Annotated in this window: 46 protein-coding genes, 1 rRNA gene and 1 riboswitch; of the genes, 27 read left to right on the forward strand and 20 right to left on the reverse strand. The window is 62.3% G+C overall.

The annotated features are described in order from the left end of the window. The 7 genes from MHX66_RS08585 to eccCa all read right to left on the reverse strand — a co-directional run. On the reverse strand, positions 1-2,581 hold a 2,581-nt coding region (locus MHX66_RS08585), incomplete at its 3' end, for a DUF6531 domain-containing protein (RefSeq protein ID WP_239202257.1). A gap of 104 nt (positions 2,582-2,685) precedes the next feature. Beyond that, complete coding sequence (locus MHX66_RS08590; protein WP_034966005.1) at positions 2,686-2,979, reverse strand: WXG100 family type VII secretion target; 294 nt, start codon at positions 2,977-2,979, stop codon at positions 2,686-2,688. A gap of 48 nt (positions 2,980-3,027) precedes the next feature. Continuing rightward, positions 3,028-3,363 (reverse strand): WXG100 family type VII secretion target, encoded by a 336-nt coding sequence (locus tag MHX66_RS08595; protein ID WP_239202259.1) that lies wholly within the window; start codon positions 3,361-3,363, stop codon positions 3,028-3,030. A gap of 161 nt (positions 3,364-3,524) precedes the next feature. Continuing rightward, positions 3,525-3,830, reverse strand: a complete 306-nt coding sequence (locus MHX66_RS08600; RefSeq protein ID WP_239202261.1) for a WXG100 family type VII secretion target — start codon at positions 3,828-3,830, stop codon at positions 3,525-3,527. 3 nt (positions 3,831-3,833) lie between these two features. Then, positions 3,834-4,151, reverse strand: a complete 318-nt coding sequence (locus MHX66_RS08605) for a hypothetical protein (RefSeq protein WP_239202263.1) — start codon at positions 4,149-4,151, stop codon at positions 3,834-3,836. A 3-nt stretch (positions 4,152-4,154) separates the two neighbouring features. Then, positions 4,155-4,856 (reverse strand): hypothetical protein, encoded by a 702-nt coding sequence (locus MHX66_RS08610; protein WP_239202265.1) that lies wholly within the window; start codon positions 4,854-4,856, stop codon positions 4,155-4,157. Positions 4,857-5,133: 277 nt separating this feature from the next. After that, positions 5,134-9,189, reverse strand: a complete 4,056-nt coding sequence (eccCa, locus tag MHX66_RS08615; protein WP_239202267.1) for a type VII secretion protein EccCa — start codon at positions 9,187-9,189, stop codon at positions 5,134-5,136. A 117-nt stretch (positions 9,190-9,306) separates the two neighbouring features. Here eccCa and MHX66_RS08620 point away from each other — a divergent pair, with 117 nt between their 5' ends. Beyond that, positions 9,307-10,812: an EsaB/YukD family protein gene (locus MHX66_RS08620; protein WP_239202269.1), complete on the forward strand. Its 1,506-nt coding sequence runs from the start codon at positions 9,307-9,309 to the stop codon at positions 10,810-10,812. Between the two features lie 129 nt (positions 10,813-10,941). Here the strand turns inward: MHX66_RS08620 and MHX66_RS08625 are convergent, their stop codons facing one another. Then, positions 10,942-11,871, reverse strand: a complete 930-nt coding sequence (locus MHX66_RS08625; protein WP_239202271.1) for a MaoC family dehydratase — start codon at positions 11,869-11,871, stop codon at positions 10,942-10,944. 44 nt (positions 11,872-11,915) lie between these two features. Beyond that, positions 11,916-13,262, reverse strand: a complete 1,347-nt coding sequence (locus MHX66_RS08630; protein ID WP_005295764.1) for a 3-oxoacyl-ACP reductase — start codon at positions 13,260-13,262, stop codon at positions 11,916-11,918. Positions 13,263-13,462: 200 nt separating this feature from the next. Between MHX66_RS08630 and MHX66_RS08635 the strand changes: the two genes are divergently transcribed. Continuing rightward, positions 13,463-14,779, forward strand: a complete 1,317-nt coding sequence (locus MHX66_RS08635) for an acetyl-CoA C-acetyltransferase (protein ID WP_239202273.1) — start codon at positions 13,463-13,465, stop codon at positions 14,777-14,779. A gap of 63 nt (positions 14,780-14,842) precedes the next feature. Here the strand turns inward: MHX66_RS08635 and MHX66_RS08640 are convergent, their stop codons facing one another. Then, complete coding sequence (locus MHX66_RS08640) at positions 14,843-16,099, reverse strand: DUF4185 domain-containing protein (RefSeq protein ID WP_239202275.1); 1,257 nt, start codon at positions 16,097-16,099, stop codon at positions 14,843-14,845. 61 nt (positions 16,100-16,160) lie between these two features. Here MHX66_RS08640 and MHX66_RS08645 point away from each other — a divergent pair, with 61 nt between their 5' ends. The 4 genes from MHX66_RS08645 to MHX66_RS08660 all read left to right on the forward strand — a co-directional run bounded on the left by MHX66_RS08645 (position 16,161) and on the right by MHX66_RS08660 (position 20,143). Next, complete coding sequence (locus MHX66_RS08645) at positions 16,161-16,517, forward strand: hypothetical protein (protein WP_239202277.1); 357 nt, start codon at positions 16,161-16,163, stop codon at positions 16,515-16,517. 16 nt (positions 16,518-16,533) lie between these two features. Beyond that, complete coding sequence (gene coaE / locus MHX66_RS08650) at positions 16,534-17,118, forward strand: dephospho-CoA kinase (protein WP_239202290.1); 585 nt, start codon at positions 16,534-16,536, stop codon at positions 17,116-17,118. A 432-nt stretch (positions 17,119-17,550) separates the two neighbouring features. After that, positions 17,551-19,698: an excinuclease ABC subunit UvrB gene (gene uvrB, locus MHX66_RS08655; RefSeq protein WP_239202292.1), complete on the forward strand. Its 2,148-nt coding sequence runs from the start codon at positions 17,551-17,553 to the stop codon at positions 19,696-19,698. 10 nt (positions 19,699-19,708) lie between these two features. Further along, complete coding sequence (locus MHX66_RS08660) at positions 19,709-20,143, forward strand: universal stress protein (RefSeq protein WP_034985051.1); 435 nt, start codon at positions 19,709-19,711, stop codon at positions 20,141-20,143. 26 nt (positions 20,144-20,169) lie between these two features. Here MHX66_RS08660 and MHX66_RS08665 read toward each other — a convergent pair whose 3' ends face one another. The 3 genes from MHX66_RS08665 to MHX66_RS08675 form a co-directional block, all read right to left on the reverse strand. Continuing rightward, positions 20,170-22,488: an ATP-binding domain-containing protein gene (locus MHX66_RS08665; RefSeq protein ID WP_239202294.1), complete on the reverse strand. Its 2,319-nt coding sequence runs from the start codon at positions 22,486-22,488 to the stop codon at positions 20,170-20,172. Positions 22,489-22,621: 133 nt separating this feature from the next. Then, entirely contained in the window at positions 22,622-23,461 is an 840-nt protein-coding gene (locus tag MHX66_RS08670) for a DoxX family protein (protein ID WP_239202296.1), read from the reverse strand. Positions 23,462-23,578: 117 nt separating this feature from the next. Next, on the reverse strand, positions 23,579-24,265 hold the full coding sequence (locus tag MHX66_RS08675) for an MBL fold metallo-hydrolase (protein ID WP_239202298.1): 687 nt from the start codon (positions 24,263-24,265) through the stop codon (positions 23,579-23,581). 74 nt (positions 24,266-24,339) lie between these two features. Between MHX66_RS08675 and uvrA the strand changes: the two genes are divergently transcribed. Then, entirely contained in the window at positions 24,340-27,186 is a 2,847-nt protein-coding gene (gene uvrA, locus MHX66_RS08680; RefSeq protein ID WP_239202300.1) for an excinuclease ABC subunit UvrA, read from the forward strand. Here uvrA and MHX66_RS08685 read toward each other — a convergent pair. Next, positions 27,165-28,838 carry a hypothetical protein gene (locus tag MHX66_RS08685; RefSeq protein WP_239202302.1) on the reverse strand — a complete coding sequence of 558 codons (1,674 nt, stop codon included), beginning with the start codon at positions 28,836-28,838 and terminating at the stop codon, positions 27,165-27,167. The genes uvrA and MHX66_RS08685 overlap by 22 nt on opposite strands. Before the next feature lie 89 nt (positions 28,839-28,927). Between MHX66_RS08685 and MHX66_RS08690 the strand changes: the two genes are divergently transcribed. The 15 genes from MHX66_RS08690 (at position 28,928) to argH (ending at position 44,617) form a co-directional block, all read left to right on the forward strand. Continuing rightward, a complete protein-coding gene (locus MHX66_RS08690) occupies positions 28,928-29,140 on the forward strand; it encodes a hypothetical protein (protein WP_239202303.1) in 213 nt (70 codons plus the stop codon). 757 nt (positions 29,141-29,897) lie between these two features. Further along, positions 29,898-30,419, forward strand: a complete 522-nt coding sequence (gene infC, locus MHX66_RS08695) for a translation initiation factor IF-3 (RefSeq protein WP_080721354.1) — start codon at positions 29,898-29,900, stop codon at positions 30,417-30,419. Between the two features lie 32 nt (positions 30,420-30,451). Further along, positions 30,452-30,646, forward strand: coding sequence for a 50S ribosomal protein L35 (rpmI, locus tag MHX66_RS08700; RefSeq protein WP_005295736.1), 195 nt, complete (start codon positions 30,452-30,454; stop codon positions 30,644-30,646). 113 nt (positions 30,647-30,759) lie between these two features. After that, entirely contained in the window at positions 30,760-31,143 is a 384-nt protein-coding gene (gene rplT / locus MHX66_RS08705) for a 50S ribosomal protein L20 (RefSeq protein ID WP_011273437.1), read from the forward strand. 125 nt (positions 31,144-31,268) lie between these two features. Next, the gene (locus MHX66_RS08710) at positions 31,269-32,126 is read left to right on the forward strand and encodes an RNA methyltransferase (protein WP_239202304.1); all 858 of its coding nucleotides are present in this window, start codon (positions 31,269-31,271) and stop codon (positions 32,124-32,126) included. 85 nt (positions 32,127-32,211) lie between these two features. Further along, positions 32,212-33,267 (forward strand): phenylalanine--tRNA ligase subunit alpha, encoded by a 1,056-nt coding sequence (pheS, locus tag MHX66_RS08715; protein WP_239202305.1) that lies wholly within the window; start codon positions 32,212-32,214, stop codon positions 33,265-33,267. 78 nt (positions 33,268-33,345) lie between these two features. Continuing rightward, positions 33,346-35,904, forward strand: a complete 2,559-nt coding sequence (pheT, locus tag MHX66_RS08720) for a phenylalanine--tRNA ligase subunit beta (protein WP_239202306.1) — start codon at positions 33,346-33,348, stop codon at positions 35,902-35,904. 63 nt (positions 35,905-35,967) lie between these two features. Next, on the forward strand, positions 35,968-36,993 hold the full coding sequence (gene argC / locus MHX66_RS08725) for an N-acetyl-gamma-glutamyl-phosphate reductase (RefSeq protein WP_239202307.1): 1,026 nt from the start codon (positions 35,968-35,970) through the stop codon (positions 36,991-36,993). Between the two features lie 9 nt (positions 36,994-37,002). Then, positions 37,003-38,220, forward strand: a complete 1,218-nt coding sequence (gene argJ / locus MHX66_RS08730; protein ID WP_239202308.1) for a bifunctional glutamate N-acetyltransferase/amino-acid acetyltransferase ArgJ — start codon at positions 37,003-37,005, stop codon at positions 38,218-38,220. Positions 38,221-38,285: 65 nt separating this feature from the next. Next, a complete protein-coding gene (gene argB, locus MHX66_RS08735; protein WP_035005705.1) occupies positions 38,286-39,239 on the forward strand; it encodes an acetylglutamate kinase in 954 nt (317 codons plus the stop codon). Beyond that, positions 39,236-40,450, forward strand: a complete 1,215-nt coding sequence (locus MHX66_RS08740; protein ID WP_239202309.1) for an acetylornithine transaminase — start codon at positions 39,236-39,238, stop codon at positions 40,448-40,450. The genes argB and MHX66_RS08740 overlap by 4 nt, the downstream gene beginning before the upstream one ends. 40 nt (positions 40,451-40,490) lie before the next feature. Further along, positions 40,491-41,417 carry an ornithine carbamoyltransferase gene (gene argF, locus MHX66_RS08745; RefSeq protein WP_370646297.1) on the forward strand — a complete coding sequence of 309 codons (927 nt, stop codon included), beginning with the start codon at positions 40,491-40,493 and terminating at the stop codon, positions 41,415-41,417. Beyond that, complete coding sequence (gene argR / locus MHX66_RS08750) at positions 41,402-41,866, forward strand: arginine repressor (protein ID WP_011273446.1); 465 nt, start codon at positions 41,402-41,404, stop codon at positions 41,864-41,866. The genes argF and argR overlap by 16 nt, the downstream gene beginning before the upstream one ends. Positions 41,867-41,927: 61 nt before the next feature. Then, positions 41,928-43,124 (forward strand): argininosuccinate synthase, encoded by a 1,197-nt coding sequence (locus MHX66_RS08755; protein WP_239202311.1) that lies wholly within the window; start codon positions 41,928-41,930, stop codon positions 43,122-43,124. A 53-nt stretch (positions 43,125-43,177) separates the two neighbouring features. After that, positions 43,178-44,617 (forward strand): argininosuccinate lyase, encoded by a 1,440-nt coding sequence (argH, locus tag MHX66_RS08760; protein WP_239202312.1) that lies wholly within the window; start codon positions 43,178-43,180, stop codon positions 44,615-44,617. A 13-nt stretch (positions 44,618-44,630) separates the two neighbouring features. On the opposite strand, the gene MHX66_RS08765 is transcribed toward argH, so the two are convergent. The 6 genes from MHX66_RS08765 to thiC all read right to left on the reverse strand — a co-directional run bounded on the left by MHX66_RS08765 (position 44,631) and on the right by thiC (position 50,698). After that, the gene (locus MHX66_RS08765) at positions 44,631-45,845 is read right to left on the reverse strand and encodes a ThiF family adenylyltransferase (RefSeq protein WP_239202313.1); all 1,215 of its coding nucleotides are present in this window, start codon (positions 45,843-45,845) and stop codon (positions 44,631-44,633) included. Further along, entirely contained in the window at positions 45,845-46,648 is an 804-nt protein-coding gene (locus MHX66_RS08770) for a thiazole synthase (RefSeq protein ID WP_239202315.1), read from the reverse strand. Before MHX66_RS08770 ends, MHX66_RS08765 begins: the two co-directional genes overlap by 1 nt. A 21-nt stretch (positions 46,649-46,669) precedes the next feature. Next, positions 46,670-46,888: a sulfur carrier protein ThiS gene (thiS, locus tag MHX66_RS08775; protein ID WP_035005721.1), complete on the reverse strand. Its 219-nt coding sequence runs from the start codon at positions 46,886-46,888 to the stop codon at positions 46,670-46,672. 39 nt (positions 46,889-46,927) lie between these two features. Next, positions 46,928-48,100, reverse strand: a complete 1,173-nt coding sequence (gene thiO / locus MHX66_RS08780; protein ID WP_239202317.1) for a glycine oxidase ThiO — start codon at positions 48,098-48,100, stop codon at positions 46,928-46,930. Positions 48,101-48,141: 41 nt separating this feature from the next. Continuing rightward, on the reverse strand, positions 48,142-48,786 hold the full coding sequence (locus MHX66_RS08785; protein WP_239202319.1) for a thiamine phosphate synthase: 645 nt from the start codon (positions 48,784-48,786) through the stop codon (positions 48,142-48,144). Further along, positions 48,776-50,698 (reverse strand): phosphomethylpyrimidine synthase ThiC, encoded by a 1,923-nt coding sequence (gene thiC, locus MHX66_RS08790; protein ID WP_239202321.1) that lies wholly within the window; start codon positions 50,696-50,698, stop codon positions 48,776-48,778. Before thiC ends, MHX66_RS08785 begins: the two co-directional genes overlap by 11 nt. Beyond that, positions 50,698-50,811: riboswitch (TPP riboswitch) on the reverse strand. It overlaps the preceding gene by 1 nt. A 137-nt stretch (positions 50,812-50,948) precedes the next feature. On the opposite strand from thiC, the gene MHX66_RS08795 reads away from it, so the two are divergent. From MHX66_RS08795 to MHX66_RS08815, 5 genes are all read left to right on the forward strand, one after another. Further along, positions 50,949-52,592 carry a VWA domain-containing protein gene (locus MHX66_RS08795; protein WP_239202323.1) on the forward strand — a complete coding sequence of 548 codons (1,644 nt, stop codon included), beginning with the start codon at positions 50,949-50,951 and terminating at the stop codon, positions 52,590-52,592. 32 nt (positions 52,593-52,624) lie between these two features. Next, positions 52,625-53,296: a hypothetical protein gene (locus MHX66_RS08800; protein WP_239202325.1), complete on the forward strand. Its 672-nt coding sequence runs from the start codon at positions 52,625-52,627 to the stop codon at positions 53,294-53,296. A 67-nt stretch (positions 53,297-53,363) separates the two neighbouring features. Then, entirely contained in the window at positions 53,364-53,531 is a 168-nt protein-coding gene (locus tag MHX66_RS08805; protein WP_005295682.1) for a Trm112 family protein, read from the forward strand. A gap of 42 nt (positions 53,532-53,573) precedes the next feature. Further along, positions 53,574-54,860, forward strand: coding sequence for a tyrosine--tRNA ligase (tyrS, locus tag MHX66_RS08810; protein ID WP_239202327.1), 1,287 nt, complete (start codon positions 53,574-53,576; stop codon positions 54,858-54,860). Between the two features lie 574 nt (positions 54,861-55,434). After that, positions 55,435-55,632, forward strand: a 16S ribosomal RNA gene (locus tag MHX66_RS08815); the annotation flags it as partial.

Consider the following 55,632-nt stretch of genomic DNA (forward strand, 5'->3'; position numbering starts at 1 on the left):
CGAAGGTGTCGACTTGGTAGTCGGTGGTGTGTCCGTCGCGGCCGGTGATGCGTACGGGCATGCCCCAGGTGCCGGGTTCGATGGTTGTGGTGGTCCCGTCGGGGTAGGTGGTGTGGGTGATCAGGTCGTTGTCGTCGTAGGTGTAGCAGGTGGTGGCACCGGCTGCGTTGGTGACGGTGGCTGGCAGGTGGTGGTCGGTGTAGGTGGTGTCTTGGATTGCGCCTTCGGGGGTGATGATGCGCCAGACGTCGCCTGCGGCGGTGGCGCGGTAGACGGTGGGGCGGATGTCGCCGAGGAGGTCGTCGGTCAGCCAGTCGGTGGGGACGGTCCAGTCGGTGTTGTCTCGGTTGGTGGTGCGGCCGCGGCCGGTGAGTCCTGCTTCGTGGAGTCCGCCGTTGAGGAGGGCTTGGTAGAGGGGGAGGTTGTGGAGGCGGTCGAGGTAGGTGTCAACGACGCTGTCGCCGGTGTCTAGGGGGTTGCCGGTGAAGTCGCCGGCGGTTTCGATGAGTACGCAGACGGTGCCGCCAATGGGTGCGTCGTCGCCGGTGTCGTCGCCCCAGTAGAGGATGTTGGGGAACATACCACCGGTGCCGACTTGGGCGGTAACGCGTCCGTGGTCATCGTAGCGGTAGTGATACGCAGCACCATTCCGGTCACGCCAACCAGCAGTACGGCCTTGCTCATCGTAGAAGTAGCTCAACACACCAGCATGGGAGTTCACCACGCGAATGAGCTGACCTGCAGCGTCGTACTCATAAGAGATCAGCCGCTGAGGCGCTTCGTCAGGGTGAGTCTGCTGGTTATCAACCCAGATGGAAGCCACACGATTCGTAGCGTGATCCCAGACCAAAGACAAGTGAGTTCCATCGCTGCGCGTGATGTGTCGCATCTGGCCAGTAGCCTGATCCCAGGAGTACGTGATGGCCGCGCCCGTGTGATGAACCAACGCCGTCACACCAACGGTGAAGCCTAGACCAAGGTCGGCGGCGAAGGAGCCCGTGCGCAGGCCTGCGCCAGCCGAGCTTCCGCCAGCGGCAGGGGAGCGATCCTCCACGCCCGATGTAGTGACGTAGCTTCCGTCACCAGAAACAGAAAATACGTAGGTGATTCCCTCCGCGACGTTGCGCACACGGTAGGCACCATCTGCAAACGAAAGCAGCCACGCGCGGCCGTCCGCGCGGACCTCGGATCCGTCCGTTGGGGCTGGCGGGAACGTCAGCAGCGCACCATCGGGGGAGACCATGAGGACTTCGTCATCGAGGATCTCAATATGCACGTCCATGCGCGAGACCCACCTGGAGCCCAAAGCTCGTCCCAACTCGTGCGCAGAATTAGCATTTCGGTCGATGATCAGCGGCAAAATGCCAGGGATGTTGATGTCTTGAGTGAAATCGACCATGTTGCCTGTCGCCATATCGACTGGCTCAGCAGCGCAGCGAATCTGGTCGCCGCGGGTAATCTTTGAATAGTTAGACTTGGCGAGTTTTTCGCTAGCCTCGCCTGCGACATGGCTGGCTCCATTTGCCATCTTCAGTGCAGCTGAGTTGGCACCGGATTTCGCCGCTGCCTTAACAGCGGACGCTGCCTTGCCCATGCCGTGAGTTGCCTTGGCAACGGTATTGCCAAGCTTCCCGGCCTTTGCAAGTTTGGCTATACCGGCAAAAGGCAAGGAAGTCGCCACGTCGAAAAGTACCTCGCCCCACGACGCATTACCCGTTGCTGCAAGCAAAGCCTTCAGCCCAATGCCAGCAATCAACAGTCCCGCGCCGATTGCCTGAAGGCCAGGAACAAGAAGCAAAACGGAACCGACAATCTGCATGATGTCAGAAATAGCGGCGAGAACGTCAGCATGATCAGACACCCAATCCTTTGTCTTCTGCCATGCACGCTCCAGCAAGTTCGGATTGTCATCAAAGTCTGCTTTAGCCTGAGCTGCGATAATGCCTACGGCGGAATCAACCTCTTCGCCCAAGGTGGTCTTAATCGCATCAGAGGTCGAAATATGCCCTAGCCAAACAGTCTTAACTTCCTCAAAGTGGAGGCGTGCTGCTTCCATGGCAGTCTGAGCCGTCTGCGCATCAGCTTCTGCAGAAACGGCAGCGGAGGCAGTCGCGGCACCCACACCTGGAATCATCGATGTGCTTACGGCGGTGGCGGTCGCTGCCGTCGCTGTTACTCGCGCGCGAGCCGCGTTGACCTCAGCCGAGTTCAAGGCGGTAACAGCGGCCTGATAGTCAGCATGGGTAGCCCGAGCTGGCACTTCAAGAGCTCCCATCTCCGTTTGAGCAGTTTGCAGCGCCAACTCATAAAGGTGGACGGCGCGGCCAACACCTGAGTGAGACTCGCCAGTGATATCTAGATGGTTAGGGAAGTCAGCGTTCAGGAGTTCCTTGTATCGGTCGCCCTCGGAGCCCTCGAACCCGCCGTCGTTGATAGATCGCATTGCGGACGCCGCGGTCGTTGCTTGATTGCCGAAAGTAGAATAGCGACGCGCCGTTTCCCCAACGGCTCCAACGTTTCCACCAATGTGGAAGTTCTTACCTTTGTAGACGAAGAACGGGGCAAGCAATAGTTCTGGCATGGCGGGCTAAGATCCTCTGGTCTTTGGTCAGATGAAGAAACGAAGGGGAAATCGAAGAAGAGGGGAAGGAGAAGGAAAGGAGAGGGCTAGAAAGCCTAGCCCTCTTAGGACCCAGCGATAGCTTGGGAAGCGCGGCCACGAGTCTCAGCGACGGACTGGGTGTTTTCATCCAGCGCGCCACGAATCTGGCCCAGAATTTCCTTCAGGTTATGCGCAGCGGAAGACCACTTACCGTGAACCTGGGAGTATTCCTCCTGTTCGGAGCCTTCCCAGCTAGAAGCTAGCTTGCGGATATCAGAATCCATCTCCGACAGGGTGGACTCGATCTGGTTCATTACGCCATTGAGATCGCCAGAGGTGGACTCAGCATCGGAATTGTTGTACGCGTACACAGCCATGGTGGACGTTAACCTTTCTACGAATGAAGATGTGGTGACGGTGGTTGGTTAGAGAATGTTGCCCTGCTGGAAATTCATGCCGGCGAACTTTTGCTGCAGCGCGCTGGTCTGCTCTTCCTCACCCGACTGGTAGGACTTGCCAGCTTCATCAACGCGACCAGTCAGCTCCTCCAGAGCCTGCTTAACCTGATCCATGTTGTCCGACCATGCCTGAGTCATGTTGTCCCAAGCTCCAACAGAGGAGCCCTTCCAGGATCCCTTCAACGGCTCCAAAGCATCCAGGAACTTAGAGGACTGGTCCATCAGGTTCTGGTGGTTGGTCTGCAGAGAAGATACGTGACCAGAAACGGCACTGTGTTCAACGGAAAGGTGTTCGCTACCCATGATTACTCCTTGTGCGAGTCCGACAACACGGGCTCGTCGATAGTGGTGAAAAACTTGTACAGGTTGGCGCGCAGTTAATTCGGTGCTGGAAAGAACAAACGCGAGAGAAGATTTCCGACCTTCACCCGCATGCACCCCGCGCGTGACATTAGCTAGCCGAGCTAACTGGTTTCATCGAGCACTTTGGCAATTCCTTCACGAAGCTGTGAATTGCCATCTTTCATGTTTTGTAAGGCCTCTTGGACATCCGCGAGGACGTCCTTCAGATTTGTGGCGCCTTCTTTCCACTTGGTGATGATCTCGTAGTACGCATCTGCCTCAGTGGCCTCCCAGCCTCCACGAAGATCTTCAATTGAGTTGTCAATATCCTCCAAAGTATTCGCGATATCGCCCATCACCGTGTTGATATCGCCCTTTGTGGAATCTGCCGCCGAATCGCGGAACGCATAGTACGTAGCGCCGGACATGTGCTATTCCTTTCCCCTGAGCTTGGCGGCAAACTGGTTGAAACCTTTTGCGGATTCGTCATCGTATTGCTGAGTGACGTCAGCGATCTTGCCCGACACATCTCCCAGCTTCCCGACGTTTTCCAGAAGACGGTTGCGTGGACCATCCCACTCGCCGAAGTATTCGGCCACCGCCTGCTGGATCTTGTGGCCGTGGATGGAATCCACACCGGACAGAAAGTCGGCGCCTGTCTTATCGCCTTCCAGATCGGCCTTCATGCCGGCGAGATTGTTTGCAATATCACGCAGAGATTGCAGCGGTACTTGAATGTAATCTGACATGCCTTACTCCTGTTTCTGCAAAGCTTCCTGGCTACCAGCGATGAAGTTCGAATCGAGTAGATCCAAACCTTCAAATGTCTCACCCAACGTCTCTGGATGTGCCTGAACACTGTTGGCCACACGCTTCACGATGTTGCCCAGCAACTCACCAGTCTCCTCATCTGGAGCTGATCCAGAAATGACCAACGTCCATGTGGTGGAGGGAATGGGGAGAAACGCCTGGTGGTGGAATGTCGTGCGCCGCTGAGATATTGGACCGGACTGAGTGGTGTTGGATGAGTACAGATAGGCCGTTCCCTTGGGGGATGTGCACTGCTGTGTGGTCGCGTCCTTCGTAGAAAATGCCTGCTCCACGGTGCGCAGGCTAGCAAACTCAGGGGAGCTGTCGTACCAGCGCAACAACAGTGTGGCCGACGTTGCCTGTCCATCTTCCGAGAGGCCGGGGAGGATCAGGGTTAGAAGGATGTTTCCATCGCGGGCGGCTTTAACCAGCTGCTCGAGCTGCTGAAGCACTAGCTTTTGCTCGGCTCGCTTCAAGCGGTGGCCAGGAATGTAATTCTCCGCGATCTGGGACAAACGGTGTGGTGACGCTTCAGGGTGAGTATCGATACGGACCCAGTTGGTGGGCAGGGAGGCTTGCCATAGGAACCGTGGACGTGGGGCATCCGGGTGGAACCGCACAGGCGAGGTGACCGAACTGGCCATAAAGCCTTTCTCCTTATGAATTCACTCAATCGCACCATCAACTTTGAATACCTCTTCGAGGATGCCAGTTGAGCATCGAGATTGCATTACAAATTTCAATTAAAGGGAAAGAGGGGATCTTAAATTAGAAAATCCTGAGCGATAGGAAATCTGCAGGTATGGAAGCATAGTTTGGGTATGTATAGATAAGATTCTGGGTTAACTGGGGAGTGGACTCTTATGCAAAAATGAGGCGTGTGTAAGGTGCAGTTCACCTTAGGTTTACCCATAGTGCCCTCTAATTGGGGGAGCGGAAACCAAGCTGAACCAACTCCACACGGCCCGGGCCACGCACCCACTGAGCACGGCCAGTTGGTAGCTGCTGCAGGTACACCTTCGGCCACACAGCACCTTCTTGCCTTTCTCCGCTGAGCAGCAAACCATTTGCACCGTTGTCCCGGATGCCTTGCGCGAACGTGTCATACGTGGCTCTCGACACACCAGCCGCGCGGCGCGCAATCCACACGTGTAGACCAATATCTGCGCCATGGGACAGGAAGGGAACCAGTGGTCGGAGCGGGTTATTGGTTCCCTCGAACTGCTCGAAATCATCCACGACAATGTAGATTTCGGGGCCTTGCCACCACGATCGATCGCGCAATTGCTCCTGCGTTACATCCGCAGGGGGCAACCGCCTCTCCAGCTCTTTGGCGATACCTTTCGCCAACAGCTCCGCCGCGGACTTTGTGCCAGCGTACTCACCCAGGAACTCCTCAGGACACTCGCCAAGCAAGGTACGACGGGCGTCGAAAATACCAAACATCACCTGGCCCGGCTGCTTGCCACGAATTGCCTCCGACATCAATGCACGAAGCGCCGTCGTCTTTCCTGACGCATGCTCACCCACAATGAACAAATGACGCTGAGCACCATCCAAATCGAAGCGCACAGGTTGCAACGTTGATTCCGCCAATGCCACCACAGCAGGCTGACCGCCGCTGGCCTCAATCAACTCCTGCAGCATGACCTTCTCCGGCAACATGCGTACCGCAGGCGCATTCTTAAATGGGCTTGCTTGAGCAATCGCGGAAATCAGTGCCTGCGTGGACTGCTCCCGAACCACATCTGGCTGGTCCAGCACAGGGCTTGCCACATGGGAAAACAGCTTGTCTGCCGACAGAATGCGACCCGTCGGCTGGCCCGCCAACTGCTCTTGCGGCTTCTTCCCGATCGAGGAATCCAGAGGGTCATTCAGGCGATGTTCCAGCTTTGTGCCAATTACAGCCTGCAGCTGCAGCCGGAAATCTGCCCAGCGTCCCGTTGCAAACACCACATGTACGCCATAACCCAGGCCGCGGGCAGCCAAGTTCTGAGCCTGCTCTGCCAGATCCTCAAAGTCATGCCGAAGAGTGGCCCAGCCATCGATAATGAGGAAGACATCAGCGCTGGGTAGCTCCGGAAGACGGCCCGCCGCATGAGCGCGGCGCATGTCTTCCACGCTGGACAAGCGATGCTCTGCGAAGATGCGCTCACGATCCGCGAGGAACTGCAGCATCTCAGAAAACATGCGGCGCAGCTTATCCTCATCAAAACGAGTAGCCACATCACCAACATGGGGAAGCTCCGCAAACCCGGTGAACGCCGAACCGTTCAAGTCCGCGATGTACATGGACACTTCCGCAGGCGTGTGCGTCAGAGCCGTGGCCAGAACCAGGGACTTCACCGTTGTCGTCTTGCCCGATTGCGGAGCACCCATGATTGCGACATTGCCTTGCGAACCCGCCAAATCGACAACAAGTGGGCCCTGCCACTGCTCCAAAGGCTTATCCTTTAGCCCCAGTAGAATCTGCAATTGACCGGTGCGCTGAGCACGCATACCGCGGTCAGATGTGAGCTCTACCTGGCCCAACGCCGAGCCAAGATCGATTCTGTCAGGAACCGGAGGAAGCCAAATCTGACGGGTAGGTTCCGCAGCGGGGATCAAGCGGGACACAACCAGCTCCAACGTCGTAGTTGGCTCTACCGCCGGTTGGATATTCGCCGACTTCTTGGCATTCGTAGCCAGCGAAAGCTGGTGTGCCTCAACACGCTGCTGCAGCCAGCTTTCCGTCGTGTTCTCTAGCTCCAGAGGCATCGGAACAGGTGGAAGCTCGCGTTCCTCCTGGGATGCGGAGGACGTGTACGGTCCCGACACATAAGCGGCCTTAAAGCGGTCAAAGATATCCGGATCCACCTTCAAATAGCCCGAACCGGGAATTGGGGGAAGCTCGTGGGCTGCCGTGGAACCAATGGCCGTGCGGGATTCGGATGCGGAAAACGTACGCAGGCCAATGCGGTAGGACAGGTAGGATTCTAGGCCGCGCAGGCGGCCTTCCTCCAAGCGCTGAGAAGCCAAGAGAAGGTGCACGCCAATGGAACGGCCGATGCGCCCGATCTGCACAAACAATTCGATAAACTCCGGCTTGGCTGCTAGAAGCTCACCAAACTCATCAATCACCACAAACAGGACAGGCAGAGGATCCATGGAGGTCGAGCCATCCTGGCCGATCTGCTTTTGTCGAATGGCGTTGTACTCTGCAACATTGGCCAAGTTGCCAGCCTTTTGCAGAACATGCTGGCGGCGCTGAATCTCGCCCAAAATCGAATCATGCAGGCGATCCACCAAGCCCGCTTCGTCCGCCAAGTTATCCACCACCGCAGCCGTGTGGGGAAGTGGCTCTAAGCCGGCAAACGTCGCGCCACCCTTAAAGTCCACCAAAACCAGCGACAGCTGATCGGGATGATGATTGATCACCTGAGCCAAGACGATGGTGCGCAGCACCTCAGACTTACCCGAACCGGTTGCGCCCACACATAGGCCGTGTGGACCCATTCCGGATTTCGCGGATTCCTTGATATCTAGGTAGATCGGCTGCGCCTCGGCGTCAATTCCAAAAGGCACCTTCAGGAACTCATCCGCGCCACCCGGACTCCATTGGTGGGCAATGTCGTAGGTAGCGAAGTCATCAATGCCCAGCATCGCATCCAGGCCAATGGTCTGTTCAAGCGGAGCGTCCGGCGTGGCATCCTCCACCAAGCGCAGAGGTGAAAGCGAACGCGCCACGGACTCCGCTAAAGCAGGGGAGACCTCATCCAATCGGCCACGGAAACCTCCATACAGCATGCGCTCTACAAAGCCATCCTCGCCAGGTTTGGGTTCGCGCACCTCACCACGGTCAATCAGCTGAACCTGGAAATCGCGGGAATCCTCAATGGATACACGGACGTCTACGTGGCTCGGCTCGTCCTGTTGACGCAGAGACGTGGCCAGCACTGCAATACGGGCCTTCTCCAGGCTCAACACCTGAGACAATTGGCCCTCCAGCCAGCGCCCATGCTCGGAATCCATGTCCAGCACCACCACAATGAAAGGCTCTTCCAGAGACTTCATTTGGTACCGGGCGCGCTCCTTCAACTCGTCATTGCGGCGCTCCACCTCCTGAAGCAACGTTTGGGCGGAAGTTTCATCGTGGCTCACCTGGCGCTTGCCCAGAGGCCCATCAAACTCGTCCTCACTCAAGACGTGAGGAAGCCACAGCGCCCAATCTGCCGTATCCGCATGATCAGCCAATGGCAATGCAAAGTGGAAACGTACGTCATCAGGAGCATGGAACACCGCCGCTTGGGTGACAATCGTGCGCAGAGCCTCCGTTGTCAGCTGGGGAGAACCCACCAAACTGACCACACCACGGGCTGGAATGGCGATGGGAGTATTCTCCACGGTTTGAGTGCGCTTCAGCATGCGCTCTGCGTGCGCTTGGGAGATCGGCTCCGGAATGGCCAACGGGTCCGTGGCCTCCTTCACCTTGATGCCGCACGCCAGCTGGCACGTCCCTGATCCGATGCGGGTGACCAACACATCTTCGTCGCTTCGGCGCCGCTCCCACAGACGGAAGGGATTTCGAATGGCATCCTGCAGCGCGCCTGGCTCGGGGCTGCGCATTGCTGCGACCTTTTGTTGCTCAGTTGCCTTGTCTTTTGCCTTCGCCTCCATTTCCTTCAGGTGCTCCAAGAAACGAATGCGGGCTGTTTCGGCCTCCTTGCGCTTGCCCGTGCGCGAACGCGCGAACATCACCAGCGCGCTGACGATCACCATCACGAACATCACCGAGCCGATGGCCATGCGGATAGGGTTGCCGGACGACATCATCATGAGCACCATGCCCATGCCACCAATAACTGGAAGCAGGAACGTCACCGCATTCGCCGCCGCCCCATTGGAACGGATCGTTGGAATCTGGGCCAACTCCAACGGCCCTTGTGGCACTATCGCTCGATTCGCGCGAGCCGGACGGTGAATAATCTTGGTGGACATTACTTCAGCAAAAACTCTCTACGCACGTATCGGGGATCAACAGGACAATCGGCCGCTAGGCGCATACAAGGGCACCCAGTCACGTGCCACACGACAATCCATGTAATCATTACTACTATGTCTGCGATGTTTGTGAGATTAAGTGTGTTTTGGCAAGACCATCAATTGGATGTCAGCCTCCCAGCACACAGGCCCGTCATCGACTACCTCGATGACGTGGTGGAACTGTTCCGTGGACGAGTAGCAGATTCCGAATTTACCGCAGACGTGGAAGCTACCGCGCACCTGTGGGTGCTGTCCTCCCCAGAAACGGGGATTATCAACGCTGAGCGCACTCTCGAAGACTATGAGGTGCTGGACGGACACAAGCTCTACCTGTCGCAGCGAGCTGAAGCCGCCCACGCACCATTTGTCGATGACATCATGGCCGAAATGCGCAGCACCATTGGTGCCTCCCAGTTTGCGTGGTCTGGAACCACTCGCACAGATGGTTTGCTGGCAACTATGTTGGCCACTATTACGTTGGTTGGCCTCGTCGCACTCAAGGGTGTGTGGGGTAGCAGTCTCGCAGGGCTTGGTTTTGGGCATGGCTCGTCCGCCGGTGGACACGTTGTGGAGGCGTGGAATTCAGGTCGAATCACAAGCGTCGTGACCGCTACGATCCTGACCCTCGTGGCAATCGGGATTGCTCTGTGGAAGCCCCGTCCGTGGGCTCAGAAGTTGGCGTGGTCCCTGCCTATCTTTGGATTCATCGTCTCTGCAGCCGTGTTGCGGCCTGTGGATAGTGCGCCAGGGCTAGCCTGGACAATTAGCATCACTGCGCTCTGTGCGGCCATCGCAGCGTGGATCGCGCTGAGGAAGCAGGCGACAGCTACAGCGGTTTCAGCCGGGATCGTCGCCGTTGCTGCGGCGGTCTTCGGCCTAGCAACCTTCCTTGGAGCAAGTCCGTTTGCGCTGGCCGCGTGGACAGCATGGCTGCCCATCGCGATGCTACTGACCACGTCGACGCTTGCCATCAGTAGCACCGGGCTTGCCGCGATGCTTCGTCGCAGTGACGCAGGTGAATCCATTAGCCGCGAATCCATCCGCGCCGCCGCCCTGCGCACTGAAGCAATTAGTCGCGGTATGAGCTGGGCCGCAACAATCATGGGCGCCCTTATTGTGCTTGTTCTCAACACAAGCAGCTACTGGCAACAGGGGCTCATTGCAGCCCTGCTGGCGATCATCTTGATCCTGCGCACGACTGGCTTTTCGGATGCTCGCATCATTAGCCCTCTGCTCATCGCCGGAATCACTGGCCTCGCCACGAGCACCGGCAGCTTCGTGCATTGGTTCTTAGGCGACGGATCGCAGACTGGCAAGGACTCGACCGATCAGTTTGGTGTGAATGCGTGGATCTTCAACGGCGCTACTGATAGTTGGCAGCCATGGGCTGCAGCCGCCCTGGTCATCGTCATCTCGCTGATTGTTCTAGCCTTTATCGCAAGCCGTCAGCCGGACGAACTGGCCGAGGCTCGCATGGCCAAAGTCATCACATTCATTGACGTGGCGGCGTCCCTTGCATTCATCCCCATTGTCCTCATCGGGCAAGGTGTGCTGACCTACTACTGGGCGGTCAGTTAGGCGTCGTTCTACTAGGACCCTGGCGATAGATATAAGAAAGCTCGTGGCGCGAGGAACGCACCACGAGCTTTTTTACCGGCAGGTGATCAGCCAGTTCTGCCCGCCAAACCGACGTTGGCTAGATGTTGGCTAGATTCTTTCGACCTTGCCCACAGCGTGCAGGGTCTTTAGCTTAGAAGCCTTGCGCAGCTGCAGATCCCACTCGCTGGGGCGCGGGTAGGCCTTGTCGCCCGCAGCCTCGGCGAAGAATGCCACGGTGGTCGGCAGCGTAACAGGCTTGGCGAACTCCACGCTGAAACGTGCAGCGGAAGGCAGCAAGCCCTCCAGGCCGCGCAGCATCGTGGCAGCGGACCACATGCCGTGCGCAATGACGGCCGGGAAGCCGAATGCCTTCGCGCCAACGCTGGAGACGTGGATCGGGTTCTTATCACCCGAAGCCTGCGCGTACTCCTGGATGTCCGCCGGGGTGACGCGGAACTTCGCGGATGGGGTCGCGTCGTACTCATCGAACTCAACCGGCTCCAGAATGCGGCCGTCGGTCGGCTGCTTGTCCTTGTAAGGCGAGGAGCTGGAAAGCTTCGCACCCTTAGACAGGAAGCCACTGGTCTGCTTCCACACGTCCTCGCCGTCGACGGAGACGACGGTAACGACATCCAGCAGCACACCCTTGGTGTGCGGACGCAGGTTCTCCGCGTGCACGCGGATGTCCAGCACATCGTCCACGGTCAGGTCGCGGGTCTGCTCGATGCGGTTGGTCAGGTGCACCAGGCCCACGGCATTAACAGGGGAGTCCGATGCAGTCAGGATCTTCATGACAATCGGGAAGCTCAGCACGTACGGGTACGTGATCGGCAACTCGTTGCGTAGGCGCAGGCCCGTTGCCGCGTTGTAGGCAGCCAGCTCCGGCACCTTGATCTTGACGCCCTCAACCTTGAACGCAGTCTTTGGATTGTCCTTGGCGCTGCGGGGGCTACCCACGCCCGGAACAACATCCTTGACGGCGTTGCGGTACTCGTCCATCAGCACTGGGATGGAATCCAGCTTCTTGTAGTCAACCACTGGTCGTGGCTCCTTTCTCTACAGTTCGCTTGACGGGGTTCGTCTTAGGCGCCCAGCATTGCCTGGCCACACACGCGGACAACGTTGCCGGTGACAGCCTGGGAAGCCGGAGCTGCGAAATAGGCGATGGTCTCGGCGACGTCCACGGTCTCGCCACCCTGCTGCAGGGAGGACAGCAGACGGCCACCGACGCGAGTGCCGAACGGGATGGCGGCGGTCATCTGGGTCTCGATGAAGCCCGGAGCCACAGCGTTGACGGTGATGCCACGGTCAGCCAGCTTCTCGGAGAAGGAATCCACGAAGCCGATCACGCCGGCCTTGGTAGCGCCGTAGTTGGTCTGGCCACGGTTACCGGCGATACCGGCGATGGAAGCCACGCCGATGACACGGCCGTTGTCGGCCAGGCCGCCGTTATCCAGCAGCTTCTCGGTGATGCGCACCGGTGCAGCCAGGTTGACGGCGATGACGGAATCCCAACGGCCCTCGTCCATGTTGGCCAGCAGCTTATCGCGGGTGATGCCGGCGTTGTGGACGATGATGTCGATCGGGCCGCCGTGGCGAGCCTCCGCGTGCTCCTTCAGCTTCTCAGCAGCGTCGGCAGCGGTGACGTCCAGCGGCAGGGCAGTGCCGCCAACCTTGTTGGCGGTCTCTGCCAGGCCCTCGCCAGCCTGCGGAACGTCCACGCAGATGACCTTGGCACCGTCGCGAGCCAGCACCTCTGCGATGGTGGCGCCGATACCGCGGGCAGCGCCGGTAACCACGGCGATCTTGCCCTCGGAAGGCTTGTCCCAGTTGGCCGGGGCGGTCGCGGACTGGGCGTCAACACGAATAACCTGAGCGTCCACGAACGCCGACTTGGCGGACAGGACGAAGCGCAGGGTGGACTCCAGGCCAGCGAGGTCGGCGGAAGCGTCCGGGGCGGTGTACACCAGCTGGACGGTGGCGCCGCGCAGCAGTTCCTTACCGACGGAGCGGGTGAAGCCCTCCAGGGCACGCTGAGCGATGCGCTCGTCAGCGTTGTCAATCAGCTCAGGGGTGGTGCCGATGACCAGCAGGCGAGCGCAGGGCTGCAGCTGACGCATGACCGGGTGGAAGAAGTCGTACAGCTGACGGAGGTCTTCCGGCTTGGTGATGCCGGTGGCGTCAAAAACCAGACCGGCGTACTTGTTATCGCCAGCGGAGGTAGAGACCTTGTAGTCGTCGGCGAGCAGCTCCTCGATGCGGCCGACCAGGCGACCGGAACCGCCCAGCAGAACACGGCCGTCCAGCGCGGGCTCGCCCTCCTTGTAACGACGCAGCTTCGTCGGTACCGGCAGGCCAGCCTGCTTGGAGATCTTCTTGCCGAGGTCCGAGTTGATGAACTTCAGGTATGCATCCTGGTTTTCAGGCACTAGCTTTAACTCCTCATGTCTATATTTTCGCCACAGTGGGTGGCAATTCGGCGCGAAATATACAAGTCTTGTTGGCGATACGCACACGCGCGTTGCCGAGACAATGTATGTTCTCATGTATAACCATACGGTGTGATCGAGCACACCGTGTAGGAAAACGTTCTTTCAATTCACATTCTTCGATGGAGTGACACAAAAATATGACTAACGGAGCACCCCGCAAGGTCGCCATCCTGGGCGGCAACCGCATCCCGTTCGCCCGTTCCAACAAGGAGTACGCGAACGCGTCTAACCAAGACATGCTGACCGCCGCCATCGATGGCCTGGTCGCACGCTACGGCCTGCAGGGCGAGGAGCTGGGCCAGGTCGTCGCCGGCGCCGTGCTGAAGCACTCCCGCGACTTCAACCTGACCCGCGAGACCGTCCTCGGCTCCGCACTGTCCTCCACCACTCCGGCCTTCGATCTGCAGATGGCCTGCGGCACTGGCCTGGCTGCCCTGGTACAGGTTGCGGACGCAATCGCCCTGGGCCGCATCGAGTCCGGCATCGGCGGCGGCGTGGACACCACCTCCGACGCACCGCTGGCTGTTAACGATCAGCTGCGCAAGACCCTGATCAAGCTGAACAACGCGAAGACCACCACCGACCGCCTGAAGCTGGTCGGCCAGATCCGCCCCTCCCAGCTGGCCCCGGAGCAGCCGAACAACGGTGAGCCCCGCACCGGACTGTCCATGGGTGACCACGCGGCCATCACCGCCCGCGAGTTCGGCCTGACCCGCGAGGAGCAGGACCAGCTGGCAGCTGAGTCCCACCAGAAGCTGGCCAAGGCATACGACGAGGGCTTCTTCGAGGACCTCATCACCCCGTACCTGGGCGTGCAGCGCGACACCAACCTGCGCCCGGACTCCAACGTAGAGAAGTTGGCCAAGCTGAAGCCGGTCTTCGGCAAGAAGGACGCCGAGCAGCACGGCACCAAGGCCACCATGACCGCCGGTAACTCCACCCCGCTGACCGACGGCGCTTCTGCAGTCCTGATCTCCTCTGAGGAGTGGGCGGCAGAGCACAACATCCCGGTTAAGGCATACCTGGTGGACTCCGAGGTTGCTTCCGTGGACTTCATCAACGGCCGCGACGGCATGACCCCGGACGGCCTGCTGATGTCCCCGACCTATGCGGTTGCGTGCCTGCTGAAGCGCAACAACCTCACCCTGCAGGACTTCGACTTCTACGAGATCCACGAGGCCTTCGCCTCCCAGAGCTGCGCCACCCTGAAGGCTTGGGAGTCCGACGAGTACTGCCGCGAGCGCCTGGGCCTGGATGGCGCCCTGGGTGCCATCGACCGCGCAAAGCTGAACGTTAAGGGCTCCTCCCTGGCAGCCGGCCACCCGTTCGCCGCTACCGGCGGCCGCATCATCGCCACCGCTGCGAAGGTGCTGGAGGAAAACGGCGGCGGTCGCACCCTGGTTTCCATCTGTGCAGCAGGTGGTCAGGGCATCGTCGCCATCATCGAGCGCTAAAGCGCCGCTAGCCGCTAGCTGCTAGTTAGCTTCTAGCGGCCAGCGGCTGCGAGCCGCCGGTTGCTAGAACACCTTCGCCAGATCGGTCTTGTACACCACCGCGTTGTAGCTGTGCCACGAGGTGGCCACCCAGTACAAGTTCCCATCGGTCTGGTGCGGGTACATATACCCGCCGTAGATATCCGGCACCTGGGCCCTGGAGATCAGCGTTTTCGCGCTGCTCCAGGGCCCTTCTGGGCTATCGGCTTGGCGCAGCACCATTCCTTGAGTGGATTCGTAGAGTGCCAACCACTTGCCGAGGTGCTCGTTGTACTGCACGGATAGTTCGGAGACTCGCCCGTCGAGCACTGGCTTTGCAGCGTCCATGCGGGAGCTCCAGCCACTGCCGTCCCAGTAGTCCGCGGAGCTGAAGTCGGGGAATTCCGCCTCGTTGATGCGTGCCAAGCGCGCCTGGCCGGAGCGCCCCGACGGGGTGCCGTAGACGTACACGTAGCCGTCGTCGCCCGCAGCTGCGCCCTCCGGTGCCTTGGCGAAGGCGGTCATCTGGAAGTAGTCGTTGCTACGGCTGTGTGCTGGGAGGTCAGGCAGGCGGCTGTCCTTAGAAGCCACCGAGCTGGTGCGGTAGGAGCTCGGCACCACGGAGAAAGTCTTCCCGCCATCTGTGGATTTCGCCGTCGCGGCGTAGTTCGTGCGCCACTGTCCCGGGCGCCCCCAGTCGCGCACGGACATGAAGTCCACGTACTGCGCACCATTTACCTCGATGCCTGCGGTCGGGATGATTGTCTTCTCCACACCGTCGATCTTTAGAGATTCAGGTAGGAATTCTGCGGAGTTCGCCCCCGTGGCAGGGCCACCCATGTGGATGCCGTTGGAGGGATCCATATCGTCGGTCTCGTACAGAGCATTGGAGTGCCAGCCGTTGTTTCCGGCACCGCAGCGGAAGGAATCACCGAACGCTGCCAGCACGCGCCCATCGCCGGAATCCCACATGATGCCCAGGTCGGTGGAGCTCAAACCCGTCTTGTCGGTGCGGTCGGGGCCGAACCGGCCGGTAAGCACGTGCATCGCCTCGGTATTTCCGGTGACCTTCGGCATGCCCTCGGGCTTACCGGTCAGCCACTGTGGCTGCCCGAGACTACCGGCAAGTGAGCCGCTGCTGCTGGCGACCAGCCCATCGCTGGTGGTGGGCTTGTAAGTCCAGCATGGATCCGCCGCGGCGTGACCCGTAGACAGGGCGGTCACGGCGGTGGCAGTAGCCAGGATTGAGCCGGCAGTCAAGGTTGCGGCGAGGGTGCGGCGAGAGGCAGAAATCTTATGCATGCAAGTTATATTTGCATACGTCCTTCTGCGTTGCCCGCCGAACTCCGCTATATTTTCGGCTATGGCTAATTCCTCTCGCATTGCTTCCATCGCTGTGGCTGGCGTTCTTACTCTGTCCAGCGCCGCGGGCATCGCTGGCGCCGCGGACGCTGATTCCGCCTCTGAAACCCTCCAGCCGCTGCCGACCGTCGAGACCCCCAAGGCTCCTGCGTCGGGCAGCTTGGGCAGCTCTTCACGCGTGCCGAAGGCCTGCCAGAAGCTGGACCAGCAGATCGAGAAAGTCCGTAAGCAGTGGGACGAAGCAGTCGCCGAGCAGGACATCTACAAGGCTAACGGCCTGCGCATGGAGTTCGGCAACCTCGCCGCTAGCTACTACCAGTGCCGCCTGGCCGGAAACACTCTGGCAGGTTCGCTGTAGGCGCTAGCATGGCCTCATGATCACAATTGGGCTGACTGGTGGAATCGGATCCGGCAAGTCAACCGTCTCTTCGCGGTTGGCGGAGCTCGGTGCTTTTATTGTTGACGCCGACCTGGTGGCGCGCGAGATCGTCGAACCAGGTCAGCCAGCTTTGGCCGAGCTGGCGGAAGCCTTTGACGGGGTGCTGAACCCCGACGGCACGTTAAACCGCGCGGAGCTGGCCAGGCAGGCTTTCGCCACGCCGGAGGCGACGGAGAAGCTCAACGCGATCACCCACCCGCGCATTCGTGCCCGCACCGAAGAGCTGTTTAAGCAGGGGAGGGAGTCGGGCGCACAGGTGCTCGTCTACGACATGCCGCTGCTCATCGAAAACGGTGAGGTCGACAAGGTCGACCACGTGTTGGTGGTGGACGCTCCCGACGAGCTGCGCATCGACCGGCTAGTGCAGCACCGCGGTTTGGACGAGGACGACGCGCGCCGCCGCATTGCCGCCCAGATCGACCGCGAGACCCGCCTGAATGCGGCGGACACGGTGCTGGATAACTCCGGATCCCTGGAAAGCTTCCTCGAGCAGGTCGACGGCTTCTGGGACGGGATCTAGAACCTACTACCAGAAGCGCGGAATGCCGGCGCGCGTAATCGCGGGCAACCTCCAGGCGGCGCTGCAGGTTGGGGTGTACGGAACCGTCCGGGTTCAGTCCATTGCCCAGTACCACCACAGTGGCTCGCGGATTGGTGCCCTTGCCAGGAGCCTTCACAGGAGCCTCCAGCACCTTGAGAATGTGGCTCACCTCGGCGCGTCGGGCGGGGGAGAGCCGATCCAGTGCGGGACGGGGATCCTGGTTCAGATACTGGGCGGCGATGGCGGCCGCGGAGTAGGCGTCATCAACAGTGCGAGCAGTACGCGCACCGCTGGGACCAACCGGTAACAGCTCGCCAGGAATATCGACGGTGTTGGGTCCGATCGGCGCAGAACCAGCAACGATCGGCGGGACGGCGGGTGGTGTCCGGGGTGGCAAGTAGACTAGCGGGCATGGCCTTTGCAGCAGAACGTCCCGAATTGTCGTACTCCGAGTTCCGCCCCGTGGGGGAGGTCGAACGCTCGAATGCGAAGTTCGAAGTCATCAGCGACTACAAACCCGCCGGCGACCAGCCGAAGGCGATCGAAGAGCTGCACCAGCGCCTTAACCGCGGCGAACGCGACGTGGTGTTGATGGGCGCCACCGGTACCGGTAAGTCCGCGACGGCCGCCTGGCTGATCGAACAAGAGCAGCGCCCCACCCTGGTGATGGCGCCGAATAAGACCCTGGCCGCCCAGCTGGCCAACGAGCTGCGCAGCCTGCTGCCGAACAACGCGGTGGAGTACTTCGTCTCCTACTACGACTACTACCAACCAGAGGCGTATATCGCGCAGACGGATACGTACATCGAGAAAGACTCGTCCATCAACGAAGACGTGGAGCGCCTACGCCACTCCGCGACCTCCGCGCTGCTGTCGCGCCGGGACGTGGTGGTTGTGTCCTCGGTCTCCTGCATCTACGGCCTCGGCACCCCGCAGTCTTACCTGGACCGCTCTGTGGTTTTGAAGGTCGACGAGGAGGTCGAACGCGATCGGTTCCTGCGCCTGCTGGTGGATATCCAATACTCCCGCAACGACGTCGCCTTTACCCGCGGTACCTTCCGCGTAAAAGGCGACACGGTGGACATCATCCCGGCCTACGAGGAGCTGGCGGTGCGCGTGGAGTTCTTCGGCGACGACATCGACGCGCTGTACTACATCCACCCGCTGACCGGCGACGTGATTCGCCAGGTCGACGAGCTGCGCATCTTCCCAGCCACCCACTACGTGGCCGGCCCGGAACGCATGGAAAAGGCCATGCAGGCCATCAAGGAAGAGCTGGCAAAGCGCCTAGAGGAACTGGAGAACCGCGGCAAGCTGCTGGAGGCCCAGCGCCTGCGCATGCGCACCGAATACGACCTGGAGATGATCCAGCAGGTGGGCTTCACCAGCGGCATCGAGAACTACTCCCGCCACATCGACGGCCGCGCCGCCGGTTCCGCGCCCGCCACCCTGATCGATTACTTCCCCGAGGACTTCCTGACCATCATCGACGAGTCCCACGTAACCGTCCCGCAGATCGGCGGCATGTTCGAAGGCGACATGTCCCGCAAACGCAACCTGGTGGAACACGGCTTCCGCCTCCCTAGCGCGCTGGATAACCGGCCGCTGACGTGGGAGGAGTTCGACGACCGCAAGGGCCAGTGCGTCTACATGTCCGCCACCCCCGGCGATTACGAGATCGCCGCCGCCCAGGGCGAGTACGTCGAGCAGGTCATTCGCCCGACCGGCCTGGTGGATCCGAAGGTGGAGGTGCGCCCGACCGAAGGCCAGATCGACGACCTGATCGAGCAGATCCGCCAGCGCACCGAAAAGAACGAGCGCGTGCTGGTCACCACACTGACCAAGCGCATGGCCGAGGACCTCACCGACTACCTACTGGAGCACGGCGTGAAGGTCCGCTACATGCACTCCGACATCGATACTCTCAAGCGCGTGGAGCTGCTCCGCCAGCTGCGTCTGGGTGAGTTCGACGTGTTGGTGGGCATCAACCTGCTGCGTGAGGGCTTGGACCTGCCGGAGGTCTCGCTGGTGGCGATCCTGGATGCGGACAAGGAGGGCTTCCTGCGCTCCGAACGCTCGCTGATCCAGACCATCGGCCGTGCTGCCCGTAACGTCTCCGGCGAGGTCATCATGTACGCCGACCAGGTCACCGACTCGATGCAGTACGCCATCGACGAGACGGAGCGCCGCCGCGCCAAGCAGATCGCCTACAACGAAGAGCACGGCATTGATCCGCAGCCTTTGCGCAAGAAGATCGCCGATATCTTGGACCAGGTCGCGGAGCTAGAAGCGGAATCTGGTGCGGACGCCGCAGGCGGCGCCGGCGCCGATTCCAGCGCCGGGGGGCGGGGTGAATCGCCCGAGGCCGACTGGGCGCTGGTGCGCGGTTCCAGCGAGGAACCGATGGCTCGCCCGCAGCTGGAGAAGCTGATCCAGGATATGACGGAACAGATGAAGTCCGCGGCGAAGGAGTTGAAGTTCGAGCTCGCCGGCCGCCTCCGCGACGAAATCGCGGATCTAAAAAAGGAACTACGGGGCATGATCGAAGCTGGGTTGTAATATTAGAGTTATGTACAACACAGTCGTGGTCGGAACCGATGGGTCGGAATCTTCTTTTCTAGCAGTGCGACGCGCCGCGGGCGTAGCCGCCGCCATGGACGCGGAGCTCGTCCTGGCCAGCGCGTATGTGGGGGAGCACGCGGATACCGCGACCAAGCAGACCACTGCGGTGGAAGGGGAGATGTCCGCGGCTGAGGTGTTGGCGTCCGCACGAAAAGAGGCCGAAGGCGAGGGCGCCAAGAAGGTCCGTGCGGTGCTAAAGGAAGGCGACCCGGTAGAGGCGCTGATGAGCATCGTCAAGAGCGAGGAGGCGGACCTGCTGGTCGTCGGCAACCGTGGGATTAACTCGCTGACCGGGCGCCTGCTGGGCAGTGTGCCAGCCGATGCGGCGCGCCAGGCGGAGTGCGATGTGATGATCGTCCACACCGTCGGCACCAGGGACTAGCCCTTCTTGATCCGCGCTAGACCCGCTTAATCCCAGGGCAACGGGCGGGCATGCACAACCGTCAGGCCCTGGGTGGCGCGCGTCATGGCCACGTAGAGGTCGTTGAGCCCCTGGGGGGAGCTCTCCACAATGTCCGCCGGCTCGACCAGGATCACCTCGTCGAACTCCAGGCCCTTCGCGGCGGCGGTATCCACAAGCACAACTTCCACGCCCGCTTTTTCCGCCTCGGATTGCTCCGCTGCCTGCTCCGTCACAATGTCCTTTAGGCGCGCGGGGTCAGCGGTAATCACACCGATCAGGCCGGATTCACCCGTGAGCTCCCGGGCCTGCTCGACCGTCGCCTGAACCTTCGAATCGAGCTCGGCGCCGGTCGCCGCCTTGGCATACCGCACCCCGGTACCCGATTCGCGCAGTGCCAGGGGAGAAGGCTGCGAGGGGTCGATCTCGTGCAACAGCGGCGCGGCAAGATCCGCAATGTCCTTCGGAGTGCGGTAGTTCACCGTCAGCTGGTGCAGGTGCCAGCGGTCGGCCACGAAAGGTGAAAGCGCCTCCGCCCAGCTATCCACCCCGCCGGGGTTGCCGGTCTGCGCCGGGTCGCCCACCAACGTCATCCACTTGTTCGGCGAGCGGCGGAACACCATCCGCCAGGCCATTTCGCTGAGCTCCTGCGCCTCGTCGACGATCACGTGCCCGAATGCCCACCGGCTATCGGCTGCCGCCCGTTCGGCAGTCGTGCGGTGGTCGCGGATTCGCTGGCGGGCGGCCAGCGTTTCGGCGTCGATAACGTCGTAGGCCATCAGCACTTCGGGCGCGAAGCCGTCGTCCAGGTCCTGGCTGGCCGAGCCGGTGAGGATGTCCAGTGCCTCCTGCGCCTCGGTGATCTTCTCCAACCACTGCTCGCGCTCTTCGGCGGCGGTCTCCTCGTCGGAGACATAGCCCAGCATGTCGATTAGTTCGTCGATGAGTGGCGCGTCGGCGTCAGTCCATTCACCGCTGGGGTGGGCGGCCAGGCCGCGCCACGTGTCCTCGTCGTAGTCGACGGCGATGGCCGCCGGGTCTGCGTACAGCCGCTCCAGCACCTGGTTGGGGTGCAGCTCGGGCCAGAATTGCCCCAGTGCGTCCACGACCGTCGGATCCGCACCGAGTTCCTCGCGTAGGGTGGCGATGTCGCCCTTGCCCAGCAGGTTTTCGCCTCCCAGCGGGTCGGCGCCGATGCTTTCGCCCAGGGCCTCCGCCAGCGAATTCAGCCCGCGGTCGAGGAAGGCTGCCCGCGCATGATTGTGCGGCTTGCGGGAGCGCCGCGCACGAGTCCTGGCCGCCCGCACCATCTTCGGCGTGAGCTGCACGTTGAGCCCGTCGATGCTGATGTCGATGCTGTCTTCCGGCACGGTCTGGTAGGTCTTGATCGCATCAGCCAGGATCGTCAGCATCTCCGCCGAGCCCTTGACTTCGCGCGCTAGCAGGTTCGTCTCCGGCACGGTGTGCAGGTTCGGCAGCAGGGTGCCGGGGGTTGCCAGCACCACGCCAGTTTCGCCCAGCGAGGGCAGCACCTGCGAAATGTAGGAAAGGAAGCGGTCGTTAGGGCCGATGATCAGCACGCCCGTGTTATCGAGCTGCTCGCGCCACGTGTACAGCAGGTACGCCGCCCGGTGCAGCGCCACGGCAGTCTTGCCGGTTCCAGGCGCTCCCTGGACCACGGTCACGCCACGGTGTGCGGCGCGGATGATCGCGTCCTGTTCCGCCGCGATCGTCTCTACGATGTCTTGCATATACGCGGTGCGCGCCCTGTTGACGGCATCGAGTAGCGCTTCTTCTTTGGCGACGCCCCCTCGCGGCCCAGTACCTACCGCATCGGTCGGTCCTGCCGTGGTGGATAGCTGTTCGTCTGCCACGCTGCGCACCGTCCGACCACGGGTGGTGATGTGCCGCCGCGTGTGTACCCCGTCGGGGCGCAGGGTGGTGGCTAGGTAGAAGGGGCGGGCCAGGGGAGCGCGCCAGTCCATCAGCAGGGTGCGCATCTGCTCGTCGTCATCGTGTAGGCCGATGCGCCCGATGTATCGGCGATCCAGGTGTTCGTTTCCGGGGACGGGGTTCTCCGCCTCCGCATCCTCCACGTCGATGCGCCCGAACATCAAACCAACCTCTGCCGCAGAGTAGGAATCCAGGCGTTGAGCAATGTCGCGTGCCTCGCGGTCGCGCACCATCAGACCCTGCGGGTCGTCGATATCGGCCTCCAGTCGGACAGCCTTGAGCCGCTGTTCCAGCTTCTCGCGGGCTTGGTCGACCCGTTCTAGGAGGTCGTCGAGGTAGCGCTGCTCGGCAGCGATGTCGTCGGTGGGCGACAAGGTGGGTGGGGGTTCCCTTCTGAGTCTGGGCTTTTAAGGATAGAGCACGCCAGTTTACTCCCTCTGCGATGCTTTCGATAGCAAAGAACCCCTGGTAGCTGAACTAACCAGGGGCTCTAAGTGTATTTAGCTCTTACTTGAAGCGCTTTTGCGCCTTCTTCTGAGCTTTCTTTGCTCGCTTCTGTGCCTTCTGGGCGCGCTTGCGGGACTTCTTGGTGGCCTTCTGAACGTCCTTCTTCAGGCCTTCGGTGTCGAAGTCGTCCCATGCATCCTGTGCCTTGGCAGCAGCGGACTGTGCGTAGTCGGAAGCCTGATCGCCGAACTCAGCTGCGCGCTCGCGCAGATTCTCGGCCGTTTCCTTCCACTCGTCCTGGTGCTCGTCCACGTAGTCGGCAACCTTATCCTGTACCTGGCCAGCAACCTCCTTCGTCTTGGCGAAGAAGCCCTGGGCCTGGTCGGAAGCGCTGACAGCGAAGGCCTTGGACTGGGTCTGAGCGTTCTCCAGCATCTTCTGCTGCTCAGTCTTGCCCGGCATTGCCTGCTGCGCACGCCACTTCAGCCCCGGCTTGCCGGCGGTATCTGCAGAGGTGATAACCAGGCCACCCAGCAGCGCCAGGTCGGTCACTAGGCCGCGGATCTCCTCCTTACGCTCCGCACCATTGGAAGCATTCCAGAATGCGTGGCGGGACAGCGCGGTCGGGATCTGCACGGCGGCCAGGGTAGCGGCGGCCAGGCGCGGAGCCTTACCGGTGGCCAGCAGGGCAGAGGCGACGACCTTGGTGGTGCCAACCACGCGCACGGTGGTCTCAGCATCGTCAGGAATCAGGCCGGCCTTATCCTGCGGAAGCACGGAACGCAGAGTGCCGTTGATAGCCTTTGCGTCTTCTGCATATTCGTTGCTGTTCAGCAGCATCTGGGCGCCGTCAACGGCGAAAGCGGAAGCCAGCAACGGGCGGGCAAGAGTACGGAACATTTGGGTCTACACACTCCTCATTAGTTGGTGGCACGACCCTTTACTGCGTCTAGTCGTGCTCGAACAATCTCCCAGGTTACCTGAATCAATCTCACCGGGAGTGGGGTCCGGGGCTACCTACCAGCCTCGCGCGGCCCACTCATCCAACTTTCCCTTTTCCTCCCCGACGGAGGTGGAATCGCCGTGACCAGGGTGGATTCGAGTTTTTTCGGGGAGGGTGAAGATCCTGTCGCGCACGTCGCCCAGGAGCTGCTGGAACTGCTCAGGGCTATTTGTTTTTCCGACGCCACCGGGGAAAACACTGTCACCCACCCACGCTCGTGGCACGCGCCCGTCGGCCAGATCCAGCACCGCCAAGCCGCCCGGGGTGTGGCCGCGCAGCTCGACTACCTGCAAACCCAGCCCAGGCAGCTGTGCGCCAGCCAGATCCAGCGATTCCAGCGATCCCTCGTCGTTTCCGTACACTCGGTCTGGTGCCACGGGCAGCGCCTCGGCATCCAGGCGCGGCCCGTGGTGGCGAGCGCCTGTCGCCTTTAGGACGTCTGCCAGCGCGCGAGTGTGGTCTGCATGCTGGTGGGTCGTGAGCACGTCGGTGATACGTACACCCAGCTGTTCGGCCAGGCCTAGCAGGTGTTCTGCATCGTCGGCGGCATCCACCAGCAACGCCTCGCCGCCCCGGCACAGCAACCAACAATTGTTGTCCATAGAACCCACGGTCGTCACTGCGTACGTATGGGCGTCAGAACTAAGAACCTGCACGTCGCGAGGTGCGGAAAGATGGCTAAATTCAGTAACTTGCTGCATGGCACCACACTAGCGATGTCTCGGCGATGGCGTAGACTAGCAGGGTTGATGCTTCAACAAATAAGGAGTGAATAGTGGCCGATCAGCTGATTGTCCGTGGAGCCAGCGAACACAACCTCAAGGGCGTGGATATCGACCTGCCGCGCGACAAGATGATCGTGTTTACAGGGCTGTCCGGCTCGGGCAAATCCTCCCTAGCCTTCGACACCATTTTCGCAGAAGGCCAGCGCCGGTACGTCGAATCTTTGAGCTCCTATGCGCGCATGTTCCTCGGGCGCATGGATAAGCCGGACGTGGAGCTGATCGAGGGGCTGTCCCCGGCGGTGTCCATCGACCAGAAGTCCACGAACCGCAACCCGCGCTCGACCGTCGGCACGGTAACCGAGATCTTCGACTACCTGCGCCTGCTGTACGCCCGCACCGGCATTCCGCACTGTCCGGAGTGCGGCGGTGTGATCCAGCGGCAGACCCCGCAGGAGATCGTGGACCAGATCCTGGCGATGGAGCAGGGACTGAAGTTCCAGGTGCTCGCGCCGGTGGTGCGCACCCGAAAGGGCGAGTTCGTGGACCTCTTCGAGGACCTGGCCGCACAGGGCTACTCCCGCGTGCAGGTCGACGGGGCGGTGTACCAGCTGTCTGACCCGCCGACGCTAGAGAAGCAGGTCAAGCACGACATCGACGTGGTGGTGGACCGCCTGCAGGTGAAGGAATCCCAGAAGCAGCGCCTGACCGACTCGATCGAGACCGCTCTGCAGCTGGCCGATGGGATCGTGGTCCTGGACTTCGTGGGCTTGCCGGACGACGACCCGCACCGCACGCGCCGCTTCTCCGAGAAGATGGCCTGCCCGAATGGTCACGCGATCCAGCTGGACGAGTTGGAGCCGCGCACGTTCTCCTTTAACTCGCCCTACGGTGCTTGCCCTGCTTGTGACGGCCTGGGCACGCGCTTGGAGGTAGACGAGAAGCTGGTGATTCCGGACGAGGACGCAGCCGTGGTCGACGCGATCGCGCCGTGGTCGTCCAGCCCGAACAGCAAGTACTTCACCAAGCTGATCAACGCGCTGGGCGAGGCGATGGGCTTCGACCCGAAGTCCCCGTGGAAGGACCTGAAGGCCACCCACCGCAAGGCCATCCTGAACGGCCACAAGACGCAGATCAAGGTCAGCTACCGCAACCGCTACGGCCGTTCGCGCACGTACAACGCGCCCTTCGAAGGCGTGATGCCCTTCCTGAAGCGCAAGCTCGACCAGACCGATTCCGACTGGTCCAAGGAGCGCTACCGCAGCTACATGCGTGAGGTCGCCTGCCCGACGTGCGACGGCACGCGCCTGAAGCCGGAAGTTCTGGCCGTAACTATTGCCTCGGGCGAGCAGGAACTCTCCATCGCCGAGGTCTCTGATCTTTCTATTGCGGACGCCAGCAGCTTCCTCGACAACCTTTCTCTAAGCAAGCGCGAGGAGATGATTGCCGGGGCAGTTCTGCGGGAGATCCAGGCGCGCCTGAAGTTCCTGCTGGACGTTGGCCTGAACTACCTGTCGATGTCCCGCTCCGCGGGCACGCTTTCCGGCGGTGAGGCCCAGCGCATCCGCCTGGCTACGCAAATTGGTTCCGGTCTGGCGGGCGTGCTGTACGTGCTGGATGAGCCTTCAATCGGCCTGCACCAGCGCGATAACGAGCGGCTGATCCGCACTCTGCAGCACCTGCGCGATCTGGGCAACACCCTGATCGTGGTGGAGCACGACGAGGACACGATCCGCACGGCCGACTGGCTGGTGGATATTGGTCCGCGTGCCGGCGAGTACGGCGGCGAGATTGTCTACCAGGGCGAGCCCAAGGGCATCCTCGAGGCGAAGGATTCCTTGACCGGCCAGTACCTGTCCGGTGAAAGGGTGCTGGCTGTCCCGGAGAAGCGCCGCCCGATCGATAAGGACCGGGTGCTGACGGTACACGGCGCCCAGGAAAATAACCTGAAGAACGTGGACGTCACTCTGCCGCTGGGCGTGCTGACGCTGATCACTGGTGTGTCGGGCTCCGGTAAGTCTTCCCTGATCAACGGCATCGTGGCGAAGTCTCTGAGCAACACCCTGAACAAGGCGCGCCAGGTGCCGGGACACCACAAGAAAATCACGGGCACGGAGCACTTGGACAAGCTGGTGCAGGTGGATCAGAGCCCGATTGGCCGCACTCCGCGATCCAACCCGGCTACGTACACGGGCGTGTTCGACAAGATCCGCAAGCTATTCGCCGAGACGACTGAGGCGAAGGTGCGTGGCTACACCGCGGGCCGGTTCTCGTTCAACGTCAAGGGCGGGCGCTGCGAGGCCTGCCACGGCGATGGCACGCTGAAGATCGAGATGAACTTCCTGCCAGACGTGTACGTGCCCTGCGAAGTCTGCGAGGGCGCTCGCTACAACCGCGAGACGCTGGAGGTTCACTACAAGGGCAAGTCCATCGCCGAGGTGCTGGACATGCCGATTTCCGAGGCAGCGGAGTTCTTCGAGCCCGTCACCTCGATTTCCCGCTACCTGAACACCCTGGTGGATGTGGGCCTGGGGTACGTCCGCCTGGGTCAGGCGGCCACCACCTTGTCCGGTGGTGAGGCACAGCGCGTGAAGCTGGCCGCCGAGCTGCAGAAGCGTTCCAACGGCCGGACGGTGTACATCCTCGACGAGCCGACCACCGGCCTGCACTTCGAGGACATCCGCAAGCTGATGCTGGTGATCCAGGGGCTCGTGGACAAGGGCAATAGCGTGTTCATCATCGAGCACAACCTGGACGTCATCAAGGCTGCCGACTGGATTGTGGACATGGGGCCGGAGGGCGGCTCCGGCGGCGGCACCGTTGTTGCCGAGGGTACCCCGGAGCAGGTTGCGGAGGTGGAGGATTCCCACACCGGCCGCTACCTGCGATCCATGCTCTGATCCTGCATCGGCGGCTGCGGCTGCTGAGCCTGTCGCTGCATCGGCGGCTGCGGGGGAGTCTTGTTGGGCTTCTCGCGGGTGACAGCGGCAACCAGTAGCACCATGCCGCAGATGAGGAACGCCAGAGCCTGCACAAGGCCACCGAGGACGGACAGGTCGTAGAAGACAAGCTTGGCGGTGGCGATGATCGCCAGCATAAGGCCGGGCTTGGAGTTGTTGCGGTACAGCAGGTACACGGCGCCCAACATCCAGCTGACGGAGATCAGCACGTGCGCCACCATGAATGACAGCTTCGTGGTGGAGATAGCCATAGCGACGGCAGGGATTGCGGAGGAGGCGAGCACAAGGGTGACTACGCCGATAACCAACATCGTCACTTCCGAGTTGGACTGCTTACCCGGAATTTCGCGTCCAGCGATTCCGCGCAGGCCGGTCTCGAGGAGGTATTGGTGGCGATACAGAAGCGCCACCGCTAGCGCGAGGCTGACTACCAGGACGATCGCCGAGTCCGGCACACGCATGCTATCCGCCCCGACCCAGCTGCGCGGTGCGTAGGTGAACACCGCTAGGAAAGAGCACATTAGCGAGATCCATGCGACATTCTTAGGCATCCGCGGCAATCCCCACACAACGGCTGCGGTGTATAGCAGCAGCCCCACAGCGACGATGATGCTCCCGTAGCCAAACGCCGAGGCCTCAGCGGGGGAATGCCGTAGTTCAGAATCCAATGCGTACCACTGGAAGAAGCGGATGATGAAGACAATGGGGAGAGTACCGGCGGAGATTATGAAAGCGAACGCGTTGGCCAGCTGTGGTGGAAGCGGTTCTGTTCCTGGAATCTGGAAGTCCGCTTGGAAGATGCCGCCGTTGACGCGAGCGATGATGTATGCGCACGCAGTTACTAGGGAGATAAAGGCGACGGCCGCCCAGGAATTGCTGGACAACAGGCACACCGACGGAATGATCACCACGGCAACTACGCCGCTGAGGTGAAGTTGGCGGGATGCAAACGGTGGGACGAAGCTGATAATCGTCACGAGCGCGAAGCCCACCACGCCGAGCAGGAACGTCGTAAGTATGAAGGGTGCACTCAGCAGCATCGCGCAGATGTAAGTAATGGTCGCGGTGGTCTGAAGCTTGAACCACGGGCGGCCCCAACGGGCTGCGAAGCCGCAGATAGCGGCGGCGATCAAGCTGCCAGCGAAGTAACCATTGTGGATTTCGCGTTGCACTGCCTGGTCGGCGGGGAACATGGAGAGGAAGTTCGCTGCCGCCGGCAGGATGAACAGAGGCGCAAAGGCGGTGACGACCACCGCGAGAACTTCCTTCTTCCAGGCATATGCCAGTGCCAAAGAGACGGCACATATGACCACCGTCAGCACGCTACCGAGCGCCTCGCCGAACCATCCCAGGTTGAACACCGCGACCCAGAGGTCCGCCAAACCGCCCAGTGTGGCAACTATCAATAGCGCCGAGGAGCTCACTCCGTCTGGTTGCTTCTTGTGCACGATTGTCGACGTCACGGCCAAACCGCCACAGATCACCGCAGCGAGAATCACCGCTCCCTCCGGAGTAAGGATTCCGGAAGCATAGGCCAATAGAGCCAGGAAGGTGAGGCCGACAACCATGATGGAGCCGCCGATGATCGCCAACAGGCGAGTGACCAGGTCCTCCTTTTCCCACCACTGTTGCAGCTTGTTCGGCTCCTTTGGCTCCTGCTGCTTCGCAGCTGGTTGGGGCTGTGGCTGAGGGGCAGCTGGTCGCGATGCCTGCGGACGCGGAGCCTGAGGTTGCGATGCCTGCGGACGGGGTGCCTGAGGTCGCGACGCCTGCGGACGCGCTGGCGCTTGCTGCTTTGGCGGAGCGAACTCCTGGCGCGGCGGTTGTGCAGGGCGCGCCGGGTGGTGCTGCGCCTGTTGTGGCTGCTGTTGACGCTGAGCCGGCGTGGGTTTAGGTTGTGCAGGCTGAGGCTGTGCTGGTTGAGGTTGTGCAGATTGAGGCTGTGCGGGCTGAGGCTTGGGAGCCTGAGGCCGCTCTATCTTGCGTTTAGCCGACCGTTCAGTTAGCGCAGGGGAGTGCTTCTGTGGAGCCTGAGCCGGTGGAGCTTGTAAGTCCGGTTTGGAGCGCGGGGGAGGTGAAGCTGGGGGCGTCACTAAGGAAGAAGAAGGAGCAGCGGCTCGTTGTGCCTGCGAAAGCCTTTGTTGATTAAGAGCGACCTCCCGCAAAATGCCGAACATCTGCGTTTGCGCCTGCGCCTGCGAGCGGGCAAGGTCATCGATGCGTTTGATGAGGTCATTGGTGGGCTGTGCGGATCCGTTAGAAGAGTTGTTCATGGCTCAAAAGCTTATTCTTATTCGGCGCGCCAGGGCGCAGTATTGGTTTTGGTAAATGCTCGGACGATTGTTATACTTCCAAGCACTACCGTCTCGTTCCGACGGTTTGAGTCGCTTTATCTCAAGTTCGTCTCAAACAAACGGAAACGGGCTGCAAGTGGAGATTCCTTCTCCCACCTAGAGACCGCCTTGAGAGGTTGGGCTCGGGTCGTAGCCACAGGCACGGATGGGTTTATGAGAATCCAGAAGTGCAATGCGTGATGCAGGGCAGTTGTTCCCGCTGGCGCAAAGTGGCTGTGATTGTGGGGGAACACAGGGGATCTTCAGTACTGCAGGGGTCGGTAAGACATTAACCAAAACTGCTACTGAGGAGTTCACATTAGCGCAGAAGCTCGCATCAACGACCGTATTCGAGTCCCTGAGGTCCGACTCGTCGGTCCAGGCGGCGAACAGGTCGGTATCGTCAAGACAGACGATGCGCGAAAGCTGGCCTATGAAGCTGACCTCGACCTTGTAGAGGTTGCACCGAACGCCAAGCCGCCCGTGGCAAAGATCATGGACTACGGCAAGTTCAAGTACGAGCAGGCCCAGAAGGCCCGCGAAGCTCGTAAGAACCAGCAGCAGACCGTGGTGAAGGAGCAGAAGTTCCGTCCGAAGATCGACGACCACGACTACGAGACCAAGAAGGGCAACGTCATTCGTTTCCTGCAGAAGGGCTCCAAGGTCAAGGTCACGATCATGTTCCGCGGGCGTGAGCAGTCTCGCCCGGAGCTCGGGTTCCGGTTGCTGGAGCGACTGGCAAACGACGTCGAGGAATACGGCGTAGTTGAGACCCGTGCCAAGCAAGACGGTCGCAACATGACCATGGTGCTGGGCCCGGTCCGCAAGGGCAAGAAGTAGTAACAGAACTAGTTGTTAGAGGTTTTTCACCAATGAAGCAGAAGACTCACAAGGGTGCCGCAAAGCGCATCAAGATCTCCGGTTCCGGCAAGCTGCGTCGCGAGCAGGCTAACCGCCGCCACCTGCTGGAGGGCAAGCCTTCCAAGCGCACCCGTCGCCTGAAGGGCACCGAGGACGTCGCTCCGGCCGATGTCAAGCGCATGAAGCGTCTGCTGGGCAAGGCATAACTTAAAGCCCGCTTTCCCACCCCTATTCACCCAACCGCGTCATCGAGTGGATACAGCGCTTGTGAAAGTGCTGACCCCGAGGCGCGCACTCTTAAAGAAAAGGAAGTATCACCGTGGCACGTGTCAAGCGCTCAGTGAACGCCAAGAAGAAGCGTCGCGAAGTACTGAAGTCCGCCAAGGGCTACCGTGGTCAGCGCTCCCGCCTGTACCGCAAGGCAAAGGAGCAGATGCTCCACTCCAAGACTTACGAGTTCCGCGATCGCAAGGCTCGTAAGAACGAGTTCCGCAAGCTGTGGATCCAGCGCATCAACGCCGGTGCTCGCCAGAACGGCATGACCTACAACCGTCTGATCCAGGGTCTGCGCCTGGCCGAGATCGAGGTCGACCGCAAGAACCTGGCCGAGCTGGCCGTCAACGACTTCGACGCATTCACCGCTCTGTGCGAGGCTGCCAAGGCTGCCCTGCCGGAGGACGTTAACGCACCGGCTGCTTCCTAAAGCCAGCCCTAAACGCGTAACGCGCACCCCATCCTGGATACCCAGGGTGGGGTTTTGTCGTATGGGGCACGAGGTCACAGACGGGACGAAGGAGCAGATGACCCTGTTCGAAAACTAGGTCAATTATGCTGTGGGGTATGAACCCGCAGGATGCCCAAGAGCTTTTCACCGAAAGAACCCCTCGCATTGTCAACGCAGCCAAGCTTCACCGGGCGGCTGCGCGCAAGAAGGCGGGGGTTTTCCTCGTGGAGGGGGAGAACAGCGTAGAGGCCGCCATTGCCACCGGAAGTGCCACGGACGTGTACGTCACGCTGGCTGCCGCGGAGCGTTTCGAGCCGATTATCCGCACCGCCGGCTACCTCAATATCTACGTGCACTACATCACGGACAAGGCGGCCAAGCACCTTTCTGATACCGCCACGACTACAGGTTTGTTTGCCGTGTGCAAGCCGGTGTTGTGGTCTGTCGGTAAGGTATTGACGCCCCAGCCTCGGCTAGTGAGCGTCCCAGTGGAAACCAACGACCCCGGCAATGCCGGTACCCTGATCCGAGTGGCCGATGCCATGGGCGCGGATGCCGTGGTGTTCGCCGGGGAGACTGTCGACCCGCAGTCGTGCAAAGCCGCTCGCGCCTCGGCCGGCTCCCTGTTCCACGTGCCGGTGGCCCGCTCCACCAACGTGAAGGACGTGTTGGGTCAGCTGCGTGCCCAAGGGCTGCAGATTCTCGCCACCGCGGCCGACGGTGAGGTCAGCCTGGATGATGCGGGGGAGATCCTTACCAAGCCCACCGCGTGGCTGTTCGGCAATGAGGCGCACGGGCTGGGCGAGGAGCTTCTGGCCGAGGCGGACCTGCGGGTCTCCATCCCGATCCGCGGGCGCGCGGAATCCCTCAACCTCGCCACCGCGGCCTCCATCTGCATGTATGAATCGTCCCGCATCCAAGCGGCGGCGCATGAGGCTGCCGGGGGAGCAGTCGAAGACTGATAAGCCCCAACTCGGTGCGGCAGTGGGCCAGCCGGGTATTATTAACGAGGTTAAGCCGTGCACGTAGAAAGAGGAGCGCACTGAAGTGACGGATTCCGCGGACACTCCCCAGGTAGAGCTTTCGGAGCAGGGGCTCAACGCCGCAGCAGACGCAGCCGAGAAGGCCTTTGCCGAGGCTGCGAATCTGGAGGAACTGGCGGCCGCTCGCCGCGAGCACCTGGGCGACGATGCCCCCATTCCGGCCGCCCGCCGTAGCCTGGGCAGCCTGCCGAAGGATCAGCGCAAGGACGCTGGTCGCCTGGTGAATATGGCGCGGGGTCGCGTCGAAAAGCGCTTCGCCCAGGTCAAGGCCGAACTCGAGCGTAAGCGCAATGAGGAAGTCCTGCGCGCCGAGCGCATCGACGTCACCGAGCCGACCACCCGCGGCCAGCGCGGCGCCCAGCATCCGATCACCATCCTGTCCGAGCAGATCGCCGACATCTTCGTTGGCATGGGCTGGGAAATCGCCGATGGTCCGGAGGTCGAGGCCGAGTACTTCAACTTCGACTCTCTGAATTTCATCCCAGACCACCCCGCGCGCACGCTGCAGGACACGTTCCACATCGCTCCGGAAGGTTCTGGCCAGGTGCTGCGCACCCACACTTCTCCGGTGCAGATGCGCACGATGCTTTCCCGTGACCTGCCGATATTCATCGCCTGCCCGGGTCGCGTGTTCCGCACCGATGAGCTGGACGCCACCCACACCCCCGTGTTCCACCAGGTCGAAGGCCTGGCCGTGGATAAGGGACTGACGATGGCGCACCTGAAGGGCACGCTGGACCACCTGGCCAAGACGCTGTTCGGCGAGGAAGCCAAGACCCGCATTCGCCCGAACTACTTCCCGTTCACCGAGCCCTCCGCAGAGGTGGATGTCTGGTTCGCCGACAAGAAGGGCGGCGCCGGCTGGATCGAGTGGGGCGGCTGCGGCATGGTCAATCCGAACGTCCTGATTGCCGCGGGCGTGGATCCGGAGGAGTACTCCGGCTTCGCCTTCGGCATGGGCATCGAGCGCACCCTGCAGTTCCGCAACGGCCTGCCCGACATGCGCGACATGGTGGAGGGCGATGTGCGCTTCACCCTGCCGTTCGGCGTGCGCCGCTAGAGAAACTTAGAACCCCCAGAGCAACAGAGCATCCCAGAGCACCCCATCTAAAGCCCCAATCAAGGATCTTTCGAAAACATGCTTATTTCCCAGTCGTGGCTGACCCGAATCCTGCAGACCTCCAACCCGCAGTGGAGCGTGAGCGCCGAGGAGTTCGACGCCGGCTTCGTCCGTGTTGGCTTCGAGACCGAGGGGTACGAGGCGATCCCTGAAACCACCGGCCCGCTGGTGATCGGTCGCGTCGAAAAGATCGAGGAGCTCACCGAGTTCAAAAAGCCGATCCGTTACTGCGACGTTAACGTCGGTAAGGCTAACGGCACCGGCGAGCTGCAGCACATCATCTGTGGCGCGCGGAACTTCGCCGAGGGCGACAACGTCGTCATCGCCCTGCCCGGCACGGTGCTGCCCGGCCCGTTCGAGATCTCGGCGCGTAAGACTTACGGCAAGATCTCCGAGGGCATGATCTGTTCTGCGATGGAGGTGGGCCTGGCCAGCCAGCAGAACCCGGGGATCATGACTATTTCTGACGCCGATTTGGCCAGCGCCAACCTCAAGGTAGGTGACGATGCGCGTGAGTTGCTGGGGTTGCAGGACACCATCTTCGACGTGAACATCACCCCGGATCGCGGCTACGCACTGTCGGCCAGGGGGCTCGCCCGCGAGTTGGCGTCCAGCTTCGACCTGCAGTTCCGCGACCCGGCGCAGGATCCGGCAGCGGCGGCGATGCGCAACGACCTTTTCGCCGGTCTGCCCGGCACCGACGGTGAGGTGCAGGCGCTGAAGGTCGACGAGGATACGAAGTGCTCCAAGTTCGGAATGCGCAAGGTCACCGGCATCGACCCACAGGCGGAATCCCCGCTGTGGCTGCAGCGCGAGCTGATGCTGTGCGGCCAGCGCCCCGTGAACCCGGCGACGGACGTGACGAACTACGTGATGTTCCTGCTGGGCCAGCCGATGCACGCCTTCGACGCGGATAAGGTCACCGGAGAGCTGCACGTTCGCTTGGCGAAGAAGGGGGAGAAGCTGACCACGCTGGATGACGTGGAGCGCACCCTTGATCCTGAGGACGTGGTGATTTCCGACGAGTCCGGCATCCAGTCGCTGGCTGGCGTGATGGGTGGCTCGACCTCCGAGATCTCCGAAGCGACCACCAACGTGCTGTTCGAGGCCGCGCACTGGGATCAGATCACCGTGGCCCGCACCTGCCGCCGCCACAAGCTTTCCTCCGAGGCCTCCCGCCGTTTCGAGCGCGGCACGGACGCCGCCATCATCGAGGACGCGCTGGATTTTGCCGTTGCCCTGCTGGTGAACATCGCCGGCGGCGAGGTGGAGGAGGGGCGCACCCTGGTCGGTGCGGTTCCGGAGATGCCGATGATCACCATTCACACCTCCCTGCCGGGTAAAACCGCGGGCAAGATCTACCCGGACGGCACCACCATTTCCCGCCTGCGGGAGGTCGGTTGCGAGGTGCGCGAGACCGGCTCCCGCGACGACAACGGGGCCCGCGAGATCGAGGTCACCCCGCCGACCTGGCGCCCGGATCTGACGATGCCCGCCGACCTGGTGGAGGAGGTTCTGCGCCTGGAGGGCCTGGAGGACATCCCCTCTATCGTCCCGACCGCCCCGGCTGGCCGCGGCTACACCCCACGCCAGCGGATGCGCCGCAACGTGGGCCAGGCCCTGGCCTGGGCGGGTTACGCAGAGATCCTGCCGACCCCGTTCATCGCCAACGACGTATTCGACGTCTGGGACCTGCCAGCGGATGACCCGCGCCGTCTGACGGTGAAGGTACAGAACCCGCTGGAGAGCGACTACGCCTGCATCGGCACTACGCTGCTGCCGTCCATGATCGAATCCCTCCGCCGCAACGTCACCCGTGGTCAGCGCGACGTAGCCCTCTACGGCGTGGAGCAGGTATCCGTTCCGAAGACGGATAAGCCGTTCTCCCCGATGCCTTCTGTGAAGCAGCGCCCGGGTGCAGAGGAGCTGCAGGAACTGCTGGATTCCCTGCCCGCCCAGCCGCTGCACGTTGCGGTCGTGGCTACGGGTAACCGTCAGCTGCAGGGCACCTGGGGTGAGCCGGAGGCCTTCACTGCGGCCGACGCCATCGAATCCGCCCGCGTGGTCGCCCGTGCCGCCGGCGTGGATATCACCGTGCGCAACGCGGAGTACCTGCCGTGGCACCCGGGCCGCTGTGCTGAGATTCTGGTGGGCGACAAGGTCGTTGGCCACGCAGGCGAGCTGCACCCGCAGGTCTGCGAGCGCGCGGAGCTGCCGCCGCGCACCGTGGCCATGGAGATGAACCTGGACGAGCTGCCGCTGAGGGAGACCTTCCCGCGCCCGGTGCTGTCTGCATTCCCGGCGGTGCTGCAGGACATCGCGGTCGTCGTTGATGAGGCCACCCCGGCCCAGGACGTTGAAGATGCCCTGCGCGCTGGCGCTGGCGAGCTGTTGGAGGAGATCCGACTGTTCGACGTCTACCACTCCGAGTCCCTGGGCGAGGGCAAGCGCTCGCTGACCTTCAGCCTGCGCTTCCGCGCGCCCGACCGTACTCTGACGGAGGAAGAGGCCAGCAAGTCCCGCGAGGCGGCCCTGCAATCAGCCGCCGAGAAGGTGGGCGCACAGCTTCGCGCCTAAGTGCATAATTCCCATAAACCTGAATAATTTGCAATTTTGGTTCCAGTAGGGCAGAATCGTCCTATGTTGAAAATTGCAGTAGCAGGCGCCAGCGGGTACGCGGGTGGCGAGGCTCTTCGCCTCCTATTGAATCACCCCGGCTACGGCGTGGACTTCGAAATCGGTTCGCTGACCGGCGGTTCCAACGCGGGCACGCGATTCGGCGAACTCAACCCGGGACTGCCCGCCCTGGCGGATCGCGTGCTCGAAGAGACGACCGAGGAAGTTCTCCGCGGGCACGACGCTGCAATCCTGGCCCTCCCTCACGGAGTCTCCGCCGCTCTGGATCTTCCGGAATCCATGAAGATCGTGGACTGCGGCGCGGACTACCGCCTGAAGAACGCCAACCACTGGGCGCGCTTCTACGGCACCCCGCACGCCGGCACCCGCACCTACGGCATCCCGGAGATGCCTGGCCGCCGGGAAGAGATCGCGGCCACCAACTACGTTGCCGCCCCCGGTTGCTTCCCGACCGGCGCCACGATGGCTCTCATGCCCGCTATTGCTAGCGGCCTGATGGCCCCGCAGATCAGCGTGGTTTCCGTCACCGGCACCACCGGGGCCGGCAAGAAGGCCGCCGTGAACCTGCTGGGCTCGGAGACCATGGGTAACCTGCGCGCATACGGCGTGGGCACCCACCGCCATGCCCCGGAGATCAAGCAGAGCGTCGAGGAGCTGCTGGCTCCCGGCTACTCCTCGGACGACGTGCACGTGACCTTCACCCCGGTGCTGGCCCCGCTGACCCGGGGCATCCTCACCACCGTCACCGCCCCCGCGCGTGGACAGGCCAGCGATATCCGCCGCGCCTACGAGAAGTTCTGTGCCAACGAACCCTTCCTGCACCTGCTGCCGGAGGGCCAGCAGCCGGAGGTGAAGAGCGTCGTCGGTTCCAACATGGTGCACATCCAAGTGGAGGTAGCCGACGGCATGGTCATCGCCACCAGCGCCATCGATAACCTCACCAAGGGCACCGCAGGTGCCGCCATCCAATGCCTCAACCTGATGTTCGGTTGGGAAGAAACCGCGGGACTCCCGCAGACGGGGCTCTGATTCTCAGTTATGACCAGTGCAGACAAGAACAACCCGGATACCAGCACTGCCCAAGGCTCCTCCGCGGACCTCGGCGTGACCGTTCCCAAGGGCTTTAGCGCCGCAGCTGTGACGGCGGGGATCAAGCCCTCCGGCAAGTCGGATATGGCTCTGATCCGCAACGACGGGCCGGATGCCATCGCCGCCGCCATGTTCACCCGCAATCAGGTCACCGCCGCCCCGGTTCGCTACACCAAGGCGAATAACGATGGCACCTTCCGCGCCGTCGTCGTCAATTCCGGCAACGCCAACGCCTGCAACGGAGCCCAAGGCGACAAGGATGCGCGCGTTACCGCCGAGAAGACCGCCGATCTGCTGGGATGCCAGCCCGGCGACGTTGCCGTGTGCTCCACCGGCCTGATCGGCGATGTGCTGCCGATGGATAAGGTCCTCGCCGGAGTCGACGAACTCGCCCTCAAGCTCGACCAGTCCATCACCGCCGGCAACGATGCTGCCCGCGCCATCATGACCACCGACCTCGTCGCTAAGGAAGCCGTCTACCACGGCGATGGCTGGTCCATCGGCGCCATGGGCAAGGGTGTCGGCATGATGGCCCCGTCGCTGGCTACGATGCTCGTGTTTATTACTACGGACGCCCACCTTCCCAACGCCGACATGGCCCACGAGGCCCTGGCGGGCGCCACTCCGACAACTTTCGACTGCATCGACATCGACGGCGCGACCTCAACCAACGACACTGTGCTGCTGATGGCCTCCGGCGCTTCCGGCATCACCCCGGACGCAGAGGAATTCAACGCTGCGATCCACCAGGTGTGCCTCGATATTGCGATGCAGCTACAGGCGGACGCTGAGGGCGTCACAAAGAGAGTGTCCATCACCGTCGGCGGCGCAGAAACGGACGCGGACGCACAGACCGCAGCGCGCGTCATCGGCCGCGACAACCTGTTTAAGTGCGCGATGTTCGGCTCCGACCCGAACTGGGGCCGCGTGCTGGCTGCCGTAGGAATGGCGCCGGTGAAGATGAACCCGGAGGCCATCAGCGTGTCCTTCAACGGACACCCGGTGTGCATCAATTCCACGGGCGCTCCCGGTGCCCGCACGGTAGACCTTTCCGGCTCCGACATCGCCGTCGAGGTGGACCTCGGCGTAGGCGAGGGGCGCGCGACGGTATGGACGACCGACCTGTCGTACTCCTACGTGGAGATCAATTCGGAATACTCCACCTAGTTCATCCAGCTCACCCAGCTTGCCCAGAGCTCACCCGCACAACGGATTTACCAGGAAACGCACCAATGAACCCCAAACACACTCCCATCGATACCACCGGGCTGACCCCCGAGATGCGCAGCCATGTGCTGGCCGAGGCCCTGCCGTGGCTGCTGCACTACCGCGACAAGATCGTGGTGGTGAAGTACGGCGGCAACGCGATGATCGACGAGGATCTGAAGCGCGCCTTCGCCGCCGACATGGTCTTCCTGCGCGCCATCGGCGCCCGCCCGGTTGTAGTCCACGGCGGCGGCCCGCAGATCAACGAGATGCTGAAGACCGTCGGCCTGGAGGGCGAGTTTAAGGGCGGCTTCCGCGTGACCACCCCGGAGGTCATGGAGTACGTCCGCATGGTGCTGTTCGGCAAGGTCGGCCGTGAGCTGGTCGGGCTGATCAACGAGCACGGCCCCTACGCCGTCGGCGCCTCGGGCGAGGATGCCGGCCTGTTCACCGCCTCTAAGCGCAAGGTCACGATCGATGGGGAAGAGGTCGACCTGGGCCGCGTGGGGCAGATCGAGCACGTCGACGCCGAAAGCCTGATCGACCTCATCGACGCTGGCCGCATCCCCGTCGTCTCCACGGTCGCACCGGATGACCAGGGGCGGATCTACAACATCAACGCAGATACCGCCGCCGGCGCGCTGGCAGGTGCCCTGGGCGCCGAGAGGCTCGTGATGCTCACCAACGTCAAGGGCTTGTACACCGACTGGCCGAACAAGGAATCGCTGGTATCCAGCCTGACCCCGGAGCAGCTCTCCGACCTGCTGCCCAACCTGGATTCCGGCATGGTGCCGAAGATGGAGGCCTGCCTGGACGCGCTGCGTAGCGGCGTGCAGGCCGCGCACGTCATCGACGGCCGTATTCCGCACTCCGTAATCTTGGAGCTGATGACCACCGGAGGTATCGGCACCATGATCTGCCCCGCGGGCTGGGAAGACGTCACCAGCCCCGACATCAACTATCGGGAGGATCTCCCATGACCCAGAACCTAGAGAACGCAACCAGCGACTGGCAGGGCCACTGGAATGCCGCGCTGTTCGAAACCTATGGCACCCCGCCGTGCGAGCTGGTTTCTGGCCGTGGCACCATCGTCACCGACGCAGAAGGCAACGAGTACCTCGACCTGCTGTCCGGCATCGCCGTGAACGCTCTGGGGCACGCTCACCCTGCCATTGTTGACGCCGTGACGAATCAGATCGCCACGCTCAGCCACACGTCTAACCTTTTTGCCCACCCGCAGGTGATCAAACTCGCCGAGCGGCTGAAAGCCCTGCTGGGGGAGCAGAATGGGGAGGCAGCCGAGGCGGTGGCCGGTGCCCGCGTGTTCTTCTCCAACTCCGGCGCCGAGGCCAACGAGGCTGCCTTCAAGATCGCTCGCGCCACTGGCAAGACCAAGATCCTGGCCGCCGAGCGCGGCTTCCACGGCCGCACCATGGGCGCCCTCGCCCTGACCGGCCAGCCGGATAAGCAGGAGCCCTTTAAGCCCCTGCCCGGCGGCGTGGAGTACTACCCCTACGGCGACATCGAAGCTCTGCGGGAGATGGCGGACGACGACACTGCCGCGATCTTCCTGGAATCCATCCAGGGCGAAACGGGCGTGATCCCCGCCCCGGACGGCTTCCTTGCCGCCGTGCGGGAACTGTGTGATGCCCACGAGATCCTTATGGTCGTCGACGAGGTACAAGCCGGCATGGGGCGTACCGGCCAGTGGTTCGGATTCCAGCACGAGGCCGGGGTGCTGCCGGACGTCATCACCATGGCCAAGGGGCTGGGCGGCGGCCTGCCGATCGGCGCCACGCTCGCCCTGCCGAAGGCGCAGCTGCTGGCCAAGGGGATGCACGGAACCACCTTCGGCGGAAACCCCGTCGTCTGCGCGGCCGCGAACGCCGTCATCGACACGATCGAGTCCGAGGACCTGCTGGACAACGTCGCCACCCAGTCGCAGGCAATCCGCGACGGCCTGGCCGACCACCCGAGTGTGCAGACCATCCGTGGCCGCGGGCTGATGCTCGGCATCGTCCTGGATGCACCCCTTAACCTGGATCCGCTGGACTACGGGCTGATCATCAACAAGCCCCAGCCCAACGTGATCCGCCTGGTCCCGCCGCTGAATATCTCGGCGGATGAGGTGCAGCGGGGCGTCACAAAGATTAGACAGATGCTGGACGACAACCGCGCGCAGAACCAGTAACCACAGAAAGAACGGAAGACACCACATGACAAACCTGCACCTGCAGAAAAAGGGGCCGCTGCGCCACATGCTGGCCGACGACGACCTCACCCCGGAAGAGCAGGCCGAAGTGCTGGCGCTGGCCGAGGAGCTGAAGGATAACCGCTACGGTAACGGCTACCGCAACCTGCTGGAGCGCCGCTCCGTCGCCGTGCTATTCGACAAGACCTCTACGCGCACGCGCTTTTCTTTTGACGCCGGCATCACCGAGCTGGGTGGCAACGCCATCGTCGTGGACAGTGGAAGCTCGCAGATGGGGAAGGGAGAGACCTTCCAGGACACCGGCGCGGTCTTGTCCCGGTACGTCACTGCGATTGTCTGGCGCACCGGCGCGCACGACAACCTCCACCAAATGGCAGAGACCGCGGGCGTACCGATCGTCAACTCCCTGTCCGATGATTTCCACCCCTGCCAGATCCTCGCCGACCTGGTGACCATCAAGGAGCACAAGGGCGAGCTCAAGGGGCTGAACGCGGTGTACTTCGGCGACGGCGCGAACAACATGGCTAACAGCTACATGCTGGGATTCGCCACAGCGGGAGTGAACATCACGATCGCCGCGCCGGAGGGCTTCCAGCCGGAGCCGCAGTTCGTGGAGCGCGCCCAGCAGCGTGCCGAGCTGACCGGGGCGACCGTGACCGTCACCGACAAGGTGGACGCCACTGGGGCGGACGTGGTGATCACCGACACCTGGCTGTCCATGGGACAGGATGCCTCCGAAGACCGCAGCGCTCTGCGGGCCTACCAGGTGGACGAGAAGCTGATGGGCACCGCCAAGGACGATGCGATCTTCCTGCACTGCCTGCCGGCCTACCGTGGCAGCGAAGTGACGCCGGAGGTCATCGACGGGCCGCAGTCGGTGGTCTTCGACGAGGCAGAAAACCGCCTGCACGCACAGAAGGCACTGCTGGTATGGCTTCTTCGCTGACTCGCACCGCCCGGCAGGACATGATCGGGCGGATCATCGGCGCGGAAAAGGTCGGCAGCCAGCGCGAGCTGCTGGGCATCCTGGTAAACCGCGGCATCGACGTCACCCAGGCCACCCTGTCACGCGACCTGGTGGACCTCGGAGCGAAGAAGGTGCGCGTGGGCGGGGAGGTTTACTACTCCCTGTCCGACGACGTGCGCGTGGACGGGCCGGACAAGCTGCGGCGCGTTCTGGCCGAGCTGTTGGTCGACCACGACCACTCTGGAAACATCGCCGTACTGCGTACCCCACCCGGCGCCGCGCAGTACCTGGCCAGCATCCTGGACCGCTCGGACGTAAACCGAGTGGTAGCCACCATCGCCGGTGATGACACGGTTTTCGTTCTGGCACGGGAGCCGCTCAACGGTAAGGAGCTGGGGGAGTATTTCTTCCAGCTGGCACATAGCTAAAATCGAATAACGGATACAACAACTAGAACGCAAGAAGAGTTTCGAAGGGAAGCTTAGAAGAATGAAGGATCGCGTAGTACTCGCATACTCCGGCGGGCTGGATACCACCGTGGCCATCAGCTGGATTGCCAAGGAGCGCAACGCAGAGGTCGTCTGCGTCTCCATCGACCTGGGTCAGGGCGGCGAGGATATGGAGACCGTCCGCCAGCGCGCCCTCGGCGCCGGCGCCGTGGAGTCCATCGTCGTGGACGCCCGCGACGAGTTCGCCAACGACTACTGCCTGCCGACCATCAAGGCCAACGGCATGTACATGAAGGAGTACCCGCTGGTCTCCGCGATCTCCCGCCCGCTGATCGTCAAGCACATGGCGGATGCAGCCAAGGAGCACGGTGGTACCGCCGTCGCCCACGGCTGCACTGGCAAGGGCAACGACCAGGTCCGCTTCGAGGTTGGCTTCGCCAACACCGCCCCGGACCTGGAGATCATCGCCCCGGTCCGCGACTACGCCTGGACCCGCGAGAAGGCCATCGCCTTCGCCGAGGAAAACGGCATTCCGATCGAGCAGTCCAAGTCCTCCCCGTTCTCCATCGACCAGAACGTGTGGGGCCGCGCCGTGGAGACCGGCTTCCTGGAGGACCTGTGGAACGCCCCGACCAAGGACGTCTACGCCTACACCGAGGACCCGGCTCTGGGCCAGGCTCCGGACGAGGTCATCATCTCCTTCGAGTCCGGCGTGCCGGTGGCCATCGACGGTAAGAAGGTCACCGTACTGGAGGCCATCGAGGAGCTGAACCGCCGCGCAGGTGCGCAGGGCGTCGGCCGCCTGGACATGGTTGAGGACCGCCTCGTGGGCATCAAGTCCCGCGAGATCTACGAGGCTCCGGGCGCTATCACCCTGATCCGTGCCCACGAGGCTCTGGAGGCCGTCACCGTCGAGCGCGAGCTGGCCCGCTACAAGCGCGGCATCGACGCAGAGTGGTCCAATCAGATCTACGACGGCCTGTGGTTCAGCCCGCTGAAGCGCTCTCTGGATGCGTTCATCGATTCCACCCAGGCCCACGTCACCGGCGACATCCGCCTGGTGCTGCACGCCGGTGCCATCACCGTCAACGGCCGCCGCTCCGGTAAGTCCTTGTACGACTTCAACCTGGCTACCTACGACGAGGGCGACTCCTTCGACCAGTCCATGGCCCGCGGTTTCGTGGAGCTGCACGGCCTGTCCTCCAAGATCGCCGCTAAGCGCGACCTGGCTAACTAGGTGACCAGCTAACTAGGCAACTGGATAAATAGAGCAGAAAGGCACACCCAAACATGACCACCGAGGCACACGGCACGAACGAGGGCGCCCTGTGGGGCGGCCGATTCTCCGGCGGCCCAACTGAGGCGATGGCCGCCCTGTCGAAGTCCACGCACTTCGACTGGGTTCTGGCCCCCTACGACGTGCTGGCCTCGCAGGCTCACGCGCGGGTGCTGCACAAGGCCAATCTGCTGAGCGACGAGGACTTCGACACGCTCATCGCCGGCCTGCAGAAGCTGGGCGAGGACGTGGCCGACGGATCCTTCGGCCCCGAACCCAGCGACGAGGACGTCCACGGCGCAATGGAGCGCGGCCTGATTGACCGCGTTGGCCCCGAGGTCGGCGGTCGCCTGCGCGCGGGCCGTTCCCGCAACGACCAGGTGGCCACCCTGTTCCGCATGTGGGTGCGCGACGCGATCCGCGACATCACCGCGGGCGTACTCGACGTCGTCGACGCGCTGGTCGCCCAAGCCGATCGCCACCCGGAGGCCATCATGCCGGGTAAGACGCACTTCCAGGCTGCCCAGCCGGTGCTGCTGGCCCACCAGCTGCTGGCACACGCCCAGCCGCTGCTGCGCGACGTGCAGCGCTTCCAGGATCTGGATAAGCGCCTGGCGGTGTCTCCGTATGGTTCCGGCGCGCTCGCGGGTTCGTCTCTGGCGCTCGACCCGGAGGCCATCGCGGAGGAGCTCGGCTTTGACTCTGCTGCGGATAACTCTATTGACGCCACCAGTTCCCGCGACTTCGCCTCTGAGGCAGCGTTTGTGTTTGCCCAGGTGGCGGTGGATCTCTCTCGCCTGGCCGAGGAGATCATCGCCTGGTCCACCCCGGAGTTCGGCTACGTCACGTTGGCCGATGAGTGGTCCACCGGCTCGTCGATCATGCCGCAGAAGAAGAACCCGGATGTTGCCGAGCTGATGCGCGGCAAGACCGGCCGCTTGATCGGCAATGCCACCGGCCTGCTGGCCACCCTGAAGGCCATGCCGCTGGCCTACAACCGTGACCTGCAGGAAGATAAGGAACCCATCGCGGATTCCGTCGCCCAGCTGAACCTGCTGCTCCCGGCGATGGCCGGCCTGGTCGGTACCCTGACGTTCCACCCGGAGCGTCTGCGCGAGCTCGCCCCAGCGGGCTTCACTCTGGCCACGGACTTGGCGGAGTGGATGGTTCGCCAGGGTGTGCCCTTCCGCGTGGCGCACGAGGCCTCCGGCTCTTGTGTCCGCATTGCGGAATCCCGTGGCGTGGACCTGGTGGACCTGACCGATGAGGAGCTGGCGAGCGTGCACGAGGCTCTGACCCCCGAGGTGCGCGAGGTGCTAACCATCGACGGTGCAGTTGCCTCCCGCGCTACCCGCGGCGGTACTGCCGGCGTGCGCGTGGCCGAGCAGAAGGAGCGCGTGCGCGAGGCCGCTGCCGCCGACCGTAAGTGGGCGGAGAAAACCCGCCTGGTCTAAAAGGCCAGCGGGCTTAGATCTCGACCCCGTGTTCATTCGCCCCGCCGGGCAGGTTGTGCAAACGCACGCCCTGCCCGGCGGCGTGCTGTGCAAAGCTGTCGACGAAGCTCGCCGAGCGCTTGCCGGAGGCGCAATAGACCACTACGTCCACGGCGCCCGCTGCGTTGCTGCCTTCGGTGCCAAGACTCTCAATCAGCTGCTCGGCCAGCTCCGGCTGCTCGCTCCATACGGTGGTGGGCAGGTGGTAGCCCGGGTGCTCAGCAAAAGACGGCAGATCCTTGATGGCCTTTTCCCCCGGCTCGCGCACGTCGATGGCAACCGCAGAACCGTCGGCGAGGCTACTCAGCAGGGAAGTGGCCGTATCTTCTTCCGCCGTGCGAGTTTCAGCGGCATCCACCGCGCAGCTCGACATTTCCTCCGCCACGATCTCGGTAACCGGCTGCCGCTGGGGATCGGCGGCCACGTTGAAGTGCTGGATGTTGGCATTGAGGGCGTCATAAATAAGCAATCGCCCCACCTGCTGTGCGCGAGTATCCGGGTCTCGCAGGAACTTAATGGTTTCCGTGGCCATCAGGCCGGCGACCACAGAGGTCGTCACGCCCAGCACTCCGGCGGTGGCGCAGTCCGGCACGCTGTCGGGGTCCGGCTGGGAGGGGTAGAGGTCGCGCATGCCCACGCCCCGGCCATCCGGCTCGGCACTCTCGCCGGACCACCAGACGGCCACGTCGCCGCGGTAGCGCAGGACGGAACCCCAGACCAGGGGAGTGCCGGTGGCCTCGGCGGCATCGGCGGCCAGGAACTTCGTGGCGAAGGTATCCGACCCGTCGATCAGCACGTCCACGCCTTCTAGCAGTTCGGCGGCGTTGTCGGCGCGCAGGCGCCCATGGATGCCGTGGAAGACTAGGCCGGGCTGCAACTCCCGCAGGCGTTCCCCGGTGACCTCCACCTTGGGGCGGCCGACGTCGCTGGCGCCGAAAAGGATCTGCCGGTGAATGTTCGTGATGTCCACCGTGTCGTCATCGATGACGGAAATCTCGCCGACCCCCGCCGCGGCCAGGGCTTGCATCAAGGGGCAGCCGAGCCCGCCGGCGCCGATCACCAGCACGTGTGCCTCGTGCAGCCGCTCCTGCTCCCGCAGCCCGTGGCCCGGCAGGATCGTCTGCCGGGCCACGCGCTTCAGCTCCTCGGCGGGCAGCGTGGTGTAGTCGGAGGTGTAGTCGCCGAGCATCACAGCACCTCGTCGGCCCAGCCATCCCAGCTGGCCAGGCCGTCGAAGCTGGAGGAGGCCAGCGCGCCCTGGGCGTGCGTGCGTTGCGGGATGCGTCCCGCCTCGCGCGCCAGTCGGCCGGCATCCACGGCGGACTTCATGGCCTGCGCCATCGCCACCGGATCCTGGCAGCGGTTCACTGCGCTGGCCAGCAGCACTGCGTCGCAGCCCAGCTCCATCGCCAGTGCCGCGTCGGAGGCCGTGCCCACGCCCGCGTCCAGCAGTACCGGAACCTGGGCGCGCGAGCAGATCAGCTCGATGTTGTGCGGGTTCAGGATTCCCAGGCCCGTGCCGATGGGGGAGCCCAGCGGCATGACCGCGTGCACGCCCACGTCCTCCAGCCGGCGCGCGACCACCGGGTCGTCGCTGGTGTAGGCCAACACTACGAAGCCCTCGGCCACCAGCATCTCGCAGGCATCCACCAGCTCCACCACGTCGGGCAGCAGTGTGTGGTCGTCGGCGATGACCTCCACCTTCACCCAGTTGGTTCCCAGCGCCTCGCGCGCCAGCTGTGCCGTCAGCATTGCATCGCGGGCGGTCTGGCACCCGGCGGTGTTCGGCAGCACGTCGATGCCCAGGCGGTTCAGCAGCTCGAACACGCTCTCGCCGCCGCCGGTGGTCTTGGCGCTGTGGCGGCGCATCGCCACCGTGGTCAGCTGCGTGCCGCTGGCCACCAGCGCGTCCTCCAGCAGCGATTGGCTGCTGGCTCCGCCGGTGCCCATGACCAGGTGTGAATCGAATTCCTTATCCGCGATCTTCAGCATGATCTTGTCCTCTAGCCGTCTTTAGCCGCCCTGGACGGCGATCAGGATGTCCACCGCGTCGCCGTCCTCCAGCGCACGCCCCCAGTCGCTTGCCGGCACCACAGAGCGGTTCACCGCCACCGCGACTCCCTTCGCGCCCTCGTTCTCGGAAACCTCGCGGCCCGTCTCCGCAGCCACGACCTCCGCCACGCTCGGTGCCTTGTCAGCCGACCGTGGCTCTTCATTCACCGTGTAGTTCATCGATCCTCCTTAGATCGTTTGTGCGTACGCCCCGCAGCTTTAGGCATGCCGCAGTGGCGCGCAGCTGGCTAGGTTCATCTCTGGGTCTATCTCCGCTTCCAACGCAGACACCGGCTTGCCCATTCCCAGCGCTGCCCCCACTGTGGCCCCCAGCGCAGACAGCAAAATTCCGTGTCGGAAGTAGCCCGTGGAAACCACCAGCTTCTCGCTGACTTTCCCGAGGTAGGGAAGGTCATCTGGAGTTCCGGGGCGCTCGCCGGTGATCGCCTCGATAAACTCGCACTCCTGGATGCCCGGCACAATCCGGATCGCGTCGCGCAGCAGCGTGTACACCCCATCCACGGCGGGGCCGCGTCGCGAGTCCTCGCGGCTGGTCGCGCCCACGGCGATCGTGCCGTCGGTTCGCGGGATGATGTACACCGGCCGATCTTCCACAAACGCCCGAATAACGCGCCCCACGGGTGTCTCCATCCCTTCCGGCACGCGTAGCCGCAGCATGTCGCCGCGCACCGGGCGCAGTTTCAGTGGCGACTTTTCGCCCTCGTACCAGCCGCGCACCTGCCCGGCGCCCAGCCCGTTGCACAGGTACACCATGTCGCCCGTGTGCGTCGTCGCATCGGTCGTCACCACACCGTCCTCGATGCGGCTTACTCGCTCGCCGAGGATCGCCACCCCCATGTTCCGCAGCGCATCCAGCAGCGCCGCGCAGTACATACGGGGATTCACCTGGTGGTCGCCGGGGATCTCGACCACGCCGGATAGCTGCGGACTGAGCCCCCACTCGGCCTTGCGTGCCTGGCGCAGCGGCAGGCGCTGCACCTCCATGCCGTGGCCGTGCTGATGCTCGGTCAGCTCGGTGAGGTGCCGCGCGTCCGCCCGGTCAGCCCCCACCACGAAGGTCGATTCTGTTCTGTGGCCGGTGCTTAGGGAGGTCTTTTCGCCCAGCCGTTGCAGCAGGTCGTCGTACAAGTTTTTGGACGCCACCATCAGCGGGTACAAAGGCTCCTGCTTATACTGCACCTCTGCGACTGGGGCCAGCATACCGCCCGCGACGAAGGAGGCCCCGCTCACCGGGGCTGGGTCGATCACCGCCACGGTAGTCGGATCCGCACCGAGATCCACCAGCTTAAAGGCGGTGGATAGGCCCACGATCCCCGCACCCACCACAATGTGGTCATAGTGCTGGGAACTAGCGGGGCTGGGATTAGTCACTTCTATTCACTTCCTTTTGGGCGGGTTGCAAGCGGTGGGCGTCACGAAGAAAAACCAGTGAGTACCTGCCGTGCCGTGGCGCGTGGGTCGGGCGAGTTCATGAATCCGCGAACGATTGCAACTCCCGCCACACCCGTGGCGGCCAGGTCGGCGGCATCCTCCGCATGAACGTCGCCGATGGCAACTACCGGCACTCGTGAGGCCTCCACCAGCGCGGGATAGCCCTCCAGCCCCAGCGGCTCGCGGCCGGAATCCTTGGTAGGGGTGGGACGGAAAGGCCCGGCGCCGATGTAATCGATCACGTCGGCATATTCGTTGGCCTGCTGAACCAGGGGCAGGGTGCCGGTGGTCAGCCCGATGATGGCATCCTTGCCCAACACCTGGCGCGCCAGGCGCGGGTCCAGGTCGTCCTGGCCAATGTGCACGCCGTGGATGTTGTGTTCCGGCATGAGGGCAGCCGCAACATCCACGCGGTCGTCAATCAACACCCGGGTAGCCGGGTTGGCCTGCTGCACGGCGGCGGCGACCTCGATGGCCAGTGCCGTGAGGTCGCGCACGCTGATCGGTTTGCTGCGCACCTGTACCACGCCCGCACCCCCGGCGGCCGCGGCTGCGGCCACGTCCACGACCTTTTCTTGAGGGGCGCCCGTGACCAGGTAGCAGCGCAGATCCAAGTTAGCGCTCACTGTGCGCTGCCGCCTCCTTCTGCAGATCCTCGGCGACTTCCTTCGCCTCGTCGCGGTTCAGGTACAGCTGGGAGCCCGCGCGGCGGAACTCCTCAGCCATTTCCTCCTCGCCCGCAGCGTTGAGGCCGTCTACGCCGTCTACACTCTGTCGGCCGAAGCCCGGCAAGCCCAGGTCCTTGACCAGCGACTGCTTCTGGTCGGTGGCCAGCGCCTCGTCGATCTCGTCGCCGAAGGCATCGCGGATGTCCTGGCTGATGCGCATGGAGCAGAACTTCGGGCCACACATGGAGCAGAAGTGCGCGGTCTTCGCGGGCTCCGCAGGCAGCGTTTCGTCGTGATACGCCTGCGCGGTGTCCGGGTCCAGGGAGAGGGCGAACTGGTCGTGCCAGCGGAACTCGAAGCGGGCCTTACTCATGGCGTCGTCCCACTCGTGGGCGCCCGGGTGGCCCTTGGCGACATCGGCGGCGTGGGCGGAGACCTTGTAAGTGATCACACCGGTCTTCACGTCGTCCTTGTTCGGCAGACCCAGGTGCTCCTTCGGGGTGACGTAGCACAGCATTGCGGTGCCGCCCATGGCGATGTTCGCCGCACCGATGGCGGAGGTGATGTGGTCGTAGCCCGGAGCGATGTCCGTGACCAGCGGCCCCAGCGTGTAGAACGGTGCACCGCCGCACCATTCCTGCTCCTTTTCGTTGTTGACCTGCACCATGTTCAGCGGCACGTGGCCAGGGCCTTCCACCATGACCTGCACGTCGTACTCCCAGGCCCGGTGGGTCAGCTCGCCGATGGTTTTCAGCTCTGCGAACTGGGCTGCGTCGTTGGCGTCCGCGATGGAGCCGGGGCGCAGGCCGTCGCCCAGGGAGAACGCGACGTCATACTTGGCGAAGATCTCGCACAGCTCGTCGAAGTTCTCGTAGAGGAAGGATTCCTTGTGGTGTGCCAGGCACCAGCCGGCCATGATGGAGCCGCCGCGGGAGACGATGCCGGTGACGCGCTTGGTGGTCAGCGGTACGAAAGGCAGGCGCACGCCGGCATGGATGGTCATGTAGTCCACACCCTGCTCGCACTGCTCAATGACGGTATCGCGGAAAATCTCCCAGGTCAGGTCCTCGGCCACGCCATCGACCTTCTCCAGAGCCTGGTAGATCGGCACGGTGCCGATCGGTACCGGGGAGTTGCGCAGGATCCACTCGCGAGTGGTGTGGATGTCGTTACCGGTGGACAGATCCATCACGGTGTCCGCGCCCCAGCGGGTAGCCCAGCGCAGCTTGTCCACCTCCTCGCGGATGGAGGAGGTGACGGCGGAGTTACCGATGTTGGCGTTGATCTTCGTGGTGAAGGCGTTGCCGATGATCATCGGCTCGGACTCCGGGTGGTTGACGTTGTTCGGAATGATGGCCTTGCCGGAGGCCACCTGCTCGCGGACCTTCTCCACGTCGCAGTGCTCGCGCAGTGCCACATACTCCATTTCCGGGGTGATGATGCCCTGGCGGGCGTAGTGCATCTGGGTGACGCGCTTGCCCTCCTTGGCCCGCAGAGTCGGGCGGGTGGAGCCCTTCCACTCCTCACTGGCCTCGCCGCGCTTGACCGCGCGGTTGCCGTCGTCCAGCAGGTTACGGCGGCGGCCTTCGTAGGCCTCCACGTCGCCGCGGGCTTCGATCCACTCACTACGCAGGCCCTCCAGCCCCTTGGTCGGCTCGGCCCACGGGCCACGGGTGCGGTAGATACGCACCGGCTCGTTCGGGCCGGTCGGGGAGTTGTCCAGCTGGATCTCCGTCTCCGGCACCTGCAGCGTGAAGGTCTTGCCGAAGGATTCCACGGTCTTTTCAATGGGGGAGAAGCTGTGCTTCGGGTGGATCTCCGCGCCGTACTCGTCGGTGGGGGTGGTGTTTTGGGTAGACGTATCCGTCATTAAGACTCTCCTGACTCTTCCTTCGCTGGTTCTAACCAGACAGGTTCTAGCGGTACTCGCGCGGGCTTCAGCGCGATCTCAGCCCAATACCTCGGGCGCCCGTGTTCGGTTGTGCTTCCCACTGTAACGCACCTCTTACAAGCGTGTAGTTTCGGCCTGTTCTGTCACTAAAACTGTTAGTGGATTTGCCCTGAAAAGTGGCTGTATGTGCAATATGATCAGCTCCATGGTGGCCCCTAATCCCAGTAGCTTGAGCAGCCCTGAGAAGAGTTCTGGTAAGAACTGGTCTTCCACAAAGATTCTTCTTATCGTCATCTTGCTGCTGATTGCGGTAGGTGCCTATGTAGTCGGCTCGGGAGATTCCCTCAACGGTTTCAAACGGCCTGGTAGGAATTCTCTTGACACTAGTAAGCCACTAAATATCGTCGCCGCCACGGAGCTGACGGATATGGAGCCGTTCGTCCATCAGGCTTCCGCGGACTTGGGCTTCGACATTGAAATGGAGTACGACAGTGGCACGCTCGTCAACACTCGTAACCTAAAAGACGGTGCTTATGACAATAAGTATGACGCCACCTGGTTTGCGACCAACGCCTTCGCCAGAGCGCAGGACACAACCTCGCAGGCTGACGATCACAGCATTGCCCGTTCGCCGGTAGCTCTGGGTCTTAAGCAGGACGTGGTGGATCGCCTGGGGTGGCGCAACAAGGACGTTAAGTGGGCAGACATCGCGGACGCTGCGGCGCGTGGCGACCTGACCTTTGGCATGACGGATCCGCAGGAATCGAACTCTGGTTTCCTAGCCCTCCTATCAGTGGCCGCGGAGTTTAGTAACTTCCCACAGGGGCAGGCTTTTGACCCCTCGACAGCGCCCATGGACCAGCGCCGTATGGAGGACTTCTTCTCCGGACAGACGATCACCTCCGGGTCCTCGGGCTGGCTGCGGGAAACCTTTGTGAAGAACCCTGGTAAGGCCGACGGCATCTTTAACACTCAGGCCGTTCTGCAGTCGATGAAGGAAAACGATGGCGTCGACATCGAAGTGATTGTCCCTGACAGCTCCGCTGGCGCCGCTGATTACCCCATCTCGGCACTTCGGAAGCCCGAAGCTCGGAATGCCGAGGAGGACGCTCAGGCTAAGGTTGAGGCCCTCGCAGATTGGTTTAGGGAGCACAGCGTTGAGGTGGGGGAGAAGACCCATCTGAATGTCTGGGGCGAGGACGCAGAGAATAAGGGTATGCGGCGCTACTACGAGTACCCGAAATCTGAGGAACACATTGTTTCGCTCGTTAACCTGTACCGGGAAAAGCTACGCCGCCCCGCCGACAGCAACTTTCTGTTGGATACTTCCGGCTCGATGCGCGGCAACCGCCTGACAGATCTAAAGGGCATTCTGAACAAGCTCATCGATGGCACCGCAGGCGAGGGGGATAACCCCAAGGGATTCGCGCGCCGAGAGACAATTACCCTCATGCCCTTCAGCAGTAAGGTTGCGGACGGTTACACGCAGGAGAACTACGACCCGGACAATGCACAGCAGAAACAGGAACTGCGCGGTTACGTTAACGGCCTGCAGCCACGTGGTGAAACCGCGATTTATGACGCCGTGTTGCGCGCCTACGACCGTGTGGGTGAGGGTGGCGGTTCTCTGAACTCGATCGTGCTAATGACCGATGGTGAGTCGAACTCTGGCACGAGTCGTCAGGAGTTCATCACAAAGATGACCCGCATAATGGGCGAGACAAACCATAAGATCCCGGTATTCGTGATTCTGTACGGTGAAGCCAGCGAGGAGGAGATGAATTTCTTGGCCAACTTCACTGGCGGCAAGGTCTTCAACGCCCGTGGCGGTGACCTGGCACAGGCGTTCGAAGAGATCCGTAGCTACCAGTAGCCCCAAGGTAGACCAGGAGATGGAAAGAAGCCGTGAACTCTAAGTACTCCCTCAAGATCATCGTCGCGCTTGTCGTCTTTGTTGCCGTGGTGGGCGTCCACGCAGCAGTAGACCTTGGTTCTCTATGGATCATCACGGCAGGAGCGCTTGCCGGAGTCGCCGGAATCGTGGCGCCTGAACGAAAAGATCAAGGGGCGCTTGAGCAGAAGCCTTATTACGGCGGGAAACATACCTTGGAGAACAAGTCCTCCGAGCTCTACAGCAAACCGGCTCCTGAATATTATGAGATTCCTTCCGAATCTCTCCAGGGCATTCGAAGTAGCTCTAAGCATCTAAAACAAGTTGTGCGTGTTTCCGATCAACAGCGACAGGATTTTTGCGCGGATCTCGATCACTTCTACAACACTTGCAGGGACGTTGTTCACGAATGGGATCATCTGTCAGCGGATTCTCTGCAAGAACAAAAGGTCCGCCGGATCATGGACGTCTTCTTTCCAGAGACGTGCAGAATTTTGAATGATATGCCGCGTGCAACGCATTCTCAGGCAGTGGAAGACTTTCGTGCATCGCTGGCGGTCCTGCAGAGGGAAATGGACAAAGTGCACCAAGCAATCATGCAGGACAACCTGCGAGAGCTTAAGGACAATCGCACCTTCTTGGAGCTGCAGTTCGGAGTACTAAAAGACCCCGACGAACAAAGCTAGTAACTATTGGGCGGCGTAGGGGGCGTCACTAAGAAAGAAGCCCAAGCTACCGGCTAGAGTAGACAGCATGATTGACCAGAAGCTCCTAGAGATCCTCGCGTGCCCGATCGACAAGCAGCCGCTGGAGGATCACGGTGACTATTTGGTGAACCCCCGCCTGAACAAGGCCTATCCGGTGCAGGACGGCATCCCGGTACTGCTGGTCGAAGAAGCTAAAGACTGGCCCGTTAAGTAGCAACGCACAAAGAGCACAGAAGAAAAGCGAGAACGAGCGCGTATGAGCGATAACAAGAACATCATCGACGAGCTGCAGTGGCGCGGCCTGATTAACCAGTCGACCGACCTGGAGGCGCTGAAGGAGGCCACGCAGAACCCCATCACGCTGTACTGCGGTTTCGACCCGACGGGCAGCTCCCTACACGCCGGTCACTTGGTGCCGCTGATTATGCTGAAGCGCTTCCAGCAGTTCGGCCACCGTCCGATCACTCTGGCCGGCGGTGCGACGGGCATGATCGGCGACCCGCGCGATGTGGGCGAGCGCTCCATGCTCACCGAGGAGCAGATCGGTGAGAACATGGTGGCCATTAAGAAGCAGCTGGAGGCATTCGTCGACTTCGCCGAGGACAGCGATGTGGATAGCCCGGCTGTGATGGTGAACAACGCGGACTGGATCAGCCAGATGAACGTCATCGAATACCTGCGCGATGTCGGCAAGAACTTTTCGCTGAACACCATGCTGGATCGCGATACCGTGAAGCGTCGCCTGGAATCCGACGGCATTTCCTACACTGAGTTTTCCTACATGTTGCTGCAGGCCAACGATTACGTGCACCTGCACAACGAGTTCGATTGCCTGCTGCAGATCGGTGGCGGCGATCAGTGGGGCAACATCGTCTCTGGTGTGGACTTGAACCGCCGCGTGAACGGCGCCAAGGTGCACGGCCTGACGGTGCCGCTGGTTACGGACGCGGAGGGCAACAAGTTCGGCAAGTCCACCGGCGGTGGCAAGCTGTGGCTGGATCCGCAGCTGACCAGCCCGTACTCCTGGTACCAGTACTTCATCAACGCAGGCGATACCGTGGTGATCGACTACCTGCGCTGGTTTACCTTCCTTTCCCAGGAGGAGATCGCGGAGCTGGAGCGCAAGGTCGCCGAGGAGCCCTACAAGCGCGAGGCGCAGCGTGTCCTGGCCCGCGAGATGACCACTCTGGTGCACGGTGCGGCCGCCACCGAGGCTGTGGAGCTGGCCGCCCAGGCGCTGTTCGGCAAGGCCGAGTTGCAGGATCTGGACGAGGCCACCCTGGCTTCTGCCCTGCAGGAGACCGAGGTTGCCGAGGTCGGCGCCGACGCCACCATCCTGGATCTGCTCGTCGAGTCCGGCCTGGAGAAGTCCAAGGGTGCCGCCCGCCGCACCGTCGGGGAGGGTGGCGCGTACGTGAACAACCAGCGCATCGAGGACATCGAGTGGTCCCCGTCTGCTGACGATCTGCTGCACGGATCGTGGCTGGTGCTTCGCAAGGGCAAGAAGCGTTTCGCCGGTGCGCGCGTAGGTGCTTCTTCTTAGTGACGCCACCCGCACGGCCTGTATGCGCTAAACCGATCCCGTGGTAGTTGTAGTTTTCTGCTTCTACCAGGGGATTTGTGTCTTTCTTGGCGTTGGGTGTACATTAATTCAAGTCGCCGAGAGCGAGCGGGGAAATAAATCCGGCTCGAGAGGCTCGGTGTGCGTAGGTTGTTTGAGAACTCAATAGCGTGATGAACCAAGTTTAGATACTTTGTTGACCAACCTTTGTGTTGATTCTGATGCATTGTATGTCTTTATTACTTTTGTGACTTGTTTCAGTGCTCCACCGGCTCGCATGGATTGTGGGTTGGTGGTGGTTACGCCAGCGTGGTTTTAACGTCTCCACGATATGTAATGTGCGTATCCCAGCGAGAGTAGCCTTTTTATGGGTGCTTGTTGGGCTGATAGAGGTTTTGGAAAGTTTGGGATGTATGTTGTGTCTGATCAATAACCAGCAGCGTTTGTGTTGTTGGTGTTGGTTGATGTGATTTATTTATCCTTTTTTCAATTCTTTTGTCAGTAATTTTTTGTTTTGCCTGGTTTTCAGGCTCACCATGTGTCTGATGACAGTTTTTTTATGGAGAGTTTGATCCTGGCTCAGGACGAACGCTGGCGGCGTGCTTAACACATGCAAGTCGAACGGAAAGGCCTCTTGCTTGCAAGGGGTACTCGAGTGGCGAACGGGTGAGTAACACGTGGGTGATCTGCCTTGCACTTCGGGATAAGCCTGGGAAACTGGGTCTAATACCGGATAGGACCATGCTTTAGTGTG

This window comes from Corynebacterium sp. ACRPH (assembly GCF_022347285.1).
Taxonomy (GTDB): Bacteria; Actinomycetota; Actinomycetes; order Mycobacteriales; family Mycobacteriaceae; genus Corynebacterium.

What these genes read in the sequence shown, in the direction of transcription:
- MHX66_RS08590 (WP_034966005.1), bottom strand. Translation starts at nt 2,979, where the DNA reads ATGGCTGTGTACGCGTACAACAATTCCGATGCTGAGTCCACCTCTGGC.
- MHX66_RS08595 (WP_239202259.1), bottom strand. Translation starts at nt 3,363, where the DNA reads ATGGGTAGCGAACACCTTTCCGTTGAACACAGTGCCGTTTCTGGTCAC.
- MHX66_RS08600 (WP_239202261.1), bottom strand. Translation starts at nt 3,830, where the DNA reads ATGTCCGGCGCTACGTACTATGCGTTCCGCGATTCGGCGGCAGATTCC.
- MHX66_RS08605 (WP_239202263.1), bottom strand. Translation starts at nt 4,151, where the DNA reads ATGTCAGATTACATTCAAGTACCGCTGCAATCTCTGCGTGATATTGCA.
- MHX66_RS08610 (WP_239202265.1), bottom strand. Translation starts at nt 4,856, where the DNA reads ATGGCCAGTTCGGTCACCTCGCCTGTGCGGTTCCACCCGGATGCCCCA.
- eccCa (WP_239202267.1), bottom strand. Translation starts at nt 9,189, where the DNA reads ATGTCCACCAAGATTATTCACCGTCCGGCTCGCGCGAATCGAGCGATA.
- MHX66_RS08620 (WP_239202269.1), top strand. Translation starts at nt 9,307, where the DNA reads ATGTCTGCGATGTTTGTGAGATTAAGTGTGTTTTGGCAAGACCATCAA.
- MHX66_RS08635 (WP_239202273.1), top strand. Translation starts at nt 13,463, where the DNA reads ATGACTAACGGAGCACCCCGCAAGGTCGCCATCCTGGGCGGCAACCGC.
- MHX66_RS08640 (WP_239202275.1), bottom strand. Translation starts at nt 16,099, where the DNA reads ATGCATAAGATTTCTGCCTCTCGCCGCACCCTCGCCGCAACCTTGACT.
- MHX66_RS08645 (WP_239202277.1), top strand. Translation starts at nt 16,161, where the DNA reads ATGGCTAATTCCTCTCGCATTGCTTCCATCGCTGTGGCTGGCGTTCTT.
- coaE (WP_239202290.1), top strand. Translation starts at nt 16,534, where the DNA reads ATGATCACAATTGGGCTGACTGGTGGAATCGGATCCGGCAAGTCAACC.
- uvrB (WP_239202292.1), top strand. Translation starts at nt 17,551, where the DNA reads ATGGCCTTTGCAGCAGAACGTCCCGAATTGTCGTACTCCGAGTTCCGC.
- MHX66_RS08660 (WP_034985051.1), top strand. Translation starts at nt 19,709, where the DNA reads ATGTACAACACAGTCGTGGTCGGAACCGATGGGTCGGAATCTTCTTTT.
- MHX66_RS08670 (WP_239202296.1), bottom strand. Translation starts at nt 23,461, where the DNA reads ATGTTCCGTACTCTTGCCCGCCCGTTGCTGGCTTCCGCTTTCGCCGTT.
- MHX66_RS08675 (WP_239202298.1), bottom strand. Translation starts at nt 24,265, where the DNA reads ATGCAGCAAGTTACTGAATTTAGCCATCTTTCCGCACCTCGCGACGTG.
- rpmI (WP_005295736.1), top strand. Translation starts at nt 30,452, where the DNA reads ATGAAGCAGAAGACTCACAAGGGTGCCGCAAAGCGCATCAAGATCTCC.
- MHX66_RS08710 (WP_239202304.1), top strand. Translation starts at nt 31,269, where the DNA reads ATGCTGTGGGGTATGAACCCGCAGGATGCCCAAGAGCTTTTCACCGAA.
- pheT (WP_239202306.1), top strand. Translation starts at nt 33,346, where the DNA reads ATGCTTATTTCCCAGTCGTGGCTGACCCGAATCCTGCAGACCTCCAAC.
- argC (WP_239202307.1), top strand. Translation starts at nt 35,968, where the DNA reads ATGTTGAAAATTGCAGTAGCAGGCGCCAGCGGGTACGCGGGTGGCGAG.
- argJ (WP_239202308.1), top strand. Translation starts at nt 37,003, where the DNA reads ATGACCAGTGCAGACAAGAACAACCCGGATACCAGCACTGCCCAAGGC.
- argB (WP_035005705.1), top strand. Translation starts at nt 38,286, where the DNA reads ATGAACCCCAAACACACTCCCATCGATACCACCGGGCTGACCCCCGAG.
- MHX66_RS08740 (WP_239202309.1), top strand. Translation starts at nt 39,236, where the DNA reads ATGACCCAGAACCTAGAGAACGCAACCAGCGACTGGCAGGGCCACTGG.
- argR (WP_011273446.1), top strand. Translation starts at nt 41,402, where the DNA reads ATGGCTTCTTCGCTGACTCGCACCGCCCGGCAGGACATGATCGGGCGG.
- MHX66_RS08755 (WP_239202311.1), top strand. Translation starts at nt 41,928, where the DNA reads ATGAAGGATCGCGTAGTACTCGCATACTCCGGCGGGCTGGATACCACC.
- argH (WP_239202312.1), top strand. Translation starts at nt 43,178, where the DNA reads ATGACCACCGAGGCACACGGCACGAACGAGGGCGCCCTGTGGGGCGGC.
- MHX66_RS08765 (WP_239202313.1), bottom strand. Translation starts at nt 45,845, where the DNA reads ATGCTCGGCGACTACACCTCCGACTACACCACGCTGCCCGCCGAGGAG.
- MHX66_RS08770 (WP_239202315.1), bottom strand. Translation starts at nt 46,648, where the DNA reads ATGCTGAAGATCGCGGATAAGGAATTCGATTCACACCTGGTCATGGGC.
- thiS (WP_035005721.1), bottom strand. Translation starts at nt 46,888, where the DNA reads ATGAACTACACGGTGAATGAAGAGCCACGGTCGGCTGACAAGGCACCG.
- thiC (WP_239202321.1), bottom strand. Translation starts at nt 50,698, where the DNA reads ATGACGGATACGTCTACCCAAAACACCACCCCCACCGACGAGTACGGC.
- MHX66_RS08805 (WP_005295682.1), top strand. Translation starts at nt 53,364, where the DNA reads ATGATTGACCAGAAGCTCCTAGAGATCCTCGCGTGCCCGATCGACAAG.
- tyrS (WP_239202327.1), top strand. Translation starts at nt 53,574, where the DNA reads ATGAGCGATAACAAGAACATCATCGACGAGCTGCAGTGGCGCGGCCTG.